A 56,790-nucleotide genomic window follows, 5' to 3' on the forward strand; every position below is an offset into this window, starting at 1 on the left:
GCAGAGAAGCGAGATTATGAACCGCTTTTTCCAGATCGTCAACAACTTTTTTAACTGCTTCGTCGCGACGGCTGGGGGTTCAACTCCGTGTGCGCCAAGGCTTTGCAACAACCTCGACCGCACCGCTTCCCTTCTTCCCCCACGCCGTGTTTCCGTTAGCGCGAAAGAGGCGTGATTCTATGCACCCGCCGCCGATCGCGCAAGATGTTTCAATGCATTTTTTTGCATGCCCCTCGCTTCGGCCTTCCGGCCCTGCCCGAGCACGAGAGCGCTTATGGTGCAAAGAACGGACTAGAATGTGAGGTTCTTCGCCTCCTTCTATACGTATTTAATATGCGCCAGCGAATCGCCAAACGCCTCCCCCCCGACGCCGACAAACTGGTCGGCCTGTCGCTTGCGCTCTTCGCCTCGGGCAGCCGCATCGAGGATCGCTTCTGGGAAGCGAAGCTCGATGTGCTGCTCGCCAAGATCGTTCGCAACGGCAACCAGACCACGCTCGACGCCGCACTCGACCATCTGCAGCAGAATCATCCCGATGCATATGGCGCGCTCGCCGACATGGCCGAGACGCACAGCGAGTCGATGGTGATCGAGCACGATGGCCAGCCGCATGACGCGCTGCTGGTCGCCGTCCCCGTTCTCGCCTGGACGCGCTACATGATTCCGTCGGGTCCGCTCAAGGGTGACGTCGCCGACGCGCTGCGTACGCACCTGCAAGCACACGTGCTCGCGAGCGGCACGCTCGTCGGGCTCGCACCGTTCCTGTACAGCATCGACCAGTTGCCGCGGCACCATGTCGAAACTTACCGGCTCGCGCAACAACTCGCCCATGCGGCAATCGGTCAGCATGCCGCGAAGCTGAGTTTCGGCGACCTGCCCGAAACTTCGCCGATTCTGGCCGACCCGCGCTTTCTGCTCGCCGTCGTCGCTGCACCGGCCGGCGCGCCACTGTTCCGCTGGCAGGAAGAAGAACACGGCGACCGGATCGAACGCGGCCAGTGCCTCGAGCAATGGACGGCCCAGGGCGGCCCGAACCTGTCGGTTGCCCTCCCCGGCTGCGAGTTCGAATGCCTGCTTCCGGACGCGTACTATTCGGCCTGCCGTGATGCAGACGAACGCATTCGTCCGCACACCGTCAGAACGGCCATCCGTTATCTTTTCGACACACTTGGTGCGGCGCCGCAGGAACTGCGTGCGGTGGTCGCCGGCTTCGGCGAACGCAGGATCGACGAGTATCGCGTCGCTTTCACGCGCCGCGCCAGCAACGACGTGATCTACGGCGTCGTGTGGCCGCTCTACGGCCGCGAGAACGGCGACGTGTCGATCGACAGCGCAACGCTCGAAGGCGAAGCGCCAATCGACGGGCCACTCGAAGAAATCGTGAGTCTGCTGAAGGAGTGCGGTGTAACCGACGTCCGCCGGCACGCGGGCCGCTTCGAACCCGAGTACTGCGACGACTGCGGCGTGCCCCTGTACGCCGATCCGCTCGGCGAAATCGTCCACGCGGAAATGCCGGAAGACGCGTCCCCCGCACAGCCGCACTTTCACTGATCCGCACTGCAGGCCCACAGCGCCTGCCCGCACGAAGCCGCTCCCGGTTCCAGCCGGAGCGGCTTTTTTCTCGTCCGCATTTCCGGCACCGGAAATTTCAGACTTTTCCTAAGCCTTTCAGCCAAGCAGACATCGTGTAAGGTATTTGTCATTATCGAGGCCCACGGCATGCAGACGGCAGCCCAATGAATTACCTTACGGAGGTTGAATATGCGGTTCCTGGTGCTGAACTCAGACGCCGAGCGGCGTGATGGACTGAAGGCCCTGCTACGGCAGATCGACCGTCATGCCAGCATCAACGATGCGCCCGACGGTTTCCAGGCGCGCCGACTGCTGCGCACCCAGCGTTTCGACCTCGTTGCGATCGACTGGCTGGACGTCGGCCGGCTCAGCGAACTTCAGGCGCTCTGCAGCGCCTGCTCGCCGACGCCTGCCGCGGTGCTGATCGACGAATCCACGCCGGAAGCCATCCAGCGCTTCTTCAACTACGGCGTCGCGGGCGTAATCCCGCACTCGACCCGGCCGCACCTGATCGTGCGCGCACTCGAAATGGTGATGCTGGGCGGTCATTACATTCCGCCCATCGCGCTCAGCCTGTTGCCGTCCGCAGCAGCAGCACGCCACGCCCCCCATTTCCAGACGCTCGCCGGATCGCTGCCGCGCCGCCCGCCAACCGGCCTGCTGTCACCGAGACAGGCGCAGATCATGCGATTCGTTCATATGGGCAGTACCAACAAGATGATCGCCCGTACGCTCGGCATCAGCGAAGGCACGGTGAAGATCCACCTCGCCAGCATCTTCCAGCAGCTCGGCGCGGCAAATCGCGCCGCCGCGGTTGCGATCTACAACGGCTGGCTGTCGCCGCACCTCGAGGTATTGCTGGCGAACCGCGATCGCGTGCGCAAGCCCGTCATCGGCGAACGCGGGCCGGTTCCGCTGCGTGCGCAACGGAACAACCGTGCATACCCGTTGCCTGCCGCGAACGCAGGCGCCCCGGATCTGCCGCTCGCGGCCGAGCCGACGCCGCGGTTTCGGCGCGAACGCTAGCCGTATCGATATTGCGACGGTCGGCATGTGCGGATTCCCACCTTTGATGCTCAACGAGTAATATGAACACATGGGTTTTCTTTTCACACCGCTTCCGTTCTGGGTTGGCGTCGGTGGCTGGATCGCCGCCGTGGCGCTGCTCGCGCTCGCGATCTGGAAGCGTCCCTTCGTCCGACTACAGGACGCAACGCTCCAGCACGTGTGGCTCGCGCTTGTCACCGCGATCACGGTTCTCTGGGCCTCGAATGCATGGCTCGAGGACGGCATCGTCATGCATCTGCTCGGCGCGACGCTGCTCGTCACACTGTTCGACTGGACGCTCGCGCTGATCGGGATGGCTGCCGTCACGGCCGTTGCCGCGATCGTCTTCGACGCGCCGTGGCAAGGCATCGGCCTCACCTATCTGGTCTACGGCGCGCTACCGGTCGCCGTGTCCGCGTTGCTGCAGCGCGCCGCGATCGCGTGGCTGCCGCATAACCTCGCGTCGTTCATTACCGGCCAGGGATTTCTGTCGCCGGCCATCGCGATCATCACGGTCGCCGCGGCCGCAGCCGGCGTGCAGCTCGCGCTCGCGGACGGCGTGCCCGTCGTGATTCCCGCCGGCTATCTGCTGAACACCGCGCTGCTCGCGCTGGGCGAAGCATGGTTCACCGGCATGGCGACTGCGCTTATCGCCGTATATCGCCCGGCATGGGTCACGACGTTCGACGTTCGACGCTATCGTCTCGGCGGTCCGCGCGCGTGAATGCGCTTCGTGTTGCCGTGCGGGCAACGCATGCCGCCCCCATCACCCGCGGCCCGGCAGAGTGCGGCACCTACTGCCGCACATCTTTTTTACGCTAAGATTGAACTCCTGTTCTCCATCGGGCATCTATACGTGCCCGATGCCTCATTCGCTCCTCACCAATAACCAGATGGACAGCTCTCCTGCCTCGCTCAGGTTTTTCCGGGCGCTCGGCAAGCTGGCGGCCTGTGTCGCGGGCCTGTCGCTTGCGCTTCCGGCACCGGTATTCGCCGACCTCCTCGACCAGCGCTCCGAACTGATCAACAAATTCGTCAACGACATGCACGCCGATCCGATCGTCGCCGATTGTGCGGCGCACGGCAGCTTCATCGCCAGCACGTCGTCGGCCTTCGATCGTGTCGACTTCGCACCGAACGCATTCGACAGCGGCAATGCCACGATCACGCCGTGGAACGACTCGTTCGATCAGGGCAAGCAGCGCGTGAAGGTCGACAACATCGTTACCGTGAATGGCCTCGGCATCCATAGCGACGGCAGCGACCCGACACCGTTGAAATTTCGCTGCGGCTATGTGGGTCAGCAAATGCTTGCATTCAGCTGGAACGATCCCGTTCCGCCGCTGAAGCCGCACGTTGAACGCCCGTCGTCGACGAAGAAATTCAAGGGTAAATCGCACCGCGGTAAGGTCAAGGCAACGGGCCGCACCGGCAAGAAGGCGGTTGCAACAAAGAAATCAGGCGGCCAGAAGAAAGCCGTGAAAAAGAGAACCGCGAAGAAGTCCTGATACGACGGAGCGGCAACGACAGAAGCAAAAAGGCCGGGGCATCATGCGATGCCCCGGCCTTTTTCATTTCAACGAAAGCGCGCTTACGCGAACTTTTCGACGTGCACGAGGATCGCCGCCAGCATTGCCGCACCCAGCGCCGCGCTACGCTCGCCGTTCCAGCCAACCCGCTCGTCGGGCAGGTTCGCGTTGTCCTTGAACGGCATCTCTAGCGTCAGCGACAGGCAGCCGAACTGATGACCGATGTACTTCGATGCAAGCTTGAGCGCATCTTCCTTGTACTTGCTCGCCGCATAACCATGCTCGGTCTGGAAATCCGGGCTCGCGACCTTGAACGCTTCGATGAACGCGGTCTGCTCGTTGCCCTGCTGCTCGGTGAAACTCGGCAGCATCTCCGAACCGGCGACGAACACGTACGGCAGATCCTCGTCGCCATGGATGTCGAAGAACATGTCGCAGCCGATCGCATGGAGCGCATCGCGCACGGCCAGCACTTCGGGGCTGCGCTCGGCGTCGGGCTCCATCCACTCGCGGTTCAGGTTCGCGCCCGCCGCATTGGTGCGCAGGTTGCCGTGCACGCTACCGTCCGGATTCATGTTCGGGACGATGTAGAACGTCGCGCGGTCGTAGAGCTTGCGCGCCACCGGATCGCCCGCCCAGTCGCCCCATCCGGCCAGGCGCTTGACGAGCCCTTCGACGAACCACTCGGCCATCGTCTCTCCGGGATGCTGGCGCGCGATGATCCACACCTTCTTCTTCGGCGCGTCGTCGACTTCGGGCGTGCCGAGCGTCAGCAGCGACATCGGACGGCCTTCGACCGTGCGCCCGAGCTCGACGACGCTCGCCTGCGGCAACTGCTGGACCGCACCGAGAAACGCCGCATGACGCTCTTCCGAATACGGCTCGAAATATGCGTAGTAGATGCTGTCGAATTCGGGCGTGTGGTCGATGGTCATCGTCTTGCCGTCGAACGTCGTCGGCACGCGGAACCAGTCGACCCGGTCGTAGCTCGCGACCGCGCTGTAGTTGCGCCATCCGGACGGATACGCGCACTCGGCCGCATTCTCGAACGACATCACGCACCGCTCGCCGCGCGCGCCCGTCAGGCGATAGTAGAACCACTGCGCAAATTCCGAGCGGCTGTCGCCGCGCACGCGCAGCCGGATCGCGTCCGGGCTGTCGCACGACACGACGTCGATTGCGCCCGCGTCGAAATTGCTGGTGATCGAAAGGGTCATCTGTCTCTCCAGTTGCGACCGGAACGGACTGTTTGCCGCCTGCCCGGCCACATGCATGCACCGGCCGTCTCGTGAACGGCCGGCAGGGTCACTCGCCGACTCGCCGGCGATATACGTAAGTCGAATCGTTCGATGCGGCGGCATCGAACGCGTAGTCTTCCACCGCGAAATCCTTCAGCGCCGCCGGATCGGCGATGCGATTCTCGACGATATAGCGCGCCATCAGGCCGCGTGCGCGTTTCGCGTGGAAGCTGATGATCTTGTAGCGGCCGCCCTTCCAGTCCTCGAATACCGGCGTCACGACGGGTGCGGCCAGCAGTTTCGGCTTGACCGACTTGAAGTACTCGGTCGACGCACAGTTGATCAGCACGCGCGCCGCGCCGGTGCGCGTCTCGAGTTGTTCGTTAAGCGCGTGCGTGATCCGGTCGCCCCAGAACGCATATAGATCCTTGCCGCGCGCGTTCGCGAAACGGGTACCCATTTCGAGCCGGTAAGGCTGCAGCAGGTCGAGCGGACGCAGCAGCCCGTACAGGCCCGACAGCACGCGCACGTGCTGCTGCGCGTAATCTAGATCGGTGGCCGACAGCGATTTCGCGTCGAACCCTTCGTACACGTCGCCATTGAATGCGAGCACCGCCTGCTTCGCATTGGCCGGCGTGAAGACCGGCGACCAGTCCGCGTAGCGCTGAAAGTTCAGGCGTGCGAGCGGATCGGAAATATCCATCAGCGTCGCGATGTCCTGCGGCGACAGCTTGCGCAGGCCGTCGATCAATTCCGACGCGTCGTCGACGAATGCAGGCTTCGTGTAAGACGGCACGTGCGCGGGCGTATCGTAGTCGAGGGATTTGGCTGGAGAGAGAACGATTATCATAGAGGCTCGCTGGCACGCCGTGCCTTGCGGTCAGACGAAAACCACCGATTGTAACGAATGACCCGCTCCCTCGCCCCACACGCCGCACATCGCGTCGTACTCGACTCGAACGTCTGGATCGACATACTCGTATTCGACGACCGTGCCACACGCCCGATCCGGGCGGCACTCGAATGCGGCACGCTGGCCGCCGTGATCGACAGCCGCTGCCTGAACGAACTCGAACTCGTGCTCGACTATCCGCAGTTCCAATCGCGCGCAATCGACAAGGCCGCGGCGCTCGCGACCGTCGCCCGCCTGACGAGCCTCGTGGAGCCGCCGCCCGTCGACGCCGACGCGCCGCCGCTGCCGAAGTGCAAGGATCGCGACGATCAGAAGTTCCTTGAGCTTGCGCGCGCCGCACAGGCCGAATGGCTCGTGTCGAAGGACCGCGCGCTGCTCAAGCTCGCGAAGCGCACCGCACGCGACTTCGGCTTCCGGATCGCGCAACCCGCCCCGTTTTCCGAAGCCTGCGCGCTCGACGCCGCGCCGGCCAACGCCACCACGCCGGCCTGACGCGCCTGGCGCCACCGATTGCGACCGTATCGATGAACGCTCCTTCCGACATGCCTACGACTCCCGTTTTCCCCTCTCGCCTGCCAAACGTCGGCACAACGATCTTCACGGTCATGAGCGCGCTCGCCGCCGAAAAAGGCGCAGTGAACCTCGGCCAGGGCTTCCCCGATTTCGACTGCGATCCGCGCATAGTCGACGCAGTCGCGACCGCGATGCGCAACGGCCACAACCAGTATCCGCCGATGGCCGGGGTCGCACCGTTGCGCGACGCGATCGCGGACAAGATCGCGCAGGTCTACGGCCGGCGCTACGATCCGGCCACCGAGATCACGGTGACGGCCGGCGCGACGCAGGCGCTGCTGACGGCAATCCTGTGCGCAGTGCATCCGGGCGACGAAGTGATCGTCGTCGAACCGACCTACGACAGCTACCTGCCGTCGATCGAACTCGCGGGCGGCAAACCGGTATTCGTCACGCTCGAAGCGCCCGACTATGCGATCCCGTTCGATCGGCTCGCCGCCGCGATCACGCCGAGGACGCGAATGATCATGATCAACACGCCGCACAACCCCACCGGCACCGTGTGGCGCGAGGCCGACATGCGCAAGCTCGAGGAGATCGTACGCGGCACCAACGTACTGATCCTGTCGGACGAGGTCTACGAGCACATGGTCTATGACGGCGCGCGGCACGAGAGCGTCGCGCGCTACCCGGAACTGGCCGCGCGCAGTTTCATCGTGTCGAGTTTCGGGAAGACCTATCACGTGACGGGCTGGAAGGTCGGCTATGTCGCGGCACCAGCCGCACTGACCGCGGAGTTTCGCAAGGTCCATCAGTTCAACGTGTTCACGGTGAACACGCCGATGCAGATCGGGCTCGCCGACTATCTGCGCGACCCGGCGCCGTACCTGACGCTGCCCGACTTCTACCAGAAGAAGCGCGACTTCTTCCGTGCCGGTCTCGAGCGCACGCGCTTCAAGCTGCTGCCGTGCCCGGGCACGTATTTCCAGTGTGTCGACTATTCGGCAATCAGCGACCTGCCGGAAGCCGAGTTCTCGAAGTGGCTCACATCGGAGGTCGGCGTGGCCGCGATTCCGGTGTCGGCGTTCTATCACGAGCCGCACGAATCGGGCGTCGTACGCTTCTGCTTCGCCAAGCAGGAAAGCACGCTCGCGTCCGCACTCGAACGACTCGCGCGCCTGTAAGTCCAGCAGCGGCGCCGCCCCGGGCCGCGCTTACGAACGCGCGGCGTTCATCGCATCCATATACACCTTGCGATCGGCCGCCACGCGCTGCGCGGCCGGCCGCTCGCCGACCATCTTCGCGTGCGCCTTCCAGTCGATACTCGCGTCAACCAGGAAATCGCGGCCATATATCGCCTTCGTCGCCATCCCGATCACCGGCAGATGAATCGACGCGGCGATGTCGGCAAGGCTGAACGAATCGCCAAGCACATAAGGCGAGAACTGCGCCATCCGCTTGAACGCATCGATCGCGCGCGGCAGGCGCTTCTCGACATGCGCCTTCATGCCGTCGCTCACCTTGCCGCCGAAAAACGCTTCCGTATAGACCTCGCGCGCGATCCATTCGAGATACAGTTCGAGCGTCTCGACGAGTTCACGCACCTTTGCGGCAGCAAACGGGCTCGACGGGAAAATGGCTTTCTCGGGATACCGCGCAGCCAGATACTCGACGATCACCTGCGATTCGAACAGCGCGCCCTCTTCGGTCTTCACGAACGGAATCTTGCCGAGCGGCGAATCGACGAGCAGTGCCGGATCGCTGATCGGCAGACCGCATGTCACTTCCTCGAACGGGATGTCGTGCTCGAGCAAAACGAACTTCACCTTGTTGTAGTAGTTGGACAACGGAATACCGCACAGCTGTAGCATCGGAGTCTCCTTCGTTGCGAAGCGCGGCCGCTGCGATACCGGCCGCATCGGGATGCGTCGCGCTGAAAAGCACGTCCGTGCTAGTCTAAAGCAGTTTCGCGTCCGTCATGACAACATTGCATCCGCTGCGACAACACCCTCATGTGCATGCGCCAGCACGCGCGCAATGCACGGCGCCGCAGCCGCACCATCCGATGGAGACACACTCGCATGAGCGCTGAACTGCTGGCCTCACGTCCGCCCGAGAGCGAATCGACGCTCGTCCTCACGCTGTCCAATCCCGGTGCGCGCAACGCGCTGCATCCCGACATGTACGCGGCCGGCGTCGAAGCGCTCGCTACCGCCGAGCGCGATCCCGCGATTCACGCCGTCGTGCTCACGGGGGCCGATCGTTTCTTTTGCGCAGGCGGCAACCTGAACCGGCTGCTCGACAACCGTTCGAAGGATCCGTCCTATCAGGCCGACAGCATCGATCAGCTCGCCACGTGGATCAGCGCGATCCGCGCATCGACGAAACCCGTGATCGCAGCGGTCGAAGGCGCGGCCGCCGGCGCGGGCTTCTCGCTCGCACTCGCTTGCGACTTGATCGTTGCCGCGCATGACGCGAAGTTCGTGATGTCGTATGCGCGCGTCGGCCTCACGCCCGATGGCGGCGGTTCGTGGTTCCTCGCCCGCGCGTTGCCGCGCGCGCTTGCGGCCGAAATCCTGTTCGAGGGGAAGCCGGTCGCCGCCGAACGCCTGCATGCGCTCGGCGTCGTCAATCGCCTCGCCCTACCCGGCGCGGCGCTGTCCGACGCGCTCGCGTGGGCCGACTCGCTCGCCGGCATCTCGCCTAACGCACTCACACGCATCAAGTTACTGCTCGACGATGCAACCGCGCAACCGCTCGAAGCGCATCTCGGCACCGAGCGCGATCACTTCGTCGCATCGCTGCATCATGCGGACGCGTTCGAAGGCATCACCGCATTTCTCGAGAAGCGTCAGCCTCGCTACAAACGCTGATCCGGCAGCGTCGACGCCGTTCAAGCGGCGTCGACGCTGCCGCAACGGCACGCAGGCCCAGCGTTCCCGCCGTCTGCGGCCCGCGTCGATCCATGCTCTAATGTCCGCTTGTCACGGCGCCCTGTCGGCGCCGTTTTCGCGCATGCCATGAAGGAGTTGACGATGATCGACGTCTATAGCTGGGCGACCCCGAACGGCCACAAGGTACACATCATGCTCGAGGAAACCGGCCTCGCGTATCGTGCACATCCGGTCGATATCGGCGCCGGCGACCAGTTCAAGCCCGAATTCCTGAAAATCAGCCCGAACAACAAGATCCCCGCGATCGTCGATCCGGACGGCCCCGGCGGCAAGCCGATCTCGCTGTTCGAATCAGGTGCGATCCTCGTCTACCTCGCGGAAAAAACCGGCAAGTTCCTCCCGACCGATCCGGCCGCGCGCTACGCGACACTCGAATGGCTGATGTTCCAGATGGGCGGCGTCGGCCCGATGCTCGGACAAGCGCACCACTTCCGCATGTACGCGCCGGAGAAGATCGAATATGCGGTCAATCGCTACACGAACGAGGCGAAGCGCCTGTACAACGTCATGGAAAAACGCCTCGGCGAATCCGAATATCTCGCCGGCGACGCGTACACGATTGCGGACATCGCGACGTTCCCGTGGACGCGTTCATGGCAGAACCAGGGCATCGTGCTCGACGAACTGCCGAACGTGAAGCGCTGGCACGAGGCGATCGCCGCGCGACCGGCCGTGCAGCGCGGCGTCGAAGTGCTCGCCTCGTTGCGCAAGGCATTGCAGGACGACAAGGCGCGCGAGATGCTGTTCGGCGCAACGCAATACGCGAAGCACTGAACGAACCCGCGCAGAACGACGCGGCGGCATCCGTGGATGCCGCCGCGTGCGTCAGAAGTAATGCAGCGTGATGAACTCCGCCGCACAAACGAGCAGCGGTGCGTCGGGACGCTCGGCCTGCACCGACACCGACCACGTCACCTGTACGCCGCCCTGCGCGGCCTCCGAGGTTTCCTTCGCCGCGAACAACGCACGCACGCGTGTGCCGACCGGCACCGGCTTCAGGAACCGCACGCGATTCAGTCCATAGTTCACGCCCATCGTCTGCTCGAAGCGCATCGCGTCGACCATCAGCGCCGGAATCAGCGACAGCGTCAGAAACCCGTGCGCGATCGGACCGCCAAACGGCGACTCTTTGCGTGCGCGCTCGGGATCGACGTGAATCCACTGGTGATCGCCCGTCGCGTCGGCGAAGCGGTCCACGCGCGGCTGGTCGATCTCGACCCAGCCGCTCGCGAGCGGCTCCGCACCGACCCGCGCATGCAGCGCCTCGGGTGACGCGATCAACGGCAATGTCACGTCCGTCATGCGTTCGCCCCTTCCGGATGACGCAACCCGAAGATCACCTTGGTATGCACGGTGATCACGGTCTCGCCGTCGCCGTTGATGCCGACCCACTCCGTCGACACGATGCCGCGATCGGGCTTGCTCGCCGACACGCGTTTGTCGTGGACCTTCTGGTACATCGTGATCGTATCGCCCGCGCGCACGGGTTTGAGCCAGCGAATCGAGTCGATGCCGGGCGACCCCATGCTGGTCGAATCCGGCCCCAGCTTCTTGATGAGCAGGCTCATGAACACCGAACACGTATGCCAGCCGCTCGCGACCAGTCCGCCGAACGGCGATGCCTTGCCGGCTTCCTCGTCGAGGTGGAACGGCTGTGGATCGTAGCGTTGCGCGAACGCCTTGATGTCGTCGGCCTCGAACGTGTAGCGGCCGATCTCCGTGTTGCTGCCTACCGCCAGATCTTCGTAACTGATACCCACTGTATGTCTCCTGTGGCGCGCTCGCGCGTCGCCGTCATGCCGCGTCGGCTTGCGCGAAATCCGGCAGTGCCGCGATGCGCGCAAGGTGATGATCGGTGTCGCCGAGCGTCGTCTCGATGATCGACAGCCGCTTGAACAGATGCGCGGCGGCAACTTCGTTGGTCACGCCCATGCCGCCGTGCAATTGCACGGCCTGCTGGCCGACGAAGCGCGCGGCTGCGCCGACGCGCGCCTTCGCGGCCGAAACCGCCTTGCGGCGTGCATCGGCGTCGCTGGCCGCGTAGCGCACCGCGGCCAGGTAAGTCAGCGAACGCGCCTGCTCCGCATGGATCAGCATGTCGACCATCCGGTGCTGCAGTGCCTGGAAACGCGCGATCGGTACGCCGAACTGCTCGCGCGTCTTCGTGTATTCGACTGTCGCCCGGTTCAGTTCGTCGAGCGCGCCGACCGCTTCCGCGCACAGCAGGAAGGTCGCATAGTCGGCGATCTGCTCGAGTGCGGCCGCATCGCGCGCACTGCCCGCGAGCAGCCGCGCAGGCGTTTCGTTCAGTTCGATGGTCGCGGCGCGCTGCCCGTCGATCGTCCGGTAGTCGATCGCCTTCGCGCCCGCTGCATCGCGCTCGACGACGAACAGACCGATGCCGCCGCCATCGGCGCGCGCGGGTACGATCCACGCATGCGCCTGTGCGCCATGCTGAACGACCGACTTGGTGCCGGTCAGCCGGTACGTGCCGCCCTGTTCATGTGCGTGCGTATCGAGTTCGTACAGATCGTAGCGCGCCCGCGGTTCGTGGAACGCGACCGCCAGCCGCTTCTGCCCTTGCGCGACAGCCTCCAGCAACGCTGCGTCGTCGCCCGTGCCGGAACCCGCGACTCGCAGCGCCTCGATGCCGACCGCCGTCGCCCAGTACGGCTCGACGACGAGTGCGCGGCCGAGCTCCTGCATCGCGACCAGCATGTCGACCGGGCCGCCGCCGAATCCGCCTTGCGCGTCCGGTACCGGCAACGCGGTCAACCCGAGTTCCGCAAACGCGTGCCATTGCGCGTCCGACACACCCGCATCGCTGCGCACGATGGCCTGACGTGCGTCGAACCCGTATTGCTCGCCGAGATAACGACGCAGCGCGTCGGCGAATTGCTGCTGCTCATCGGTAAAGCTGAAATCCATCGTTGTCTCCTGTTGGCCAGAGCGGCACTTTGACGCCCGACTCTCGCCCCATGCGTCGCGGCCGGCTCACAGCCCCAGAATCATCTGCGCGATGATGTTCTTCTGAATCTCGTTCGAACCGCCGTAGATCGAGGTCTTCCGATAGTTGAAGTAGTACGCGGCGAGCGGCGCCGCATCGTCGTCGCCCGCGATGCCGTGCTCACGCTCGCCTTCGAGGAACGGCACGTCGAACGGTGCGGCAAGCGGACCGATCGCCTCGAACATCAATTCGGTGAGCGCCTGCTGCACTTCGGTGCCCTTGATCTTCAGCATCGACGCCTCGGGGCCCGGCCCCTTGCCGCTCGTCTCGCGGCTCACCACGCGCAGCACCGTCACCTCGAGCGCCATCAACTCGACTTCGAGCGCCGCGACCTTCGCGGCAAACACGGGGTCGGCGAGCAACGGCTTGCCGTTCTTGCGCTGGTTCGACGCCACCCGCTTCAGGAACACGAGCTCGCGCTTGGACGCGCCGACGCGCGCGATGCCGGTACGCTCGTGGCCCAGCAGGTATTTCGCGTAGGTCCAGCCGCGGTTTTCGTCGCCGACGAGGTTTTCGACGGGCACCTTCACGTCCTCGAAGAACACCTCGTTGACCTCGTGGTCCTCGTCGAGTGTGATGATCGGGCGCACCGTGATGCCGGGCGCCTTCATGTCGATCAGCAGGAACGAGATGCCCTCCTGTTTCTTCGCCGCCGGGTCGGTACGCACGAGGCAGAACATCATGTCGGCATACTGGCCGAGCGTCGTCCAGGTCTTCTGACCGTTGACGACGTAGTAGTCGCCGTGGCGCTCGGCACGCGTGCGCAGCGACGCAAGGTCCGACCCGGAACCCGGCTCCGAGTAGCCCTGGCACCACCAGTCGGTACCGTCGAGAATGCGCGGCAGATAATGGCGCTTCTGCGCTTCGCTGCCGTATTTCATGAGCACCGGTGCGACCATCGACACGCCGAACGGCAGCACGGTCGGCGCGCCGATGCGCGCGCACTCCTCGTCCCAGATGTGCCGCTGCGTCGCGTTCCAGCCCGGGCCGCCATATTCGGTCGGCCAGGCAGGCGCGGACCAGCCGCGCTGGCCGAGAATTCGGTGCCAGCTCGCGAAGTCCTCGCGGCCGAGTCGTTTGTGATCGAGTACTTTGGCGCGCAGTGCGTGAGGCAGATTCGCCTCGAGCCAGGCGCGGACGTCAACGCGGAATGCGTCGTCGGCGGGGGAATAATCCAGATCCATGCGCAGTGTCTCCTCGCCGCGGCCGTCCGGCCCGGCGAGGACACGCTGCGTATGTCATTGCAGCGGTTCTTTCAGCGCGGCAGGAATCGGCAACGGCATCACTTCGATGCCTTCTTCGGCGAGGGATTGCGCATCCTCCGGCGTCGTGACGCCACGAATGCTGCGCGCGGGCGCCTCGTTGTAATGGATGCGCCGCGCTTCCTCGGCGAAGCGCTCGCCCACGTTCTCGGTCTTCTCCAGCACCTCGCGCAGCGCGCGCATCGCCTGCGCCTGGAGCGCACGCGGATCGGCCGGCTTGGTCTGCGTCGCGCCCGACAGGTTCAGGCGCGGCGCCGACGGCATCCGGTTGATCTCGGTCGTCCCGCACACCGGGCATTCGACCAGCTTGCGAGACAACTGCGCTTCGAATTCATCGGCGGAAGCGAACCAGCCTTCGAACCGATGACCGTGCGGGCACTGTAAATCGAGGACCTTCATGCTGAATCGGGGCGTGTGACGAGTGTAGCGCAAAAAGCGCTTTTGTGAACGATCGTGCTAAACTAGAGTCGCGCGACCGGAAGCGGCCGCGTCACACGATTGTAACGCGGCGCCCTGCCCGCCGCTGACGTGCCGTCAGGGCGTCTGGACCGGGCCTAGCGGCCACGTGCCGGACAGCACCTTGTCGAGCCACATCGTGCCGATGATCGTCTTCACGTCGGTGATCTGGCCGGTGCGCACCCATTCTTGCAGGTCGGCCTGCGTCGCCGTGAAGGTTTCGAGAAATTCGCCTTCGTCGAGCTTGCGCTCGCCGGCGGTCAGCCCACGTGCGAGGTACAGGTCGATGAATTCGGTCGAGTAGGAAATGATCGGGTGAATCCGGGCCAGGAACACGTATTCGCGTGCCGTGTAGCCTGTTTCTTCACGCAGCTCGCGCACCGCACAGGCGAGCGCACCTTCGTTCGGATCGAGCTTGCCGGCCGGAAATTCGGCCATGACCTTGCCGATCGGATAGCGATACTGGCTTTCCATCAGCACGCGGCCGTCGTCGAACAGCGGGATCACCATCACCGCGCCAGGGTGCTGGACGTATTCGCGCGTGGCTTGCTTGCCGTCCGGCAGGCGGACGGTATCGCGCTTGAGCTTGAGGAACGAGCCTTCGAAAATCGCCTCGCTCTCGAGGCAGGTTTCGGTCAGTACGGCATCGTGATTGGGAAGTTCGGCCATCGGGTTGCTCCGGGGAAATGGGCACGCGACGGCCGAAGGCCCGTCAGCGTCGTTTGACTAGATACTGGAACGTGAAGCCGGGGAACGCGAACACGACGAACAGACTGAACGTGATCGCGTAAAACTGCCAGCCTTGTTCGAAGCGGTTGCCGGCGCGCGACTCGAGCCAGAAGCCGAGTGCGCCGACGACGAAATACAGCACGATCAGCTCGCCGATCCGAACCCACGCGCTCTTCTTCGTCGCGCCGGTCGGCACGACGGCGAAGATGCGTTGGTTCAGGAACGGCACGTTGGCGCATACGAACGCCAACAGCACAATGAACCAGCCGGCTGCCGACATTACAGCGGCAGCGTGTGACGGATCGCCTGCAGGCAGGCCGTCAGCAGCGGGCTCGGGATCAGACCGAGCACGACGACCGCAAGGCCGTTCACCACGAGCAGCGTGCGCTTGCAGAAGTCGCCGGTGATCGGAGCCGTGTCCTGCGGTGCATCGAAGTACATCAGCTTGACGATACGCAGGTAGTAGAACGCGCCGAACAGCGACGTGATCACGGCCAGCACGGCCAGCCACGTCAGACCTGCGTTGACGGTCGCCTCGAGCACCGCGAGCTTCGCGTAGAAGCCGACGGTCGGCGGAATGCCGGCCAGCGAGAACATCATGACCATCATCACGAACGCGAACACCGGGCTGCGCTTGTTGAGGCCCTTGAAGTCGTCGATCGTGTCCGCTTCGAAATCGCGGCGTGCGAGCAGCATCACCACGCCGAACGAGCCGAGCGTCGTGATCAGGTAGACGATCGCGTAGAACATCGCCGAGCTGTACGCGCTCGCCGGTGCGGCCGCGTCGCCCTTCACGATGCCTGCGAGCAGGCCGAGCAGCACGAAGCCCATGTTCGAGATCGCCGAGTACGCGAGCATCCGCTTGACGTTGCGCTGGACGATACCGGTGATGTTACCGACGATCAGCGACAGCGCGGCGAGGATCACGAGCGCGGTCTGCCAGTTCTGTGCGAGCGGCAGCAGGCCCATCACCAGGAAACGCAGGCCCCACGCAAACGCGGCAACCTTCGGGCCGCCGCCGACGAACAGCGTCATCGCGGTCGGTGCGCCCTGGTAGACGTCCGGTACCCACATGTGGAACGGCACGGCGCCGAGCTTGAACGCGATACCGGCGACGATGAAGATCACGCCGAACATCAGCACGGCAGCGTCGGTGTTGCCGCCAACCGCCTTGTACACCTCGCCCAGCTCGAGCGAGCCGGTCGCGCCGTAGAGCATCGAGATGCCGTACAGCACGAAGCCCGACGCGAGCGCGCCCAGCACGTAGTACTTCATCGCGGCTTCGCTCGACTGAGCTGCATCGGGACGCAGCGCGATGATCGCGTACAGCGACAGCGACATCAGTTCGAGGCCGAGGTACAGCGTCAGGAAGTTGTTGCCCGACACCATCACCAACTGACCGAGCAGCGAGAACATGCCGAGCAGGAACACGTCGCCGCGGAACATGTCACGGTCTTCGAGGTACTTGCGCGAATAGACGAGCGTGACCGCGAAGCCGATCGACACGACGGCCTTCATCATGCTCGCGAACGAGTCGACGACGACCATCCGCGAGAAGAAGTAGTACTGCTGCGGATCCAGCGCCTGCACGGCGAACCATACGCCGGCGACGACCGACGAAACCACCGCGATCAGATAGGTGAGGCGGCGGCCAGCGGCACCCGTAAAGGTGTCGTTCAGCCATGCGACGACGATGGCGACCATCACCAGCGCGTCAGGCAACAGGACATTCATAGGAGCATTCATGATTTTGATTTCCTCCGCTCGCGATTACTGCGCCAGCGGCAGCTTAGACTGCGCGACGTGGGAGAGGAGGTTTTCCACGGAAACGTGCATCACGTCGGTGAAAGGCTTCGGATACAGGCCCATCAACAGCGTGAACGCGGCAAGCACGGCCAGCATCAGGAACTCGCGACTGCCGATGTCCTTCAGTTTGGCAACGTGATCGTTCGCAACCGCGCCGAAGTACACGCGCTTGTACATCCACAGCGTGTAGGCGGCGCCGAGGATCAGCGTGAACGCTGCGCCGAACGCGATCCAGAAGTTGTACTGGACGGCTGCGAGAATCACCATGAACTCGCCGACGAAACCCGAGGTGCCCGGCAGGCCGCAGTTGGCCATCGAGAACAACATCGCGAACGCCGCGAACTTCGGCATCACGTTCACGACGCCGCCATAGTCGGCGATCTGGCGCGAATGCAGGCGGTCGTACAGCACGCCGATACACAGGAACATCGCACCCGACACGAAGCCATGCGAGATCATCTGGATGATCGCGCCTTCGACGCCGAGCTGATTGAAGATGAAGAAACCGAGCGTGACGAAGCCCATGTGCGCGATCGACGAATACGCGACCAGCTTCTTCATGTCGGCCTGCACCATCGCGACGAGGCCGATGTAGATCACCGCGATCAGCGACAGCGTGATCACGACCGGCGCCAGGAAGTGGCTTGCGTCAGGCGTGATCGGCAGCGAGAAGCGCAGGAAACCGTACGCGCCGAGCTTCAGCATGATCGCTGCCAGCACGACCGAGCCGCCCGTCGGCGCTTCCACGTGCGCGTCCGGCAGCCACGTGTGCACCGGCCACATCGGCACCTTCACCGCGAACGCGAGGAAGAATGCAATGAACAGCAGGATCTGCGGCGTCATTGCGATCTTCGCGTCCTGCCACGTCGCGAGGTCGAACGAATGCGTATGCGTGTACAGGTAAATCAGCGCGACCAGCATCAGCAGCGAACCGGCCAGCGTGTACAGGAAGAACTTGAATGCCGCGTACACGCGATTCGGACCGCCCCACACACCGATGATGATGTACATCGGAATCAGGGTCGCTTCGAAGAAAACGTAGAACAGCAGGCCGTCGGCCGACGAGAACACGCCGATCATGATCCCCGAGAGGATCAGGAACGCCGCGAGGTACTGCGCGACGTTCTCGGTGATTACTTCCCACGCGGCGATCACGACGATTACCGTGATCAGCGCGGTCAGCACCACGAACCACATCGACAGGCCGTCGACCCCCAGGTGATACGAGATGTCGAAGCGTTCGATCCAGGTCGAATGCTCGACGAACTGCAGCGCTGCCGTGCTCGAGTCGAAGCCCGTGATCAGCGGAATCGTGACCGCGAGCCCGAGCAGCGAACCGATCAGAGCGACCCAGCGGGCCGCCCCCGGCTTTCTGTCGTTACCCACCACGAGCACGAGGAGGCCGAAAACGATCGGCAGCCAGATCGCGGTACTGAGAATCGGAAAAGCGTGCATTAGTTGTCCCCCGTCTTATTTGCCGCCCAGCGTCACAAACAGGGTCAGGAGCCCCAGCATGCCGATGATCATGGCGAACGCGTAGTGGTAGATGTAACCGGATTGCAGGAAGCGGATCACGCTGGCGAACCAGCCGATGAACCGGGCGCTGCCGTTCACGAGGCCGTCGATCACCACGACGTCACCCTCCTTCCACAGGCCCCGGCCGATCGCCACCGAACCACGGGCGAACACCACCTCGTTGATCTTGTCCATGTAGTACTTGTTGTCGAGCAGCGTGTAGATCGGGCCGAACGCGCGGCGGATCGACGCCGGCAGCTCCGGACGCTTCAGATACAGGAACCACGCGACAACCACACCGGCGAGCGCCAGCCACACCGGCAGGCCCGACACCGAGTGCAGGCCCATGCCCACCCAGCCGTGGAACTCCTCGGCCATTTCGGCCAGTGCCGGATGGTTCGCGCCGATGAAGATCACCTTGTCGAACGCGACGCCGTGCTGGAAGAAATCGCCGAACAGCATCGGGCCGACCGCGATCGCACCAATGATCACCGACGGGATCGCCAGCAGGACCAGCGGCACCCACACGACCCACGGGGTCTCGTGCGGCTCGTGCGCGTGGTCGTCATGACCGTGGCCATGGCCGTGATCGTCGTGACCGTGTGCGGCCGCCATGCCCATCGGCGATTCCGGATGCTTCGGCTTGCGGAAACGCTCTTCTCCGTGGAACACCAGGAAGTACATGCGGAACGAGTACAGCGCCGTGACGAACACGCTCGCGACCACTGCGAAGTACGCGAAGCCCGAACCCGGCAGGTGCGACAGCTTCACCGCGTCGATGATCGAGTCCTTCGAGTAAAAGCCCGAGAAGAACGGCGTACCGATCAGCGCCAGCGAACCGACGAGCGACGTGATCCACGTGATCGGCATGTACTTGCGCAGACCGCCCATATTGCGCATGTCCTGGTCGTGGTGCATGCCGATGATCACCGAACCGGCTCCAAGGAACAGCAGCGCCTTGAAGAACGCGTGCGTCATCAGGTGGAACACGGCGACCGGGTAAGCCGACACGCCGAGCGCAACCGTCATGTAACCGAGCTGCGACAGCGTCGAGTACGCGACGACACGCTTGATGTCGTTCTGCACGATGCCGAGGAAGCCCATGAACAGCGCCGTGATCGCACCGATCACCGTGATGAACGACAGCGCGGCGTCCGACAGTTCGAACAGCGGCGACATGCGCGACACCATGAAGATGCCGGCCGTCACCATCGTCGCCGCGTGAATCAGCGCGGAGATCGGGGTCGGGCCTTCCATCGAGTCGGGCAGCCACACGTGCAGCGGGAACTGTGCCGACTTGCCCATCGCGCCGATGAACAGGCAGATACAGGCGACGGTCAGCAGGCCCCAGTCGGTGCCCGGGAAGTGCAGGCTCGCGAGCTCCGCGCGCTTCGCGAACACTTCGCCGTAGTTCATCGAACCCGCGAACGCGAGCAGCAGGCCGATGCCCAGCAGGAAGCCGAAGTCGCCCACGCGGTTCACGAGGAACGCCTTCATGTTCGCGTAGATCGCGCTTTCACGCGTGAAGTAGAAGCCGATCAGCAGGTACGACACCAGACCCACCGCTTCCCAGCCGAAGAACAGCTGCAGGAAGTTGTTGCTCATCACGAGCATCAGCATCGAGAACGTGAACAGCGAGATGTACGAGAAGAAGCGCTGGTAGCCGTCTTCTTCCGACATGTAGCCGATCGTGTAGATGTGCACCATCAGCGAGACGAAGGTCACGACGACCATCATCATCGCGGTCAGCGAATCGACGAGGAAACCGATTTCAAGTTTCAGCGAACCAACGTTCATCCACTGATAGACGGTCGCGTTGAAGCTCGCGCCCCCCATCACGTCGAGGAAGACTTTCGCCGACAGCAGAAATGCGATCAATACGCCGAGGATCGTGATCCGGTGTGCGCCCTTACGCCCTACAGCGTTCCCGAACAGCCCCGCAATCAGCGAGCCGGCCAGCGGAGCGAGCGGAATCGCCAGCAGCAGGTTTTCATTGAGTGTCGTTGACATAACAGCGTTACCTGAAATTAGCCCTTGAGCTGATCGAGATCCTCGACATTGATCGTGTCGAGCTTACGGAACAGGGTCACCAGAATCGCGAGACCGATCGCCGCTTCCGCTGCTGCGACGGTCAGCACGAAGAACACGAAGATCTGGCCGTGTACATCGCCGAGGTAGTGAGAAAACGCGACGAAGTTGGTGTTCACCGCCAGCAGCATCAGTTCGATCGCCATCAGGATGATGATGATGTTGCGGCGGTTGAGAAAGATCCCGACGATCGCGATCGCAAAGAGGATCGCGCCGAGCACGAGGTAGTGAGCAAGAGTCAACATGATTTTCTTTTTCCTCCGCTTAGCCGTTGGTGCTCGTACCGGCTTCGCTCTGCGCCGTTTCCGGCTGCGGCTTTTCCGCTTCCATCTTCACGAGGCGCACGCGGTCGGCGCGACGCACCTTGACCTGATCCGACACGCGCTGGCGCTTGCTGTCCTTGCCCTTGCGCTCGGTCAGCCCGATCGCGGCGATGATCGCGACCAGCAGCACGAGGCCGGCGATTTCAAACGCGAAGATGTAGTCGGTATAGATCACCTTGCCGATCAGTCGCGTGTTCGACCAGTCGGCCATCGCGCCCGTCGCCATCGCATGCGCCGAGTGCGTGTCGCCGTAGCCGCGCCACAGGATCAGCGCGGTCTCGACCACGATGATCGCGCCAACCACCGTTGCCATCGGCACGAAGCGCTTGAAGTCGCGACGCAGGTAATCGACGTTGATGTCCAGCATCATCACGACGAACAGGAACAGCACCATCACCGCGCCCACGTACACCAGCACCAGCAGGATCGCAAGGAACTCCGCTTCCAGCAACATCCAGATCGCGGCGGCGTTGAAGAACGCCAGCACAAGGAAAAGCGCAGACGCCACCGGGTTGCGCGAAGTGATCACCTTCAGCCCTGATACCACCAGGAGCAGCGCGAAGATGTAGAACAGTACGGTCGTGAATTCCATGATTACCGGTTCATCGTTAGGCCATAGTCAGGCGCGGCTTGCGGAACGCTCTCGCGTGCCGCCCCCGTCGCGGCGGCTGGCCCGTTGATGCCGGGCCGGCACTGCAAACACAATCAACGATACGGCGCGTCGGCAGCCTTCGCCGCTGCGATGTCCTTCTCGTAACGATCGCCCACTGCGAGCAGCATTTCCTTCGTGAAATACAGGTCGCCGCGCTTTTCGCCGTGGTACTCGAGAATCTGCGTCTCGACGATCGAATCGACCGGGCAGCTCTCTTCGCAGAAACCGCAGAAGATGCACTTCGTCAGGTCGATGTCGTAGCGCGTCGTGCGACGCGTATTGTCCGCGCGCGTTTCCGACTCGATCGTGATCGCCAGGGCGGGGCACACGGCCTCGCAGAGCTTGCACGCGATGCAGCGCTCTTCGCCGTTCTCGTAGCGGCGCAGTGCATGCAGCCCGCGGAAACGCGGCGAAATCGGGGTCTTCTCTTCCGGGAACTGCACGGTGAACTTGCGCCGGAACGTGTAACGGCCGGTCAGCGCGAGCCCCTTCAGCAGCTCCGTCAGGAAGAAGGTCTTAAAGAAGTGTTGGATTGCCGTCATGATTTCGTCCGATCTTTACTTCACCCAGATGTTGAGCGGCGACATCATCCAGAAGCCGACCACGACCACCCAGATCACCGTGACGGGCAGGAACACCTTCCAGCCCAGGCGCATGATCTGGTCGTAACGGTAGCGCGGGAACGTCGCGCGAACCCAGATGAACACCGACAGCAGCGCGAATACCTTCAGCACCAGCCAGAAGATGCCCGGAATGAACGACAGGAACTCGAACGGTGCATCCCAGCCGCCGAGGAACAGCGTCGCGGCCAGCGCCGAGATCACGATCATGTTGATGTACTCGGCGAGGAAGAACAGCGCGAACGCCATACCCGAGTAATCGATCATGTGACCCGCGACGATTTCCGACTCGCCTTCCACCACGTCGAACGGGTGACGGTTCGTTTCGGCGATGCCCGACACGAAGTAGACGACGAACGCCGGCAGCAGCGGCAGCCAGTTCCACGACAGGAAGTTCACACCGTGACCGGCGAAGAAGCCGTGCTGTTGCGAGCCGACGATTTCCGACAGGTTCAGGCTGCCGGCCGTCATCAGCACGAGCACCAGTGCGAAGCCCATCGAGATTTCGTACGAAACCATCTGGGCTGCCGCACGCATCGCACCGAGGAACGCGTACTTCGAGTTCGACGCCCAGCCGGCGAGAATCACCGCGTACACGCCGATCGACGAGATCGCCATCGCATACAGCAGGCCGGCGTTCACGTTCGCGAGCACGGCTTCGGCCTGGAACGGGATCACTGCCCACACGGCAAACGCCGGCACGACGGTCATGATCGGCGCGACCAGATAGAGCCAGCGGCTGGCGGCGCTCGGCTGAATGACTTCCTTCAGCAGCAGCTTCAGCACGTCAGCGATCGGCTGCAACAAGCCGCCGGGGCCGACGCGGTTCGGGCCGAGACGCACGTGCATCCAGCCGATCAGCTTGCGTTCCCACAGAATCAGGTACGCGACGCACAGCAGGATGACGACGGCGACGACGAGGATGCGCACGAGTGCCCACACCGTCGGCCACGCGAAGCCGAGAAGCTGGGCCCCGCCCGCGTTGATCGTATCGAACAAGCTCATTTACGCCTTCTCCACCACCAGTTCACCGAACAGGCTGCCGAGCGCTGCGCCGGCAGGCGTTGCCGCCGACACGCGAACGACCGTCTCCGCAAGATTCGCGTCGCGCACGGCCGGCAACTGCACCGCACGCTCGCCTTGGCGCACGCGCACCGCGTCGCCTTCCTTCAAGCCCAGCTTGTCGAACAGCGCGGCCGGCAGGGCTGCGACGTTCGCCGCCTTCGCGGCAGCCGTCAGGTGCAGTGCACCTGCGCGGCGCACGAGTGCGTCGGCATGATAGATCGGCACGTCGGCGAGGCGCTCGAAGCTGCCGTTCGCGGCATTCGCCGCAACGCGCACTGGCGCAATTGACGTCTTGTTCGACAGACGGCTCGCGACACCTGCGTCGCCGAGCGCCGCGACACGCACGTCTTCCGCGGTCTCGTATTCGAAGTTCGGCAGGTCGAGGAGACTGCCGAGCACGCGCAGCACCTTCCACGCCGGACGCGTGTCGCCGAGCGGGCGCACGACGCCGTTGAAGCTCTGCACCGAGCCTTCGGCATTCACGTACGTACCGGCCGTTTCCGTGAACGGAGCGATCGGCAGCAAGACGTCCGCGTAATCGAGGCCGTGCTTGAACGGCGACATCACGACAACCATCTCAGCCTGGTTCAGCGCGGCAAGCGCCTGCGCCGGATCGGCCGTGTCGAATTCCGGTTCGACGTTCAGCAGCACGTAGCCCTTGCGCGGCTGCGCGAACGCTTCGCGTGCGTTCAGGCCGCCTTCGCCCGGCAGTGCGTTGACGACGTGCGCGCCGACCGTGTTCGCCGCTTCCGTCAGGAAGCCGAACGTGGCGCCGGTGTTCTCGGCGATCCACTGTGCCACGGCGTGCAGCTTCGAGAATTCCGGATGACGGACGGCCACGTTGCCGAGCAGCACTGCGCGGCGTTCGCCGTTCGCGAGCGACTGAGCGACAGCCTGGGCGGCCGGCGATGCCGTGACGCCCGCGAGCGTGTCGGGCAGCGCGACGCCGCGCAGTTGCGCAACGGCTGCAGCGATGCCTGCCAGTTCGTCGAGCCATGCCGACGGTGCGGCGACGATGCGCTTCGCGGTACGGATCAACGAGTCGTCGGCGGTCGCATGCAGGAAATGCAGCTTCGCGCCGTTCTTCGCGGCCTGACGCAGGCGTGCGGCGAACAGCGGATGATCGCGGCGCAGGAACGAACCGACGATGAACGCGGCATCCACGTTCGACAGGTCGGCGATCGGCATGCCGAGCCACGGTGCGCCCTGGACCGGCGCCGAGAAGTCCTGCTGACGCAGACGGAAGTCGACGTTCGGCGTCTTCAGTTCGTTGGCGAGCTGCTTCACGAGGAACAGCTCTTCGGCGGTGCTGTGCGCGCTTGCGAGCATCGCCAGCGCATTCGCGCCGTGATCCGCGGCGATACCCTGCAGCCCCTTCGCGACATATTCGAGCGCAGTCTGCCAGTCGGTTTCGATCCACTGGCCGCCCTGCTTCAGCATCGGCCTGGTCAGGCGCTCCTCACTGTTCAGGCCTTCGTACGAGAAACGATCCTTGTCCGAGATCCAGCATTCGTTGATTGCTTCGTTCTCGAACGGCAGCACGCGCATCACGCGGTTGTTCTTCACCTGCACGACGAGGTTCGCGCCGACGGAGTCGTGCGAGCTCACCGACTTGCGACGCGACAGTTCCCACGTACGAGCACTGTAGCGGAACGGCTTGCTGGTCAGCGCGCCGACCGGGCACAGGTCGATCATGTTGCCCGACAACTCGGAGTCGACCGTCTTGCCGACGAACGTCGTGATTTCCGAGTGTTCGCCGCGGCCCAGCATGCCGAGCTCCATCACGCCGGCGATTTCCTGGCCGAAGCGGACGCAGCGCGTGCAGTGGATGCAACGCGACATTTCTTCCATCGAGATCAGCGGGCCGACGTTCTTGTGGAACACCACGCGCTTTTCTTCCGAGTAGCGCGACGACGACTTGCCGTAGCCGACCGCCAGATCCTGCAGTTGGCATTCACCGCCCTGATCGCAAATCGGGCAGTCGAGCGGGTGGTTGATGAGGAGGAATTCCATCACCGCCTGCTGACCCTTCACGGCCTTCTCGGACTGCGTGCGAACGATCATGCCGGCCGACACGGGCGTCGCGCAGGCAGGCACGGCCTTCGGCATCTTCTCGACTTCGACAAGACACATCCGGCAGTTGGCCGCAACCGACAGTTTCTTGTGATAGCAGAAGTGAGGAATGTACGTATCAGCCTTGTGTGCAGCCTGGATCACCATGCTGCCTTCGGGCACCTCGACCTTCTTGCCGTCTATTTCAAGTTCAACCATGATGGTGAATGGTCCTTAACCTATTTTCGCCCGCTCGCGCCTTGGCCCGACCGTGCGCTCAAATTCCGCAACCCGGTGCTTCGCTTCAGGCCGCTGCCGCGTGTGCGTGACCGCCGACCATGCAATGCTTGTGCTCGACGTGGTATGCGAATTCGTCCCAGTAGTGCTTGAGCATCCCGCGCACCGGCATCGCCGCTGCGTCGCCGAGCGCGCAGATCGTGCGGCCCATGATGTTCTCCGCAACCGAATTCAGCAGGTCCAGATCTTCCTGGCGACCTTCGCCGTGCTCGATACGATTCACGACGCGATACAACCAGCCGGTGCCTTCACGGCACGGCGTGCACTGGCCGCACGATTCCTCGTAGTAGAAGTACGACAGACGCAGCAGCGAACGCACCATGCAGCGCGTCTCGTCCATCACGATCACCGCGCCGGAACCGAGCATCGAGCCCGCCTTCGCGATCGAGTCGTAATCGAGATCGGTCTGCATCATCATCTCGCCCGGAATCACCGGCGCCGACGAGCCGCCCGGAATCACGGCCTTGATCTTGCGGCCGCCGCGCATCCCGCCGGCGAGCTCCATCAGCGTCGCGAACGGCGTGCCGAGCGGCACTTCGTAGTTGCCCGGACGCTCGACATCGCCCGAGACCGAGAAGATCTTCGTGCCGCCGTTGTTCGGCTTGCCGATCTCGAGGTAATTCTGCGGCCCGATGGACAGCAGGAACGGCACCGCGGCGAACGTCTCGGTGTTGTTGATCGTGGTCGGCTTGCCGTACACGCCGAAGCTCGCCGGGAACGGCGGCTTGAAGCGCGGCTGGCCCTTCTTGCCTTCGAGCGACTCGAGCAGCGCCGTTTCCTCGCCGCAGATGTACGCGCCGTAACCGTGGTGCGCGTGCAGCTGGAACGAGAATTCCGAGCCCATGATGTTGTCGCCGAGGAAGCCCGCTGCGCGCGCTTCCTCGAGCGCCGCCTCGAAGCGTCGATACACTTCGAAGATTTCGCCGTGGATATAGTTGTAGCCGACGGTGATGCCCATCGCGTACGCGCCGATGGCCATGCCTTCGATCAGCGCATGCGGGTTCCAGCGCAGGATGTCGCGATCCTTGAACGTGCCCGGCTCGCCTTCGTCCGAGTTGCAGACGAGATACTTCTGCCCCGGGAACTGACGCGGCATGAAGCTCCACTTCAGGCCGGTCGGGAAGCCTGCACCGCCACGGCCGCGCAGGCCCGACGCCTTCACGTCGGCAATGACCTGCTCGGGAGTGATCTTTTCTTCGAGAATGCGGCGCAGCTGCTTGTAGCCGCCGCGCGCAACGTAGTCTTCGAGGTGCCAGTTCTCGCCGTTCAGACCAGCGAGGATCAGCGGTTTGATGTGACGGTCGTGGAGGGACGTCATTTCGAAAGCTCCTCAAGCAGCTGGTCGATCTTCTCGCGGCTCATGAAGCTGCACATTCTGTGATTGTTCACCAGCAGCACCGGTGCATCGCCGCACGAGCCCATGCATTCACCTTCCTTCAGCGTGAACTTGCCATCGGGCGTGGTCTCGCCAAAGTCGATGCCCAGCTTCTGTTTCAGGTAGTCGGCCGTCGCTTCGGCGCCACCGTGCGGGCCCAGCTGGCACGGGAGGTTCGTGCAGAGCGTGATCTTGTGCTTGCCGACCGGTTTGAGCTCGTACATCGTGTAGAACGTCGCGACCTCCTGCACCGCGACGGCCGGCATGCCGAGATAGTTCGCGACGAACTGCATCAGTTCGGGCGACAGCCAGCCGTGCTCTTCCTGAGCAACGGCCAACGCCGACATCACGGCGGACTGTTTCTGATCGGCGGGATACTTCGTCAACGCTCGATCGATTTCTTTCAGGCCTTCAGCTGAGATCATTTTCAGACACGACTCTTTCAATTCCTACCGAACGAACAACCTGCCGCACTGCGGTGCATGCACGGCAGACCTGGCGCTCACTGTTGACAGCTTGCGAAGCCGCGCCGGTTCAGCGCGCATCGCGTGTGACTTACTGCTCGCCGCCCGCTCGCGCAGGCGGCGCAACCATTAGCGATCGATTTCGCCGAACACGATGTCCTGCGTACCGATGATCGTGACGGCGTCGGCAATCATGTGACCGCGCGCCATTTCGTCGAGCGACGCGAGATGCGCGAAGCCCGGTGCGCGAATCTTGAGGCGATACGGCTTGTTGGCACCATCCGACACGAGGTAGATGCCGAATTCGCCCTTCGGATGCTCGACTGCCGCGTACGCTTCGCCTTCCGGCACGTGAAAACCTTCGGTGAAGAGCTTGAAGTGGTGAATCAAGTCTTCCATGTTGGTCTTCATGCCGACGCGCGACGGCGGCGCAATCTTGTGATTGTCGGTCATCACCGGGCCCGGATTCTTGCGGAGCCACTCAATACACTGTTTCGCGATACGGACAGACTGGCGCATTTCTTCGACGCGCACCAGATAGCGGTCGTAACAATCGCCGTTCACGCCGACCGGCACGTCGAAGTCCATGCGATCGTACACTTCGTACGGCTGCTTCTTGCGCAGGTCCCACGCGATACCCGAGCCGCGCAGCATCGGTCCGGTCATGCCCATCTGCAGCGCACGTTCCGGGCTGACGACACCGATCCCGACCAGACGCTGTTTCCAGATCCGGTTGTCGGTCAGCAGTGTTTCGTATTCGTCGATGCACTTCGGGAAGCGCGTGAAGAAGTCGTCGATGAAGTCGAGCACCGAGCCACTGCGCGCTTCGTTCATCTTCGCGAGCGCCTTCTCGTTGCGGATCTTCGACGCCTTGTATTGCGGCATTGCGTCAGGCAGATCGCGGTAGACGCCGCCCGGACGATAGTACGCCGCGTGCATCCGTGCGCCGGACACCGCTTCGTACACGTCCATCAGGTCTTCGCGCTCGCGGAATGCGTACAGGAACACCGCCATCGCGCCGACGTCGAGTCCGTGAGCACCGATCCACATCAGATGGTTCAGCACGCGCGTGATCTCGTCGAACAGCACACGGATGTACTGCGCACGCTCCGGCACGTCGATACCGAGCAGACGTTCGATCGCGAGCACGTAACCGTGCTCGTTGATCATCATCGACACGTAGTCGAGACGGTCCATGTACGGCACGGACTGGATGAAAGTCTTGTTTTCCGCGAGCTTTTCAGTCGCGCGATGCAGCAGGCCGATGTGCGGATCGGCGCGCTGGATGACTTCGCCGTCGAGCTCGAGCACCAAGCGCAGCACACCGTGCGCTGCCGGGTGTTGCGGGCCGAAGTTGAGGGTGTAGTTCTTGATTTCTGCCATGACGCCCCCTTAATGTTTCAGACCGCCATAGCGATCCTCGCGGATCACGCGCGGCGTGATTTCACGCGGCTCGATCGTCACCGGCTGGTAGACCACCCGCTTCTCTTCCGGGTCGTAGCGCATTTCGACGTAGCCCGATACCGGAAAGTCCTTGCGGAACGGGTGACCGATGAAACCGTAGTCGGTAAGGATGCGGCGCAGATCGGGGTGCCCTTCGAACACCAGGCCGTACAGGTCGAACGCTTCGCGCTCGTACCAGTTTGCGGAGGTCCAGATGTCGACGACCGATGCCAGGATCGGCAGATCGTCGTCCGGCGCGAATACGCGAAGGCGCAGGCGCCAATTGTTCGTGACCGACAGCAGCTGCGACACGGCAGCAAAACGCGGGCCGTCGTAGGCGCCGTCGCCGTAGGTCTGGTAGTCCACGCCGCAGAGGTCGATCAGCTGCTCGAAACGGAGCTTCGGATCGTCGCGCAGCGTCTTTGCGACTTCGAGGTAATCGCTCGCCTTCACGACGAGCGTCAGTTCACCGATCGCTTCGGTGAGGCTCACCACGCGCGCGCCGAGCGCGGCTTCGAGGTTTGCCTTGAGGGTCTCGATTTTGCTTGCCATATTGAGGGGACGCTCGGGGGCTTTATTGACGGGCGATGGTGCTGGTGCGGCGGATCTTCGCCTGAAGCTGGATCACGCCGTAGACGAGCGCCTCGGCGGTGGGCGGACAGCCCGGCACGTAGACGTCGACCGGCACGATCCTGTCACAGCCGCGGACCACCGAGTACGAGTAGTGGTAGTAGCCGCCGCCATTCGCACACGACCCCATCGAGATCACCCAGCGCGGCTCGGCCATCTGGTCATACACGCGACGCAGCGCCGGCGCCATCTTGTTGCAGAGCGTGCCGGCAACGATCATCACGTCGGACTGACGCGGGCTCGGACGGAACACGACACCGAACCGGTCCAGGTCATAACGGGCCGCGCCCGCATGCATCATCTCGACGGCGCAACACGCGAGCCCGAACGTCATCGGCCACAGCGAGCCGGTACGCGTCCAGTTGATCAGCTTGTCAGCCGTCGTGGTGACAAACCCTTCCTTCAAGACCCCTTCGATACTCATTTGCTTTCCACTCCAGACGGGCGACCCAGCGTGGCCGCCCATGCAAACCGGCGATTAGCCCATCACTCCCAGTCGAGGCCGCCCTTCTTCCAGATGTAGGCAAAGCCCAACAGGAATTCGAGCAGGAAAATCATCATTGCGATGAAACCAGGCCAGCCGATGTCCCGCAGCGCGACGCCCCACGGAAACAGAAATGCGGTTTCGAGATCGAAGATGATGAACAGGATGGCGACGAGGTAGTACCGGACGTCGAATTTCATCCGGGCGTCTTCAAAGGCTTCGAAGCCGCACTCGTACGGTGCGTTCTTCTCGACGTCCGGCTTGTTGGGACCAAGAAGCTTGCCGATGCTGATCAGCGCTATACCTAAACCAGTGCCCACGAGGAGGAACAACAAGACGGGGTAATAGGCTGCGAGGTTCAAGGCAATCCTCTATCGGTTAGTTCTGAGCGTCCGGAGAATACCACTTCCGGCGAAAGGAATCATTTCGGAGTGCATGCAATCACAAGACAATCGCAAGACACGCCCCAGAAATGAAAAATGCCAGCCACTCGGAAGCGGCTGGCATTGAGTAACTTTGGTGCCGACGGCGAGACTCGAACTCGCACAGCTTTCGCCACTACCCCCTCAAGATAGCGTGTCTACCAATTTCACCACGTCGGCACTGCATGCAACTCGGGTCGTACTGCCTGTTTCCCGCGAATCGCTTCAAGAATTAAATTCTAACCTGACTTTCAAAATTGTTCAACGCACAACGGCAAATATTTCAGTTTTTTATTTCGGGACGTCCTGGCCCGGCGCGCTCGCGGCCGAAGCCGTAGCAGCGGACGCGGCAACAGCCGGCGCCGACGCAACAGGCGCCGAGGCGGGTGCGGCCGCGACCCCGCCCAGCACGCCAGCCGACGGCGTCGACTTGTACGAGCCGAGATACGTCAGCGTGAGCGTCGCAACGAAGAAGACCGTCGCCAGCACGGCCGTCGTGCGCGACAGGAAGTTCGCCGAGCCCGTCGCACCGAACAGGCTGCCCGACGCACCGCTGCCGAATGCGGCACCCATGTCGGCGCCCTTGCCGTGCTGGAGCAGCACGAGACCAATCACACCGAGTGCAGACAGTACCTGCACGACAATAATCAGCGTCTTGAATAACAGCATCACACCCACCCGATTGGATCAGGCGACCGGACCGACCGGCCACCATCATGGTTCAATTCGACCCCGAGCCGCTCAACGTGCAGCCCGGCAGATCGCCAGGAAATCTTCAGCCTTCAGCGACGCACCGCCGATCAGGCCGCCGTCGATGTCCGGCTGTGCGAACAGCTCTTCCGCGTTGTCCGGCTTCACGCTGCCGCCGTACAGCACGGACACGTCCGCCGCACCCTTCGTCGCGAGACGTGCACGCAGGAATGCGTGTACGTCCTGCGCCTGCGCCGACGTCGCGCTCTTGCCCGTGCCGATCGCCCAGACCGGCTCGTACGCGACGACGATGCGTGCCGCTTCGTCAGCCGTCAGCACGGCCAGCACGGCGTCGAGCTGCGCACCGACCACCTGCTCGGTCGCACCCGCCTCGCGCTCGTCGAGCGTTTCGCCGACGCACACGACGGGCGTGAGGCCTGCCGCAAGCGCGCGCTGCGTCTTTGCTGCAACCGTCTCGTTGCGTTCGCCGTGATACGCACGACGCTCCGAGTGACCGACGATCGCATAATGCGCGCCGAACTCCGCAACCATGGCGGCCGCCACTTCACCCGTGAACGCGCCCTGCTCGTGCGCGGACACGTCCTGCGCGCCGAACGCGACACGGCCATCGCCGAGTTGCGCCTGAACCTGCGCGAGGTAAGGGAACGGCACGCACACGCCGATCGACGTTTCAGCCGCCACCGCGCCCGCACCCTGCACCACTTCCTTCAGCAATGCCTGGTTGCCGGCCAGTCGGCCGTGCATCTTCCAGTTACCGATCACTCGCTTCGTTCTTTGTTTCGACATCGTGTCTGTCTCGTCACTATCTTGTCATTAACGCGCCGGTAACCGGCCGTCAGGTTTGATCTGGCGAAGCAAACCCGCGATTTTACTGCGCGCGGCTTGAACCGGTCAAACCGCGCATGTCAAGCCCGCTGCGCGGACCCTCACGCGTTCGCGCCCCAATCGAGCACGATCTTGCCGATGTGCTCGCCGCTTTCCATCAGCGCATGCGCATGCGCGGCCTCGCCGGCCGGCAGCACGCGGTAGATGACCGGCTTGATGCGCCCCTCGGCGATCAGCGGCCACACGCGCGCCTTCAACTGCGCAGCGATGCGCGCCTTGAACTCGACCGGACGCGGGCGCAACGTCGAGCCCGTCACCGTCAGCCGGCGGCGCAGGATCTCGTTGAGGTTCACCTCGGCCTTCGCGCCGCCGAGCAGCGCGATCAGCACGAGCCGGCCGCCGTCCGCAAGCGCGGACAATTCGCGCGGCACATACGAGCCCGCCACCATGTCGAGGATCACGTCGACGCCGCGATCATGCGTCAGCGACTTCACGACCCCGACGAAATCCTCGGTCTTGTAGTTGATCGCACGTTCGGCGCCGAGCGCCTCGCATGCGCGGCATTTGTCGGCGTTGCCGGCCGTCGCGAACACGCGAAAACCGAGCGCGTGCGCGATCTGGATCGCCGTCACGCCGATACCGCTCGAGCCGCCCTGCACGAGCAGCGTTTCCTGCTCGCCGCCCTCGCCCGCGCCGAGCTGCGCACGATCGAACACGTTGCTCCACACGGTGAAGAACGTTTCGGGCAGCGATGCGGCTTCGATGTCGGTGAGCCCGTCGGGCACCGGCAGGCATTGCGGCAGCGGCGCCACCGCATACTCGGCATAGCCGCCGCCCGCGAGCAGCGCACAGACGCGATCGCCGAGCTTCAGGCCGAACGGATTCAACGCGGCATCCGACAGATCACCGCCGACGATCTCGCCCGCCACCTCGAGCCCCGGCAGGTCGGACGCACCCGGCGGCGGCGCATACGCACCCTTGCGCTGGAATACGTCCGGCCGATTCACGCCGGAAGCCGTCACCTTGATCAGCACCTCGCCGCGCTTCGGTTCGGGGCGCGGACGCTCCGCAAGCTTCAGCACGTCGGGGGCGCCGAATTCGGTGATTTCGATGGCTTTCATGATGGTCGCTCCAGGATCGGAATCGGGGGACGGGCCCGTGCGCGGCACGGACAGCTCGCCGGCGCTGCTGCGCCGCACAACGATGCTACAGAAAAAACGGCCGGCACGCTTTCGCACTGCCGGCCGCTTTCACGCCTGTCCGCTTACTGCTGCGGCGGCGTATCCGACTGCGACCCGGCAACTGCTTCGTTCAGCAGCGCCTTGGCCGACAGACGCACACGACCCTTCTCGTCCGTCTGGATCACCTTGACCTTGACCTGCTGACCTTCCTTCAGGTAGTCGTTGATGTCCTTCACGCGCTCGTTGACGATTTCCGAGATGTGCAGCAGGCCGTCCTTGCCCGGCAGCAGGTTCACGATCGCACCGAAATCGAGCAGCTTGAGCACCGTACCTTCGTACACCTGGCCGACTTCGATCTCGGCCGTGATTTGCTCGATGCGCTTCTTCGCTTCGGCCATGCCTTCGCTGTTCGTGCTCGCGATCGTCACGACGCCGTCGTCCGAGATGTCGATGGTCGTGCCCGTTTCTTCGGTCAGCGCGCGGATCACCGAACCGCCCTTGCCGATCACGTCGCGGATCTTTTCCGGGTTGATCTTGATCGTGATCATGCGCGGCGCGAATTCCGACAGTTGCGTGTTCGCACCCGAGACCGCCGACGTCATCTTGCCGAGGATGTGCATGCGGCCTTCCTTCGCCTGCGCGAGCGCGACCTGCATGATTTCCTTCGTGATGCCCTGGATCTTGATGTCCATCTGCAGTGCCGTCACACCTTGTTCCGTGCCGGCCACCTTGAAGTCCATGTCGCCGAGGTGATCTTCGTCGCCGAGGATGTCGGTCAGCACCGCGAACTTGTTGCCTTCCAGGATCAGGCCCATCGCGATACCCGCGACGTGCGCCTTCATCGGCACGCCGGCGTCCATCAGCGCGAGGCAGCCGCCGCATACCGATGCCATCGACGACGAACCGTTCGATTCGGTGATTTCCGACACGACGCGGATCGAGTAGCCGAATTCGTCGGCGCTCGGCAGGCACTTGACCAGCGCACGCTTCGCGAGGCGGCCGTGGCCGATTTCGCGGCGCTTCGGCGAGCCGACGCGGCCCGTTTCGCCGGTTGCGAACGGGGGCATGTTGTAGTGAAGCATGAAGCGCTCGCGGTATTCGCCTTCGAGCGCGTCGATGATCTGCTCGTCCCCCTTCGTGCCGAGCGTCGCGACGACGAGCGCCTGCGTTTCGCCACGCGTGAACAGCGCCGAACCGTGGGTACGCGGCAGCACGCCGGTGCGGATCTCGATCGGACGCACGGTGCGGGTGTCGCGACCGTCGATACGCGGCTCGCCGTTCAGGATCTGCGAACGGACGATCTTCGCTTCGATGTCGAACAGGACGTTGCCGACGGTGGCCTTGTCGGCCGCGACCGTGCCGGCCGCCTGCGCGTCTTCCTCGAGCTTCGCCGAGGTCGCTGCGTAGACTTCCTTCAGCTTCGTCGAACGCGCTTGCTTGTCACGCAGCTGGTAAGCGGCGAGCAGGTCGCCGTGCGCCAGTTCCGTCACGCGCGCGATCAGCGCCTCGTTCTTCGGTGCCGGCTGCCAGTCCCACTCGGGCTTGCCGCCTTCGCGCACGAGTTCGTGGATCGCGTCGATCGCCGTCTGCATCTGCTCGTGACCAAACACGACCGCGCCGAGCATCACGTCTTCCGGCAACTGGTCGGCTTCCGATTCGACCATCAGCACTGCGCGTTCCGTACCGGCAACGACGAGGTCTAGGCTCGATGCCTTGATCTGGTCACGCGTCGGGTTCAGCACGTAGGCATTGTTGATGTACGCGACGCGCGCGGCACCGACCGGACCGTTGAATGGCAGGCCCGACACGGCGAGCGCGGCCGATGCACCGATCAGCGCGGGGATGTCCGCCGGGATTTCCGGGTTCACGGACAGCACGTGGATCACGACCTGCACTTCGTTGTAGAAGCCTTCCGGGAACAGCGGGCGCAGCGGACGGTCGATCAGGCGCGACGTCAGCGTCTCGTGCTCCGACGGACGACCTTCGCGACGGAAGAAGCCGCCCGGGATCTTGCCGGCCGAGTAGGTCTTTTCGAGGTAGTCGACGGTCAGCGGGAAAAAATCCTGACCCGGCTTCGCCGACTTCGCGCCGACGACGGTTGCCAGCACGACGGTATCTTCCACGTCGACGATCACGGCACCGCTCGCCTGACGGGCGACTTCACCGGTTTCGAGGCGCACCTTGTGCTGGCCCCACTGGAATTCCTTCACGACCTTGTTGAACATGGACATGGTTGCTCCTTTGAATTCATTCATTTCATTCGCCGCCCGGGCCATCCCGCGCGGCGGCGTCCCGACCGAATCACCCGGAGCAAGGTGTGTTTTTTATGCCATTCCAGTGCGCCGCTCGCCGAGCAGCGCGCTGGAATGACACAAATCCCGACCCCGGCATCAGCCGTTCCGGCAGTCCGGCATCCACGTGCCGAACGACCTGCGGTGCGCGTGACGCTACGCACCGCGCAAAAACAAAATGCCTGCATCAGCGGACTGACACAGGCATCTTGCTGGCGGCAATCGCCTCGATTACTTACGCAGACCCAGCTTCTCGATCAGTGCGCGGTAACGGTCGGCATCCTTGCCCTTGAGGTAGTCGAGCAGCTTGCGGCGGCGGCTCACCATGCGCAGCAGGCCGCGGCGGCTGTGGTGGTCCTTCGCGTGGGTCTTGAAGTGACCCGTCAGTTCGACGATACGTGCGGTCAGCAGTGCGACCTGGACTTCGGGCGAACCCGTGTCGTTGGTACCGCGGGCGAACTGAGCAACGACTTCCGACTTCTTGATATCTGCAACAGACATGTGATTTCCTTTGTTTCCTACTTGCTAGCTAACAGGCGGACACGGAAGAATGGCCGTGCCGTGACTTACAACCGGCGGGCATTGTAGCACAACTGCACGCTGTTCCTACCGCCCCTGTCACGGGCGCGTCATCGAACAGGTCGACGGCATCTGCGTGCGCTGCGCGGGAACCGCGAGGACCGTCCGAAAACCGTAGCCGGAGCCCTCGTTGTCGAAGCGCACGCCGGGCGTGCCGACCTTGTCCATTTCTATGACGTAAAGGGGCTGGATCAGCTGGTGATCCTGCGCGCGCATGGTAGACGCATGGAAACCGTCGTCGAACGACAGCCCCTCCAGCGCGCGCGCCACCGCGACGGGGTCGGCCGATCCGGCCCGATTCATCGCGGCCGCGAGCATCTCGACCATCAGGCTCATGCGTCGCACCGGGTAGTCGTCTTGCGGCGCCGGGAAACGGGTTCGGAACGCGCGATAGAACGCGTCCGATTTCGCGCCGCCCGCGTTCGGATGCCAGTCCGCGACGGCCACCACCCGCCCGACGCCCGCGTCGCCGAGCGCGGCCGGTGCACCGAGGCTGTTGCCGTAGAACGTGTAGAACTTTGCGTCGAGCCCCTGCTCGCGCGCCGCTTTCACGAGCAGCGTGAGATCGTTGCCCCAGTTGCCGGTCACGACCGCGTCCGCGCCGCTCGCGCGGATCTTCGCGATATACGGCGAGAAATCCTTGATCCGGCCGATCGGATGGAATTCGTCGCCGGCGATCGTCACGTCGGGGCGCCGCTCGGCCAGCCCCTGCCGCGCCAGCGCGCTGACGTCATGACCGAAGCTGTAGTCCTGGTTCAGCAGATAAACCTTGTGCAGCGCACGATCGCGCGCCATCACGTCAGCCAGCGCGACCATCCGCATCCCCGCGTGCGCGTCGAAACGGAAATGCCAGAAGCTGCAATGGGCGCCGGTCAGCGCCGGATCGTCGGCCGAATAGTTGAGGAACAGCATCCGGCTGTCGGGATTACGCGCGTTCAGCTTGTCGAGCGCCGCGACGAGCGCCGCCGCGACCGCCGAACTGTTGCCCTGCGCGACGAATCCGATGTGCCGGTCCGCGGCCACGCGCAATTGGACGAGCGCCTCTTCGGGGCTGCCCTTGCTGTCGAGCACGACCAGTTCCAACGGATGCGCGCCGTCGCGCAGCTTCACGCCGCCGGCCGCGTTGACCTGTTCGACGCCGAAGCGCAAGTTGCGCTCGACAGCCGCGCCCGCGTTCGCGAACGGGCCCGACATGCCTTCGATCAGCGCGATCCGCACCGGCTCGCCCGCTGCGTACGCGGACGACGCCAGCATCCATCCCGCGCCCAACGCGAGCGCGCATCGCTTCCATAGCTGCATCGGCTACCTGCCCTTCAATCCGGTCGAGAAGCGCGGATCATAGGCCGCCGGCCCCGTCGCCCGCAAGCATGGCGAGACACGACACGCTGGCGGGCCACCGGCTGCGATCCGCACCGATTTTTTCGGCGCGATGCGCCGGCGCGCGCCGTCCGTGATACAACTGAACAGTCAGAGAGTTCTGGAGGATCCCATGCGCATTCGCATTCCCGTGCGCCTGCCGGTGCTGGTCGCCAGTGCGGCGGCGCTGCTCGCCGGTTGCGCGCAACCGTGGCAGCAATACCAGGCCGGTCAGGACGAGTCGGCGATCGTCGCGCGCATGGGCCCGCCGCGCGAGATCTACGATCTGCCCGGCGGCGGCAAGCGCCTGATGTGGCCCACCCAGCCGATGGGCGAAACCACCGTCGCGGCCGACGTCGACGCAGCCCACAAGATCGTCAACGTGCGCCAGGTGCTGCAGCCGAGCGAGTTCTATCGCGCGGAGATCGGCAAGTGGACGAAGACCGACGTGCTCGTCAATTTCGGCCGACCGGTCGAGACGTCCTACTTCCCGCTGATGAAGCGCGAGGTGTGGACTTACCGGTATCTGGAAGACAACGTCTGGTACATGATGTACAGCTTCTACTTCGATCCGCAAGGCATCCTGCGCACCACGCAGAAGACGCCGGACCCGCTGCACGACCCCGACCGCCGCAACCTGTTCTGATCGATTGCGCAATTTCCGCGCAATTTCCCGATGGCCATTCACGAATAAGCGCGTGAATGGCCATTTCATTTTTCCGCCCTATTCGGTTGATCTGGAAAGAAGGCCGGCAATCCTTTCCGATCGACGCGCCATCGCGATGACGTCGGGCGGAATCCCTTACCGGACGGGAAACCGGCACGCGCGATGCATGTCATGCGTCGCCCTGGTGCATGCGACGCACCTCGACATTCCTATTTGAAACAATTTGTATCAGTGGCACCGGGTGCTAGGGCATACCCCTAATATCGGTCGGAATAAACCTTTCAGCCCCGAAAGAATTCAGCAACGCCATTTCGAGTGTCCGTTATCCGTCCTTATTTAACAGGAATCCTTATGAATCGTCCCAAGAGCATGCTGGTCGCCAACATCGCCTGGGCCCGCGAGACGCGTGAACACACGCCCGGCTTTTTCGACGCACTCGCGCGCGGCCAGAATCCGCGCGTGCTGTGGATCGGCTGCGCCGACAGCCGCGTGCCGGCAGAAACCATCACGCACTGCGCGCCGGGCGAACTGTTCGTCCATCGCAACATCGCGAACCTGTTCCATCCCGACGACGACAACGCCGCGAGCGTGCTCGAATACGCGGTGCGCGTGCTCGAGGTCGATCACGTAATCGTGTGCGGCCACTACGGCTGCGGCGGCGTACGCGCATCGCTGCTGCCGCCGCCGCCCGACCTGCCGCACGTCGCCCGCCGCATCGCGCCGCTCTGCGCGCTTGCACGACGCCATCGCGACATGCTCGACAGGCTCGACGACGCGGCGGCCGCCGACCGCCTCGCGGAGCTGAACGTGCTCGAACAAGTGAAGCTGCTGCGTGCGTCGCCGATCGTGCATGGCCGCCCCCGACCGCCTCTCGTGCACGGCTGGATCTTTTCCGTCGCCGACGGCCGCCTGACGGAGCTCGATTCCGGCTACACGGCGCCGCCGGCCGCAGCCGAACCCGGGCACACCGCCGCGGCCGTCGCATTCGGTTGACTCACGCCCTACCCCAACGCCCATGAAATCGCCCCAGCCATGAAACTGAACGAGCGCCTGTCCACCCTGCCGCGCGACATCGTCGCCGGCATCGTCGTTTTCCTCGTTGCGCTGCCGCTGTGTCTCGGCATCGCCAATGCATCCGGCGTCGAGCCGTTTGCCGGGCTGGTGTCCGGCATCGTCGGCGGGATCGTCGTCGCGCTGCTGAGCGGCTCGTCGCTGTCCGTGAGCGGGCCGGCAGCCGGCCTCGTCGTGATCGTCGTCGAAGGAATCGCACAACTCGGCAGCTTCTCCGCATTCCTGCTCGCGGTACTGCTGTCCGGCGTCATCCAGTTCGGCTTCGGCATGCTGCGCGCCGGCCGCTTCGCCGCCTACGTACCGTCACCCGTCATCAAGGGCATGCTCGCCGCGATCGGCCTGTTGCTGGTCGTGAAGCAGATTCCGTTCGCATTCGGCATCGGCGGCGCGGCCGCGCAATCGTTTGCGTCATGGCTGGATCTGCCGGCCGCATGGGCGGCCACGGCCATCGCGCTCGTGTCCGTCGCGCTGCTCGTCGCATGGGACACCCCGGCGCTCAAGCGCTTCGCATGGGCGCGTGCGGTCCCCGCGCCGCTTGCGGTCGTGTTGTTCGGCATCGGCGCGACGCTGTTGCTCGGCGCGATCGCGCCGTCGGTCGCGCCAGGCGCCGCGCATCGCGTGACGCTGCCCGAACTCGAATCGTTCGCGGCGCTCGCGGCATCGCTCAAGCACGCGGAGCTCGGCCCGAACTTCGCGCAACTCGTGAACCCGGACGTGTGGCGCGTCGCGATCACGCTTGCGGTGGTCGCGAGCCTCGAGACGCTGCTGAGCCTGGAAGCGGTCGAACAGATCGACCCGAAGCGCCGGCCGACCCAGCCGGATCGCGAGCTGAAGGCACAGGGCGTCGGCAACCTCGTCGCGGGCGCGGTCGGCGGGCTGCCGATCACGTCGGTGATCGTGCGCAGCTCGGTCAACGTGAATGCGGGTGCGCAAAGCCGGATGTCGGCGATCGTGCACGGGGTGCTGCTGCTTGCCAGCGTGTTCGCGCTCACCGGCCTGATCAACCTGATCCCGCTCGCGAGCCTCGCGGCGATCCTGATCCACACCGGCTTCAAGCTCGCGAAACCGGCGCTGTTCCGCTCGGTGCTGAAGCAGGGTCCGGCCGCGTTCGTGCCGTTCGCCGCGACGATTGCGGGCGTGCTGGCTGTCGACCTACTGTTCGGCATCGCGCTCGGCCTCGGATGCAGCGTGCTGGCGGTCGCGGTCGCGAACCTGAAAAGCCCCGTCACGCTCGCGCAGCACGACGATCACTTTCTGCTGTCGTTCCGCAAGGACGTCTCGTTCGTCGGCAAGGTGCAGGTCAAGCATCACCTGCGGCACATTCCGGACCGTGCGGCCGTGATCATCGACGCGACGCGCGCCGACTACATCGATCACGACGTGCTGGAGCTGATCGACGCATTCGTCGCGGATGCGCCGCGGCGCGCCATCGCGGTCGAATTCCGCCGCCGCAGCCCGGCACCGCGCCCGGCCGCGCGCCGCTGGCTGTTCCGCGCGCCGGCCGCAGAATGAGCGGCGCATGAAAAACGCCCCGGGAGGCGCAAGGCCGCACGGGGCGTTTCAGGCATTCAGCGCCCGACGCGCGGGTTATGAACGCTGCGGGTTGAGCTTGTCGTCCTTTGAGTGCAGCTTGTTCAGCGCGGCGATGTACGCCTTTGCGGAAGCCGCGACGATATCCGGATCGGTACCGACGCCATTCACGATGCGCCCGCTCTTCGACAACCGGACGGTCACTTCGCCCTGTGCCTGCGTGCCGGTCGTGATCGCATTCACCGAATACAGCAGCAGTTCGGACCCGCTTCCGACTTCGCTCTCGATCGCATTCAGCGTCGCATCGACCGGACCGTTGCCGCGTGCCTCGCCTGTCACTTCCTTGCCCTCGACCGCGAACACGACCTTCGCCTGCGGCTGCTCGCCGGTTTCCGAATGCTGCGACAGCGACACGAACTTGAAGTGCTCCTGCTCCTGCGCCAGCGCCGACTCTTCGGAGACGATCGCGATGATGTCCTCGTCGAAGATCTCGGCCTTGCGGTCGGCGAGATCCTTGAAGCGCATGAATGCGGCGTTCAGTTCGGTTTCGCTGTCGAGCGACACGCCGAGCTCCTGCAGACGCTGCTTGAACGCGTTGCGGCCCGACAGCTTGCCGAGCACGATCTTGTTAGCGGTCCAGCCCACGTCTTCAGCACGCATGATCTCGTAGGTGTCGCGCGCCTTCAGCACGCCGTCCTGGTGAATGCCTGACGCGTGTGCGAATGCGTTCGCCCCGACCACTGCCTTGTTCGGCTGCACGACGAAACCGGTGATCTGCGATACGAGCTTCGACGTCGGCACGATCTGCGTCGTGTCGATGCCGACCTCGAGACCGAAGTAGTCCTTGCGCGTCTTCACGGCCATCACGATTTCTTCGAGCGACGTGTTGCCCGCGCGCTCGCCGAGACCGTTGATGGTGCACTCGATCTGCCGCGCACCGCCGATCTTCACGCCGGCGAGCGAGTTCGCCACCGCCATCCCGAGGTCATTGTGGCAATGCACGGAGAAGATCGCCTTGTCCGAGTTCGGAATGCGCTCGCGCAGCGTCTTCACGAGGTTGCCGTAGAGTTCCGGCACGCCGTAGCCGACCGTGTCGGCGATGTTGATCGTCGTCGCGCCTTCGGCGATCACCGCTTCCAGCACGCGGCACAGGAAGTCGAGATCCGAGCGGCTGCCGTCTTCCGGCGAGAATTCGACGTTGTCGGTGAACTTGCGCGCGAAGCGCACCGCGAGGCGCGCCTGCTCGAACACCTGGTCGGGCGTCATCCGCAGCTTCTTCTCCATGTGCAGCGGCGACGTCGCGATGAACGTGTGGATCCGGGAGCTGTTGGCCGGCTTCAGCGCGTCGGCCGCGCGCTGGATGTCCTTGTCGTTGGCGCGCGCCAGCGAACAGATCGTGCTGTCCTTCACGAGACCGGCGATCGTGTGGATCGCGTCGAAGTCGCCGTTCGAGCTGGCCGCGAAGCCTGCCTCGATCACGTCGACCTTCATCCGCTCGAGATGCTTCGCGATGCGGATTTTCTCTTCCTTCGTCATCGACGCGCCGGGCGATTGTTCACCGTCACGCAACGTGGTATCGAAAATGATCAGCTTGTCTGTCATGGGGGACTCCAGGGCTCTTTATACGGAAATCAAACGTAATGAGATCGCGCCACCGCTGGCGACGCTCAACAACAGACGAGGCTTGACGGAGGGCGAGAACGGTCAGCGCGGCAGGCGCGCCAAAGCTAGCGCGCGTAGCGGCGCACCGGCTAGAAGGAGGGAGAGGCGGGAAAATGCAGTCATGCCGACGACTATAGCGGCATTCCGCCGGGTGCGCAATCGGACGGCACCCGGGATGCCGCGCCGCGTCATTCGAAAAAGGGGCAAATGAAAACGGCGGCCTCGAAACCGGGGCCGCCGTTGCGGGGCAGATTGCGCGTCAGTGATCGCGCTGCGACGATCGCGCGGGATTCGCGCGCCCTCGCACGGCCATGTAGGCCCAAAACACGTAGCCGGACAGCCCGTACAGCACAAACAGGCAGAACAGCATCAACGGCGGATCGGACGACACGAGCACGAACGCGACGACGACCAGCAGGATCGCCGCGAACGGTACGCGGTGCCGGACGTCGAGCGCCTTGCCGCTGTAGAACGGCGCGTTCGACACCATCGTCACGCCCGCATAGATCGTCAGCACGAACGCAACCCACGGCAGCCAGCCGAGCTTCATCGGCACGCGGTTGTCGGTCGCGAGCCACACGAAGCCGGCGATCAGCGCGGCGGCGGCCGGGCTCGGCAGCCCCTGGAAGAAGCGCTTGTCGACGACGCCGATGTTCGTATTGAAGCGCGCGAGGCGCAGCGCGGCGCCCGAGCAGTAGACGAACGCGGCAAGCCAGCCCCAGCGGCCGAGATCCTTCAGCACCCACTCGTACATCACGAGCGCGGGCGCGACGCCGAACGACACCATGTCCGACAGGCTGTCGAACTGCTCGCCGAACGCGCTTTGCGTATGCGTCATCCGCGCGACGCGCCCGTCCATCCCGTCGAGCACCATTGCGACGAAGATCGCGATCGCGGCGATCTCGAAACGCACGTTCATCGCCTGCACGACCGCGAAGAAGCCGCAGAACAGCGCAGCGGTCGTGAACGCGTTCGGCAGCAGGTAGATACCGCGCGTCTTCAGGAACCGCTGGCGCGCGGCACGGCGGCTTTCGCTGGGCACCGGATCGGGCGCCATCACCTTGTTGCGGCGGAACGGGCGCGGGGTCTGGTTGGCGCCGTTGCGCGGCCGGCGCGGTTTGAATGCGGCCATCGTGCGTCCGCCGCTTACTGTTCGAGCTCGGCGAGGATCGTCGACGACGCGTAGACCTTCTCGCCGATCGACACCTTCGCGCGGCTGCCGAGCGGCAGATACACGTCGACGCGCGAACCGAAGCGGATGAAACCGTAGCGCTGGCCGCGCGACAGCGGCTCGCCCGCGCGCACGTAGCAGAGGATCCGGCGAGCAACGAGGCCGGCGATCTGCACGGCGGTGACGGTCTTGCCGCTCGCCGTCTGGATCACGACCGCATTGCGTTCGTTCTCGGTCGACGCCTTGTCGATCGCCGCGTTCAGGAACGCGCCCGGGAAGTACTCGACCTTCGAGATCGCGCCATCGACCGGCGAACGCTGCGAATGGACGTTGAAGACATTCATGAACACGCTGATCTTCAGCGCTTCGCGGTTCGCGTACGGGTCCTGCGTGGTCTCGACCGCGACGATGCGGCCGTCCGCCGGGCACAGCACCGCATTCGGCTGCGCCGGAATCGGGCGCTGCGGATCACGGAAGAACTGGACGACGAAGACGAGCAGCAGCCAGAACGGCCACGCGAAGCCGAAGCCCCCGACGGCGTGGATCAACAACGCGAGGACGGCTGCGATCGCGATGAACGGCCAGCCTTCGCGCGCGATGATCGGATGAGGATAGTTCATGGGTTCGTTCGGTGTTCGGTGAATTGCAAAGCCCGTAGGATAGCAAAAGCCGCCCGGGGCACTGCTGCCTTCGGGCGGCTTTTTGATACCGACCCTCCACTCGAAGGGCCGGAACAGCTCGCGATGCTTAGTTCTTCGTCTGGTCGACGAGCTTGTTCTTCGCGATCCACGGCATCATCGCGCGCAGCTTCGCACCGACCTGCTCGATCTGGTGCTCGGCCGTCAGGCGGCGGCGCGACTGCAGCGTCGGGGCACCGGCCTTGTTCTCAAGGATGAAGCTCTTTGCGTACTCGCCCGTCTGGATGTCGGTCAGGCACTGCTTCATCGCCTTCTTCGTCTCTTCCGTGACGATGCGCGGGCCCGTCACATACTCGCCGTACTCGGCGTTGTTCGAGATCGAGTAGTTCATGTTCGCGATGCCGCCTTCGTAGATCAGGTCGACGATCAGCTTCAGCTCGTGCAGGCACTCGAAGTACGCCATTTCCGGCGCGTAACCCGCTTCGACCAGCGTTTCGAAACCAGCCTTGATCAGCTCGACGGTACCGCCGCACAGCACGGCCTGCTCGCCGAACAGGTCGGTTTCGGTCTCTTCACGGAAGTTCGTCTCGATGATGCCGGCACGGCCGCCGCCGTTCGCTGCCGCGTACGACAGCGCGATGTCGCGTGCCGCGCCCGACTTGTTCTGTGCAACCGCGATCAGGTGCGGCACGCCGCCACCTTGCGAGTACGTGCCGCGCACGGTGTGGCCCGGCGCCTTCGGCGCGATCATGATCACGTCGAGGTCGGCGCGCGGGATCACTGCGCCGTAGTGGACGTTGAAGCCGTGTGCGAATGCCAGTGCGGCGCCCTGCTTGATGTTCGCGTGCACTTCCTTCGCGTACACGTCGGCGATCTGCTCGTCCGGCAGCAGCATCATGACGACGTCCGCGCCCTTCACCGCTTCCGCGACTTCCTTGACCGACAGGCCTGCGTTCTCGGCCTTGCTCCACGACGCGCCGCCCTTGCGAAGGCCGACCGTCACGTTCACGCCGCTGTCCTTCAGGTTCAGTGCGTGTGCATGGCCTTGCGAGCCGTAGCCGATGATCGTGACTTGCTTGCCCTTGATGAGGGAGAGGTCAGCGTCTTTGTCGTAGAAAACGTTCATGATGGTTCCTTCGCTAATTCAAAAAATTCAACAATTCGTTCGGATTGGTACTGCGGGCCGGGACATGACGGCGCACCCGGCGTGCCTTTTCGGCATCACACCTTCAGGATGCGCTCGCCGCGTCCGATGCCTGAGCTGCCGGTACGCACGGTCTCCAGGATCGCGCTCGCGTCCAGCCCCTGGATGAATGCGTCGAGCTTGTCGCTCGCGCCCGTCAATTCGATCGTGTAGGTCTTTTCGGTCACGTCGATGATGCGGCCGCGGAAAATATCCGACATCCGCTTCATTTCTTCGCGCTCCTTGCCCACTGCACGTACCTTGATCAGCATCAGCTCGCGTTCGATGTGTGCACCGTCGGTCAGGTCCACCACTTTCACCACCTCGATCAGGCGGTTCAGATGCTTCGTGATCTGTTCGATCACGTCGTCCGAGCCAATGGAAACGATGGTGAGCCGCGACAGCGATTGGTCTTCGGTCGGCGCCACCGTCAAGGTTTCGATGTTGTAGCCGCGTGCGGAAAACAGACCGACCACGCGCGACAGCGCGCCCGGTTCGTTTTCCAGCAGGACGGAAATGATGTGTCTCATGTTCGCTTCTTCCAGAATGTGCCGTGTCGATTCACACGCGCCGCGCGCCGCCCGATGCCGCACCGCCCTTCGTGAAGGCGGCCGCGCGGGCCCGGGCGCGCGTCGCGCCGTTACAGATCTTCCGATCCGAGCAGCATCTCGGTGATGCCCTTGCCGGCCTGTACCATCGGCCAGACGTTTTCGGTCGGATCGGTCTGGAAGTCGAGAAACACGGTGCGGTCCTTCAGGCGCAGCGCCTCCTTCAGCGCCGGCTCCACATCCGAAGTCTTTTCGATCCGCATGCCGACGTGGCCGTACGCTTCGGCGAGCTTCACGAAATCAGGCAGCGCATCCATGTACGAATGCGAATAGCGCTTGCTGTATTCGATCTGCTGCCACTGGCGAACCATGCCGAGATAGCGGTTGTTCAGCGAAATGATCTTCACGGGCGTGTCGTACTGCAGGCAGGTCGACAGTTCCTGGATGCACATCTGGATCGAGCCTTCGCCCGTGATGCACAGCACGTCGTCGTCCGGGTGCGCCATCTTGACGCCCATCGCTGCCGGCAGGCCGAAGCCCATCGTGCCGAGGCCGCCGGAGTTGATCCAGCGACGCGGCTTGTTGAAACGGTAGAACTGCGCGGCCCACATCTGGTGCTGGCCGACGTCCGAGCACACGAACGCATTGCCGTCCGTCAGCTCCCACGCCTTCTCGACCACGTACTGCGGCTTGATGATCTCGCTGTCGCGGTCGAACTTCAGGCAGTCCTTCGCACGCCAGCCTTCGATGTCCTTCCACCATTGCGCGAGCGCCTCGGTGTCGGGGCCATGCTCGGCCGTCTGCAGTTGCTCGATCAGTTCCTTCAGCACTTCCTTCACGTCGCCGACGATCGGGATGTCGACCTTCACACGCTTCGAGATCGACGACGGGTCGATGTCGATGTGGATGATCTTGCGCGGACGCGACGCGAAGTGCGCCGGATCGCCGATCACGCGGTCGTCGAAGCGTGCGCCGATCGCGATCAGCACGTCACAGTGCTGCATCGCCATGTTCGCTTCGTAGGTGCCGTGCATGCCGAGCATGCCGAGGAATTTCTTGTCCGACGCGCGATAGCCGCCGAGGCCCATCAGCGTGTTCGTGACCGGGTAGCCGAGCAGGTCGGCGAACTGGTTCAGTTCGCGTGCCGCGTCGGCGAGGATGATGCCGCCACCCGTGTAGATGTACGGACGCTGCGCCGACAGCAGCAGCGACACGGCCTTGCGGATCTGGCCCGAATGACCTTTCGTGACCGGGTTGTACGAACGCAGCGACACGCTCTTGACCGGTTCGTACTGGCACGGCGTCTTGGAGATGTCTTTCGGGATGTCGATCAGCACCGGGCCGGGACGGCCGGTACGGGCGATGTAGAACGCTTTCTTGACGGTTTCCGCGAGGTCGCGCACGTCCTTCACGAGGAAGTTGTGCTTCACGCACGGACGCGTGATGCCGACCGTATCGCATTCCTGGAATGCGTCCTGGCCGATCGCGGCAGTCGGCACCTGGCCGCTGATCACGACCATCGGGATCGAATCCATGTAGGCCGTCGCGATGCCGGTCACCGCATTGGTGACACCCGGGCCGGACGTCACGAGACAGACGCCGACGTTGCCGGTGGAGCGCGCATACGCATCGGCTGCGTGCACGGCCGCCTGTTCGTGGCGCACCAGCACGTGCTGAATCTTGTCCTGCTTGTAAAGCTCGTCGTAGATGTAAAGTACCGAGCCGCCGGGGTAGCCCCAGATGAATTCGACGTTCTCGTCGGCCAGTGCCTTCATGAGCACGGTGCCGCCAATGGAGTCGCTATCGGGAGGGGAAAGGGGTTCCGACGTGGAGAATTCCGCGCTGGGCATGTTCATTTTGACCTTTCGAATTTTCGGCAAAAAATTGATCGGGTGCTCTCTGCCGGGCTTGTGGCTCGGGTTCAAGCGGCGCGTCCAGTTGAAGGGCGGGCTTCTTGGGCCAGCCTCAAATGAGACCATCACTTCATGTTGCGAATCGTTGACGATAGCGGGTCATGATGGGGCCGTCAAGCAAAATATCCCGCAGCGCATCATGCGCCCCATCGCACGGCCGGCCGACGCGGCTCGCGCGCAACGCAGCGCGCCGTCACCGGTGCCAAGTCACGCGAAAATTTGTTAGCATCCGCGGGTTTTACGAAATTTTTCGACCTTTCACACGCCGCAGTCCGCAGCGCATACCTTTACGGAATGGCATCAGACAAGGAACTCGCCGACTTTCTGGCGGGCGTCGAAAGGCGCGCGTTCAAGCAGGCTGCGTACGCCGTGCGTGACGACGATGCGTCGCTCGACATCGTCCAGGACGCGATGATCAAGCTGGCGGAGAAGTACGGCGACCGGCCGGCGGCCGAACTGCCGCTGCTGTTCCAGCGGATCCTGCAGAACGCGATCCACGACTGGTTCCGCCGGCAGAAGGTCCGCAATACCTGGGTCACGCTCTTCTCGTCGCTGAACAACACCGACGACGACGACTTCGATCCACTGGAAACGCTCGAATCCGCGGACGACAATGCAGGTGTCGAGAGTAGCGAGCACCGCCTCGAACGCGAGCAGGTTCTGGCCCTGATCGACGAAGAAATCCAGAAACTTCCGACGCGTCAACGGGAAGCGTTCCTGATGCGTTATTGGGAAGATATGGATGTCGCCGAGACTGCCGCCGCAATGGGGTGCTCCGAAGGCAGCGTCAAGACGCACTGCTCGCGAGCTACCCACACCCTGGCGCAAGCGCTCAAGGCCAAAGGAATCACGCTATGAGCTCCGCTCCCGTAAATCGAGAACATGAATTCGCGCTGAAGGTTCGCCGCGCGCTGGACGAACGTGCCGCGGCGCTGCCTGCCGCGACCTCCGACCGTCTGGCCGCCGCGCGCCGGGCCGCGCTCGCGCGCAAGAAGCCCGAAGCCGCGACCGCGCCGGTGTTCGTGCCCGCCTTCGCCGGCGCGGCCGGCGCATACGGCACGCCGCCCGCGAGCCGCCCGCCGGCGTCGTTTGCGCGCCGCCTGCTGCGCGCATGGCCGCTCGCGCTGCTGCTCGCGGGACTCGTCGGTATCGCGTACTGGGAAGACATGCAGCGGACCGCGGAACTCGCCGACATCGACGCGGCGATGCTCAGCGACGACCTGCCGCTGAACGCGTACCTCGATCACGGGTTCAACGCGTATCTTTCGCACGCACGCTAACAGACAATAAACGAGGGGATCGCACGGGTGAGTCAGAAGCGCGGCCTGGCCGTATTTTTCGGATGCGTGATCGCGATCGCCGTTTCCTACGTCGCCACCTATTCGCGATTCAACCCGCCCCCCGCGACGGTCTCCGCCGCGGCCAGCAGCGCACCCGCGCCGACCTCGGCAGCCACCGGGCTGACCACCGAACTCCCGCAACTGCCCCTGCCGCTGCCGGCCGCCAACGGTCCGCTGTCGTGGGCGCGCCTGACGCCCGCGCAGCATGCTGCGCTCGCGCCGTTCGCCGATCAATGGGACGGCTTCAGCGATGCCCGCAAGCGGAAATGGCTGAAGATCGCATCGCGTTTCGCGAAATTGACACCTGATGCGCAAAAGCGCCTGCAGGACCGGATGTCCGAGTGGGCGCGGATGACGCCCGAGCAGCGACGCGTCGCGCGCGAGAACTACCAGAGCGCGAAGGAACTGTCCGCGCAGGCGCGCGAGCGCGCGTGGAAGGCCTATCAGCAACTGCCCGAAGAACAGAAGGAACGCCTCGCGGCGGCCGAGCGCCGCCGCCGGCCGAGCGTCGTCAGTGCGCCGCCGACCGTCGCCGACCGCGACGTGCGCCGCCTCGTCAATTCGCACGAGCATCCGGCCAGCAATCCGGCACCGGCGCCCGCACCCGCGTCGGCCGGTGCAGGCGCGTCGCCTGCCGCCGCATCGTCCACGTCGGGGGCCGCCCCGGCGCCGGCCGCCGTCACGCCCGTGTCGCCCGCCGACGCGCCGTCGTTCTTCAAGGGTTCCTGAGCGGCCGTGGCGAACGCCCCCGCGCCCCAGGCCCCGGCCGTCGCCACGCCGTCCGTGCGGCGGCGCCTCGCGGCGCTGCTGTACGAAGCCGTGCTGCTGTTCGGCGTCGTGTTCTTCGCGGGGCTCGCGTTCGGTCTCGCGACTCAGCAGCGCAACGGCCTCGTTCATCACAACCTTCTCGCCGCATGGATCGCGCTCGTCGTCGGCGCGTATTTCGTCTGGTTCTGGACCCACGGCGGTCAGACGCTGCCGATGAAGACGTGGCGACTGCGGCTCGAGTCGTCGAGCGGCCGGCCGCTGAATGCCGTTCACGCGCTCGTCCGCTATGCGCTCGGCTGGCTGTGGTTCCTGCCGCCGCTCGCGCTGCACCCGCTGCTCGGCCTGTCGGTGCCCGTCACGCTCGCGCTCACCGCCGCATGGATTGCTGCGTGGGCCGGCGCGGCCCGCCTGCACGGCGATCGCCAGTTCCCGCACGACCGTATCGCCCGTACGCGCATCGTCGCCATTCCGCGCTGACCTGCTCACGCGCCGACGCATCGCGCACCCCGCACCGCTGCGGCCGCCGACGCGCATCCATCTGCAGACAACCCGCGAAAATGCCTGCGCGGCCGCCCCGCGCGCCTTGCCCGTCAATGAAAAATCCGTCGGTTCGGCAGGTTACGCAACGTTTCAGCATTCACTGCTAAACATGCCGCAACGGCGGTAATAAGAACGTCTCGTGACTGTCACGGCACAGTCACACCCGCATGGCGCAATGCCTGTACTGTCAACCGGCGCGAGTCATGCATGGGCCAGAAAACGTCCGCGACCTCCCTGTTCCGTCAACCGCTCGGCGCCCGCGCCGCCACCGCCTTCCTGTCCGGATCGGCCACAACCGACGCGCTGCCGTCGGATGAGTCCCCTGCCGTGCATGCCACGCGGCACGACGACCCCGACTCGTCCACCCATCGCTACCGCACCATCTGGCTGTCCGACATCCATCTCGGTTCGAGCGGCTGCCAGGCGCCGTACCTGCTCGACTTCCTGCGCCACAACGATTCGGAATACCTGTACCTGGTCGGCGACATCATCGACGGCTGGCAACTGAAGAAGGGCTGGTACTGGCCGCAGGCGCACAACGACGTCGTGCAGAAGATCCTGCGCAAGGCGCGCAAGGGTACCCAGGTCGTCTACATCCCCGGCAATCACGACGAAGGCGCACGCCAGTTCTGCGACCTCGCGTTCGGCGACATCCACGTGCGCGGCGAGGCATTTCACACGACGCTCGCCGGCAAGCGTTTGTGGATCGTGCACGGCGACCTGTTCGACGGCGTGATCCAGCACGCCAAATGGCTCGCGTACCTCGGCGACACGCTCTATACGCTGATCCTCGTGCTGAACCGCTGGTTCAACCGGATCCGCAGCCGCCTCGGCTTCCAGTACTGGTCGCTGTCGCAGTACCTGAAGCACCAGGTAAAGAACGCGGTCAACTTCATCTCGCAGTTCGAGACCGTGATGACCGACGAAGCGCGCCGCCGCGGCTGCGACGGCGTCGTGTGCGGACACATCCACAAGGCGGAGATCCGCGATATCGACGGCGTGCTGTACTGCAACGACGGCGACTGGGTCGAAAGCCTTTCCGCGCTCGTCGAAACGATGGAAGGCGAACTGAAGATCGTCTACTGGACAGCGTTGCACACCGCGCCGACCGCAGCCCCGTCGCGCAAAGCCAAGGCCACCGCCTGACACAACCCCACTTACAGGACACATGCCACGATGAAGATCATGATCGTCACCGACGCGTGGGAACCGCAGGTCAACGGCGTCGTGCGCACGCTGAAGAGCACGACGCACGAACTCACAGCGCTCGGCCACCGGGTCGAAATGCTGACGCCGCTGGAATTTCGCACGCTGCCCTGCCCGACCTATCCCGAGATCCGCCTGTCGATCCTGCCGTATCGCAAGCTGCGTGCGCGGATCGACGCGTTCGCGCCGGACGCGCTGCACATCGCGACCGAAGGCCCGCTCGGCCTCGCCGCGCGACGCTATGCGCGCGCCCGCAAGCTGCCGTACACGACCGCGTATCACACGCGCTTCCCGGAATACGTGCAGGCGCGCTTCGGCATCCCGCTGTCGGCGACCTACCGCTTCCTGCACTGGTTCCACGGGCCATCGCTCGCGGTGATGGCACCGACCCCGGTCGTGAAGCAGGACCTCGAGAAATTCGGCTTCACGAACGTCGTGCTGTGGACGCGCGGCGTCGATCTCGACATCTTCCGGCCAATGGAGTCGAAGGTGCTCAATACCGCGCGGCCGATCTTCCTGTACGTCGGCCGCGTCGCGATCGAGAAGAACGTCGAGGCGTTCCTGCGGCTGGATCTGCCCGGCTCGAAATGGGTCGCGGGCGAAGGCCCCGCGCTCGCGGAACTGAAGTCGCGCTACCCGGAAGCAAACTATCTCGGCGTCCTGTCGCAAGCCGAGCTCGCCAAGGTGTATGCTGCGGCCGACGTGTTCGTGTTTCCGAGTCGCACCGACACGTTCGGCCTCGTGCTGCTGGAGGCCCTCGCATGCGGCACGCCGGTTGCCGCGTACCCCGTGACGGGCCCGATCGACGTGCTCGGCGGGGGCGATGCCGGCGCGATGCACGAGGACCTGCAGGAAGCCTGCCTCGAGGCGCTGAAGATCGAACGCGAAACCGCGCGTGCATGGGCGGAACGCTTCTCGTGGCGCGCGGCGTCCGAGCAGTTCGCGTCGCATCTGAAGCCGCTGCCGAAGACTGCGTACTCGCCCGCCGAAGGTGCCGCCGTTTGAAACGAGACCTGAACGACAAGACTCCGCCCCCTGCCACCGCGGCGCAACCGCATCGGCCGTTCGACGAAGAAGAGCCGCACGCCGACGCGGACGTGCATCCGCACGAGCCGCTCGGCCCCGACGATCGTCTGGCGCCGCTCGCACCGAACCCGTACAAGCGCCACCGCGGCATCACCCGCGCGTGGTACGCGCTCAAGCATTCGCTGAACGGCTTTCGCGTCGCGATCCGCGAGGAGAGCGCGTTTCGCCAGGAGCTGACGCTCGCCGCGGTGATGCTGCCGATCGGCGCGTTCTCGCCGGTTCCGGCCGCATCGCGCGCGCTGCTGATCGGCGCGGTGCTGCTCGTGCTGATCGTCGAGCTGCTGAACTCGAGCGTCGAGGCCGCGATCGACCGCATTTCGCTCGAGCGCCACGAGTTGTCGAAGCGCGCGAAGGACCTCGGCAGCGCGGCGGTCACGGTCGCGCTGTTCGCGTGCGTGACGACGTGGGGATTCGTGCTCGGCCCGGTGGTCGCGCACTGGCTCGGCTTCTAGCGGGCGCCCGCATGCGGCGGCGCACCATGCGCCGTCCGCCTTGCAATGACGAAATGCGCCCGATGTAAGGAAACCGCGGTTTATAATCGTCCGCTAGACTTAGAACAGCAACCCGCGCCGGACGAATCTCGCAGCATCGATTGCAGCGCCCGCCAGTCCGGCACACACAGGGCCGGACGACATGGAAGCGAAACCTCCCCGCCGCACGCGCGAACGGATTCTCGAGTTGTCGTTGAAACTCTTCAACGAGATCGGCGAGCCGAACGTCACGACCACGACGATCGCCGAGGAAATGGAAATCAGTCCAGGCAACCTGTACTACCATTTCCGCAACAAGGACGACATCATCAACAGCATCTTCGCGCAGTTCGAGCAGCAGATCGAACGGCGGCTGCGCTTTCCCGAAGATCACCGTCCGACGATCGACGAAACCTGGTCGTACCTGCAGTACATGGCCGATTTCATGTGGACCTACCGGTTCCTGTATCGAGACCTCAACGACCTGCTCGCACGCAACCGCACGCTCGAGACGCACTTCAAGCAGATCATCAGCCACAAGGTGCGCTTCGCGCACGACATGTGCGAGCTGCTCGTCTCCGACGCCGAAATGGTCGCGACGCCCGCCGAGATCGAAGTCATCGCCACCAACATGGCCGTGATCTCCACGTACTGGCTGTCGTATCAGTACGTGATGCATCCGCGCAAATACAACGATCAGGATGCGATCCGCGAAGAACTGCACCAGGTGAGCATGCACGTGATCTCCGTCATGGCGCCGTACCTGCGCGGCCGCTCCCGCCAGTTGTTCGACGATCTCGTCTCCGGCAAGCTGCCCAAGCGCGAATTCACCGACTACCTGCCGCCGCGCGATGGTTCCCCGCGCGCCGCGGGCAGCCCGGTCGCCGCCAGGCCCGCCGCGAAGGACACCAAACAATGAAGGCAGTCTGCGTTTATTGCGGCTCGTCGTCCGGCGTGCGGCCGGTCTATGCGGACGCCGCGCGCGCGTTCGGCCGAGCACTCGTCGAGGCGGACCTCGCGCTCGTCTACGGCGGCGGCCGCGTCGGCCTGATGGGCGTGATCGCCGATGAGGTGATGGCGGTCGGCGGCCGGGCCGTGGGCGTGATCCCCGAGTTGCTCGTCGACAAGGAAGTCGGCCATACGGGGCTGTCCGAGCTGCATGTCGTGCCCGACATGCACCACCGCAAGAAGATGATGGCCGACCTCTCGGATGCGTTCGTCGCGATGCCCGGCGGTGCCGGCACGCTCGAGGAACTGTTCGAAGTCTATACATGGGCGCAGCTCGGCTATCACCGCAAGCCGGTCGCGCTGTACAACATCGATGCCTTCTACGATCCGCTGATCGCGCTGCTGCGTCATACGGTCGACGAAGGCTTCATGCGCCCGGCCTATTTCGACGCGCTGTGCGTCGAGTCGGAACCCGTCGCGCTGATCGACCGGCTGCGCCGCTATCAGCCGCCCGCCCGCGACAAGTGGGCGCCCGACGCAGCCAAGTAACGCTCATCGGAAGCCCATGACCGCACCGTCCGATCGCAAGGCCGTCCTCATCACCGGCGCAAGCCGCGGCATCGGCCGCGCGACCGCCGTGCTCGCCGCCGCGCGCGGCTGGGACGTCGGCATCAACTACGCGCGCGACGCGGCCGCGGCCGAACTGACCGCGCAGGCCGTTCGCGACGCGGGTGCACGCGCCTGCATCGTGGCCGGCGACGTCGCGAACGAAGCGGACGTCATCGCGATGTTCGACACCGTTGCGTCGGCATTCGGGCGCCTCGATGCGCTCGTCAACAACGCGGGTATCGTCGCACCGTCGATGCCGCTCGCCGACATGCCGGTCGACCGGCTGCGGCGGATGTTCGACACCAACGTGCTCGGTGCGTATCTGTGTGCGCGCGAAGCCGCCCGCCGGCTGTCCACCGACCGCGGCGGCCGCGGCGGCGTGATCGTCAACGTGTCGTCGATCGCGTCCCGGCTCGGCTCGCCGAATGAATACGTCGACTACGCCGGCTCGAAAGGCGCGGTCGACTCGCTGACGATCGGCCTCGCGAAGGAACTCGGCCCCCACGGCGTGCGCGTCAACGCGGTGCGCCCCGGCCTGATCGAGACCGAGATCCATGCGAGCGGCGGCCAACCGGGCCGGGCGGCCCGCCTCGGCGCCCAGACGCCACTCGGCCGCGCGGGCGACGCGCAGGAAATCGCCGAAGCAGTCGTCTGGCTGCTCAGCGACGCGGCGTCCTACACGACGGGCGCCCTGCTCGACGTCGGCGGCGGCCGCTAACCGCCCCCCGCCGGGCGGTAAAAATCGCCCACTGAAACAATCCGTCGTCACGGCACCACAAATCTCCACAATATCGTGACAGTTTCAGTAAACATCAGTAACAATTCCGTGCTCTACTAGCGCCAAGTCAAACAGCCAGGTCATCCGGCTGTCATTTCGCCTCGACGCGACCCTTATCGGTCCCGGCCCATGTCGCCGGACCGGCTTGACCCGACCGAGATCTTTTCCATGCCAGGTTCCGCAGCGCCCGGCCGGCGACGCACGTCCGTGCCCGCTTCGGCTCATCATGCCCGATCGGCCGCCGATCCCGACTTCGGCGCGACGCTCGATGCCGCCGGTACGCCGGCCGTGGCCGGCCCCGCTGCTGCCGCAACGCATGCGGCGCGCGAGCGCGTCGCCCGGCTCGGCTGGCAGGCGTGGCTGCTGGTCGCCGCGCTGGTCTGCGCGTACACGCTGCCGGGCGTGCTCGGCCACGATCCGTGGAAGCAGGACGAGACCTATACGTTCGGCATCATCCAGCACATGCTCGAGACCGGCGACTTCGTCGTGCCGACCAATGCCGGCCTGCCGTTCATGGAAAAACCGCCGCTCTACGCGTGGGTCGCGACGAGTCTCGCGTGGCTGCTGCAGCGCGTAATGCCGCTGCACGACGCGGCACGGCTCGCGAGCGCGCTGTTCGCGGCGCTCGGGTTCGGTTTCATCGCGCGCGCGGCGCGCAGCGCAAACCGCGCGGACAACTGGCTCGACCTGCGCGTGATCGGCCCCGTCGTGCTGAGCGCGGGCACGCTCGTCGTGATCAAGCACGTGCACGACATGATGACGGACGTCGCGCTGTTCGCCGGCACCGCAATGGGTTTCTGCGGCATGCTCGAACTCGTGATGCAGCACGTCGCGCGCGCGCAGCAAATGCGGCACGGGCTGCCGGTGCGGCCGTCGGGCCGCTGGGCCGCGCCGATCTTCGGCGCAGGCGTCGGCATCGCGCTGATGGCGAAAGGATTGTTCGTGCCGCTCGTGTTCGCGGCCACCCTCACGGGCGTGCTCGTGCTCTACCCGGCCTGCCGCACCCGCGCGTTCGCACGCTCGCTCGGCGTCGCCGCGCTCGTGTGCGCGCCGTTCGCGCTCATCTGGCCGACCGCGCTGTTCCTGCGCTCCGAGACGCTGTTCATGACGTGGTTCTGGGACAACAACGTGGGTCGTTTCTTCGGCTTCTCCGTGCCGCAACTCGGCGCGGAAAACGACAAGCCGTTCTTCATCCTGCGTGCGTTCCTGCTGGTCGGCTTCCCGGTCGCACCGCTCGCGATCGTCGCGCTGGCGCGCGGCGCC

The 56,790-nt window shown here is 64.4% G+C and carries 58 protein-coding genes and 1 tRNA gene (1 of these 59 only partly in view); 22 read left to right on the forward strand and 37 right to left on the reverse strand.

Annotation, left to right across the window (positions count from 1 at the left end):
* Positions 1-333: 333 nt before the first annotated feature.
* The 4 genes from DIE13_RS12690 to DIE13_RS12705 all read left to right on the forward strand — a co-directional run bounded on the left by DIE13_RS12690 (position 334) and on the right by DIE13_RS12705 (position 4,127).
* A complete protein-coding gene (locus DIE13_RS12690) occupies positions 334-1,551 on the forward strand; it encodes a DUF2863 family protein (protein WP_124827547.1) in 1,218 nt (405 codons plus the stop codon).
* Between the two features lie 210 nt (positions 1,552-1,761).
* Positions 1,762-2,598: a response regulator transcription factor gene (locus DIE13_RS12695; RefSeq protein WP_124827548.1), complete on the forward strand. Its 837-nt coding sequence runs from the start codon at positions 1,762-1,764 to the stop codon at positions 2,596-2,598.
* A gap of 70 nt (positions 2,599-2,668) precedes the next feature.
* Complete coding sequence (locus tag DIE13_RS12700; protein WP_124827549.1) at positions 2,669-3,343, forward strand: energy-coupling factor ABC transporter permease; 675 nt, start codon at positions 2,669-2,671, stop codon at positions 3,341-3,343.
* A 139-nt stretch (positions 3,344-3,482) separates the two neighbouring features.
* Positions 3,483-4,127, forward strand: coding sequence for a BspC domain-containing protein (locus DIE13_RS12705; protein ID WP_124827550.1), 645 nt, complete (start codon positions 3,483-3,485; stop codon positions 4,125-4,127).
* An 83-nt stretch (positions 4,128-4,210) separates the two neighbouring features.
* Here the strand turns inward: DIE13_RS12705 and DIE13_RS12710 are convergent, their stop codons facing one another.
* Positions 4,211-5,365, reverse strand: a complete 1,155-nt coding sequence (locus tag DIE13_RS12710; protein WP_124827551.1) for a M14-type cytosolic carboxypeptidase — start codon at positions 5,363-5,365, stop codon at positions 4,211-4,213.
* A gap of 88 nt (positions 5,366-5,453) precedes the next feature.
* Positions 5,454-6,236, reverse strand: a complete 783-nt coding sequence (yaaA, locus tag DIE13_RS12715) for a peroxide stress protein YaaA (protein ID WP_124827552.1) — start codon at positions 6,234-6,236, stop codon at positions 5,454-5,456.
* A gap of 57 nt (positions 6,237-6,293) precedes the next feature.
* Between yaaA and DIE13_RS12720 the strand changes: the two genes are divergently transcribed.
* Positions 6,294-6,791: a putative toxin-antitoxin system toxin component, PIN family gene (locus DIE13_RS12720; protein ID WP_124827553.1), complete on the forward strand. Its 498-nt coding sequence runs from the start codon at positions 6,294-6,296 to the stop codon at positions 6,789-6,791.
* Positions 6,792-6,823: 32 nt separating this feature from the next.
* Complete coding sequence (locus DIE13_RS12725) at positions 6,824-7,996, forward strand: pyridoxal phosphate-dependent aminotransferase (protein ID WP_124827554.1); 1,173 nt, start codon at positions 6,824-6,826, stop codon at positions 7,994-7,996.
* A gap of 30 nt (positions 7,997-8,026) precedes the next feature.
* Here DIE13_RS12725 and DIE13_RS12730 read toward each other — a convergent pair whose 3' ends face one another.
* On the reverse strand, positions 8,027-8,683 hold the full coding sequence (locus DIE13_RS12730) for a glutathione S-transferase (protein WP_124827555.1): 657 nt from the start codon (positions 8,681-8,683) through the stop codon (positions 8,027-8,029).
* Positions 8,684-8,893: 210 nt separating this feature from the next.
* Here DIE13_RS12730 and DIE13_RS12735 point away from each other — a divergent pair, with 210 nt between their 5' ends.
* Together DIE13_RS12735 and DIE13_RS12740 are read left to right on the forward strand one after the other, a co-directional pair.
* Entirely contained in the window at positions 8,894-9,685 is a 792-nt protein-coding gene (locus DIE13_RS12735) for an oxepin-CoA hydrolase, alternative type (protein WP_124827556.1), read from the forward strand.
* Positions 9,686-9,847: 162 nt separating this feature from the next.
* On the forward strand, positions 9,848-10,540 hold the full coding sequence (locus tag DIE13_RS12740) for a glutathione binding-like protein (RefSeq protein WP_124827557.1): 693 nt from the start codon (positions 9,848-9,850) through the stop codon (positions 10,538-10,540).
* Positions 10,541-10,591: 51 nt separating this feature from the next.
* Here DIE13_RS12740 and DIE13_RS12745 read toward each other — a convergent pair whose 3' ends face one another.
* The 28 genes from DIE13_RS12745 to DIE13_RS12885 all read right to left on the reverse strand — a co-directional run bounded on the left by DIE13_RS12745 (position 10,592) and on the right by DIE13_RS12885 (position 37,342).
* A complete protein-coding gene (locus DIE13_RS12745; RefSeq protein ID WP_124827558.1) occupies positions 10,592-11,068 on the reverse strand; it encodes a MaoC family dehydratase in 477 nt (158 codons plus the stop codon).
* On the reverse strand, positions 11,065-11,526 hold the full coding sequence (locus DIE13_RS12750; protein WP_124827559.1) for a MaoC family dehydratase: 462 nt from the start codon (positions 11,524-11,526) through the stop codon (positions 11,065-11,067). The genes DIE13_RS12745 and DIE13_RS12750 overlap by 4 nt, the downstream gene beginning before the upstream one ends.
* A 34-nt stretch (positions 11,527-11,560) precedes the next feature.
* Entirely contained in the window at positions 11,561-12,694 is a 1,134-nt protein-coding gene (locus tag DIE13_RS12755; RefSeq protein ID WP_124827560.1) for an acyl-CoA dehydrogenase family protein, read from the reverse strand.
* A 66-nt stretch (positions 12,695-12,760) separates the two neighbouring features.
* Positions 12,761-13,957, reverse strand: a complete 1,197-nt coding sequence (locus DIE13_RS12760) for an acyl-CoA dehydrogenase family protein (protein WP_124827561.1) — start codon at positions 13,955-13,957, stop codon at positions 12,761-12,763.
* A 54-nt stretch (positions 13,958-14,011) separates the two neighbouring features.
* On the reverse strand, positions 14,012-14,434 hold the full coding sequence (locus tag DIE13_RS12765; RefSeq protein WP_124827562.1) for a DUF1178 family protein: 423 nt from the start codon (positions 14,432-14,434) through the stop codon (positions 14,012-14,014).
* Positions 14,435-14,569: 135 nt separating this feature from the next.
* Positions 14,570-15,160: an NUDIX domain-containing protein gene (locus DIE13_RS12770; RefSeq protein WP_124827563.1), complete on the reverse strand. Its 591-nt coding sequence runs from the start codon at positions 15,158-15,160 to the stop codon at positions 14,570-14,572.
* Between the two features lie 43 nt (positions 15,161-15,203).
* Positions 15,204-15,500, reverse strand: coding sequence for a DUF2818 family protein (locus DIE13_RS12775; RefSeq protein ID WP_124827564.1), 297 nt, complete (start codon positions 15,498-15,500; stop codon positions 15,204-15,206).
* Positions 15,500-16,954, reverse strand: coding sequence for an NADH-quinone oxidoreductase subunit NuoN (gene nuoN / locus DIE13_RS12780; RefSeq protein WP_175751225.1), 1,455 nt, complete (start codon positions 16,952-16,954; stop codon positions 15,500-15,502). The genes DIE13_RS12775 and nuoN overlap by 1 nt, the downstream gene beginning before the upstream one ends.
* Before the next feature lie 36 nt (positions 16,955-16,990).
* The gene (locus tag DIE13_RS12785) at positions 16,991-18,481 is read right to left on the reverse strand and encodes an NADH-quinone oxidoreductase subunit M (protein ID WP_124827565.1); all 1,491 of its coding nucleotides are present in this window, start codon (positions 18,479-18,481) and stop codon (positions 16,991-16,993) included.
* 15 nt (positions 18,482-18,496) lie between these two features.
* Positions 18,497-20,551 carry an NADH-quinone oxidoreductase subunit L gene (gene nuoL, locus DIE13_RS12790; protein ID WP_124827566.1) on the reverse strand — a complete coding sequence of 685 codons (2,055 nt, stop codon included), beginning with the start codon at positions 20,549-20,551 and terminating at the stop codon, positions 18,497-18,499.
* Between the two features lie 17 nt (positions 20,552-20,568).
* Positions 20,569-20,874: an NADH-quinone oxidoreductase subunit NuoK gene (nuoK, locus tag DIE13_RS12795; protein ID WP_004185739.1), complete on the reverse strand. Its 306-nt coding sequence runs from the start codon at positions 20,872-20,874 to the stop codon at positions 20,569-20,571.
* Positions 20,875-20,893: 19 nt separating this feature from the next.
* Positions 20,894-21,544: an NADH-quinone oxidoreductase subunit J gene (locus DIE13_RS12800; protein WP_096507613.1), complete on the reverse strand. Its 651-nt coding sequence runs from the start codon at positions 21,542-21,544 to the stop codon at positions 20,894-20,896.
* Between the two features lie 113 nt (positions 21,545-21,657).
* Positions 21,658-22,146 (reverse strand): NADH-quinone oxidoreductase subunit NuoI, encoded by a 489-nt coding sequence (gene nuoI / locus DIE13_RS12805; RefSeq protein WP_006398806.1) that lies wholly within the window; start codon positions 22,144-22,146, stop codon positions 21,658-21,660.
* A gap of 15 nt (positions 22,147-22,161) precedes the next feature.
* A complete protein-coding gene (gene nuoH / locus DIE13_RS12810; protein ID WP_096507614.1) occupies positions 22,162-23,229 on the reverse strand; it encodes an NADH-quinone oxidoreductase subunit NuoH in 1,068 nt (355 codons plus the stop codon).
* Positions 23,230-25,560: an NADH-quinone oxidoreductase subunit NuoG gene (gene nuoG / locus DIE13_RS12815; RefSeq protein WP_124827567.1), complete on the reverse strand. Its 2,331-nt coding sequence runs from the start codon at positions 25,558-25,560 to the stop codon at positions 23,230-23,232.
* A gap of 85 nt (positions 25,561-25,645) precedes the next feature.
* Positions 25,646-26,956 (reverse strand): NADH-quinone oxidoreductase subunit NuoF, encoded by a 1,311-nt coding sequence (nuoF, locus tag DIE13_RS12820; RefSeq protein ID WP_096507616.1) that lies wholly within the window; start codon positions 26,954-26,956, stop codon positions 25,646-25,648.
* Complete coding sequence (gene nuoE, locus DIE13_RS12825) at positions 26,953-27,438, reverse strand: NADH-quinone oxidoreductase subunit NuoE (protein WP_096507617.1); 486 nt, start codon at positions 27,436-27,438, stop codon at positions 26,953-26,955. Before nuoE ends, nuoF begins: the two co-directional genes overlap by 4 nt.
* Before the next feature lie 168 nt (positions 27,439-27,606).
* On the reverse strand, positions 27,607-28,860 hold the full coding sequence (locus DIE13_RS12830) for an NADH-quinone oxidoreductase subunit D (RefSeq protein ID WP_124827568.1): 1,254 nt from the start codon (positions 28,858-28,860) through the stop codon (positions 27,607-27,609).
* 9 nt (positions 28,861-28,869) lie between these two features.
* Entirely contained in the window at positions 28,870-29,472 is a 603-nt protein-coding gene (locus tag DIE13_RS12835; protein WP_124827569.1) for an NADH-quinone oxidoreductase subunit C, read from the reverse strand.
* Between the two features lie 22 nt (positions 29,473-29,494).
* A complete protein-coding gene (locus tag DIE13_RS12840; protein ID WP_004186402.1) occupies positions 29,495-29,974 on the reverse strand; it encodes a NuoB/complex I 20 kDa subunit family protein in 480 nt (159 codons plus the stop codon).
* Positions 29,975-30,036: 62 nt separating this feature from the next.
* A complete protein-coding gene (locus DIE13_RS12845; RefSeq protein WP_096507621.1) occupies positions 30,037-30,396 on the reverse strand; it encodes an NADH-quinone oxidoreductase subunit A in 360 nt (119 codons plus the stop codon).
* A gap of 155 nt (positions 30,397-30,551) precedes the next feature.
* Positions 30,552-30,636 (reverse strand) — tRNA-Leu (locus tag DIE13_RS12850).
* 111 nt (positions 30,637-30,747) lie between these two features.
* Complete coding sequence (secG, locus tag DIE13_RS12855; protein ID WP_124827570.1) at positions 30,748-31,125, reverse strand: preprotein translocase subunit SecG; 378 nt, start codon at positions 31,123-31,125, stop codon at positions 30,748-30,750.
* A gap of 72 nt (positions 31,126-31,197) precedes the next feature.
* Complete coding sequence (gene tpiA, locus DIE13_RS12860) at positions 31,198-31,953, reverse strand: triose-phosphate isomerase (protein WP_124827571.1); 756 nt, start codon at positions 31,951-31,953, stop codon at positions 31,198-31,200.
* Between the two features lie 140 nt (positions 31,954-32,093).
* A complete protein-coding gene (locus tag DIE13_RS12865; protein WP_124827572.1) occupies positions 32,094-33,113 on the reverse strand; it encodes an NAD(P)H-quinone oxidoreductase in 1,020 nt (339 codons plus the stop codon).
* Between the two features lie 143 nt (positions 33,114-33,256).
* Positions 33,257-35,404 carry a polyribonucleotide nucleotidyltransferase gene (pnp, locus tag DIE13_RS12870; RefSeq protein ID WP_124827573.1) on the reverse strand — a complete coding sequence of 716 codons (2,148 nt, stop codon included), beginning with the start codon at positions 35,402-35,404 and terminating at the stop codon, positions 33,257-33,259.
* A 291-nt stretch (positions 35,405-35,695) separates the two neighbouring features.
* The gene (gene rpsO / locus DIE13_RS12880; RefSeq protein WP_006398792.1) at positions 35,696-35,965 is read right to left on the reverse strand and encodes a 30S ribosomal protein S15; all 270 of its coding nucleotides are present in this window, start codon (positions 35,963-35,965) and stop codon (positions 35,696-35,698) included.
* Positions 35,966-36,082: 117 nt separating this feature from the next.
* Positions 36,083-37,342: a branched-chain amino acid ABC transporter substrate-binding protein gene (locus DIE13_RS12885; protein WP_124827574.1), complete on the reverse strand. Its 1,260-nt coding sequence runs from the start codon at positions 37,340-37,342 to the stop codon at positions 36,083-36,085.
* A gap of 190 nt (positions 37,343-37,532) precedes the next feature.
* Here DIE13_RS12885 and DIE13_RS12890 point away from each other — a divergent pair, with 190 nt between their 5' ends.
* From DIE13_RS12890 to DIE13_RS12900, 3 genes are all read left to right on the forward strand, one after another.
* The gene (locus DIE13_RS12890) at positions 37,533-38,045 is read left to right on the forward strand and encodes a hypothetical protein (RefSeq protein WP_098551051.1); all 513 of its coding nucleotides are present in this window, start codon (positions 37,533-37,535) and stop codon (positions 38,043-38,045) included.
* A gap of 372 nt (positions 38,046-38,417) precedes the next feature.
* Positions 38,418-39,059 (forward strand): carbonic anhydrase, encoded by a 642-nt coding sequence (locus tag DIE13_RS12895; RefSeq protein ID WP_124827575.1) that lies wholly within the window; start codon positions 38,418-38,420, stop codon positions 39,057-39,059.
* Between the two features lie 39 nt (positions 39,060-39,098).
* A complete protein-coding gene (locus tag DIE13_RS12900) occupies positions 39,099-40,649 on the forward strand; it encodes a SulP family inorganic anion transporter (RefSeq protein WP_124827576.1) in 1,551 nt (516 codons plus the stop codon).
* Between the two features lie 75 nt (positions 40,650-40,724).
* Here the strand turns inward: DIE13_RS12900 and DIE13_RS12905 are convergent, their stop codons facing one another.
* The 6 genes from DIE13_RS12905 to DIE13_RS12935 form a co-directional block, all read right to left on the reverse strand.
* Entirely contained in the window at positions 40,725-42,269 is a 1,545-nt protein-coding gene (locus tag DIE13_RS12905) for a 2-isopropylmalate synthase (RefSeq protein WP_124827577.1), read from the reverse strand.
* 319 nt (positions 42,270-42,588) lie between these two features.
* Entirely contained in the window at positions 42,589-43,461 is an 873-nt protein-coding gene (gene pssA / locus DIE13_RS12915; protein WP_124827578.1) for a CDP-diacylglycerol--serine O-phosphatidyltransferase, read from the reverse strand.
* A 14-nt stretch (positions 43,462-43,475) separates the two neighbouring features.
* Complete coding sequence (locus DIE13_RS12920) at positions 43,476-44,120, reverse strand: phosphatidylserine decarboxylase (protein ID WP_096507632.1); 645 nt, start codon at positions 44,118-44,120, stop codon at positions 43,476-43,478.
* 127 nt (positions 44,121-44,247) lie between these two features.
* Complete coding sequence (gene ilvC, locus DIE13_RS12925) at positions 44,248-45,264, reverse strand: ketol-acid reductoisomerase (RefSeq protein ID WP_006491032.1); 1,017 nt, start codon at positions 45,262-45,264, stop codon at positions 44,248-44,250.
* A gap of 95 nt (positions 45,265-45,359) precedes the next feature.
* On the reverse strand, positions 45,360-45,851 hold the full coding sequence (gene ilvN / locus DIE13_RS12930) for an acetolactate synthase small subunit (protein WP_006750445.1): 492 nt from the start codon (positions 45,849-45,851) through the stop codon (positions 45,360-45,362).
* Positions 45,852-45,961: 110 nt separating this feature from the next.
* Complete coding sequence (locus tag DIE13_RS12935; RefSeq protein ID WP_124827579.1) at positions 45,962-47,725, reverse strand: acetolactate synthase 3 catalytic subunit; 1,764 nt, start codon at positions 47,723-47,725, stop codon at positions 45,962-45,964.
* Positions 47,726-48,076: 351 nt separating this feature from the next.
* Here DIE13_RS12935 and DIE13_RS12940 point away from each other — a divergent pair, with 351 nt between their 5' ends.
* The 11 genes from DIE13_RS12940 to DIE13_RS12990 form a co-directional block, all read left to right on the forward strand.
* Positions 48,077-48,640, forward strand: a complete 564-nt coding sequence (locus DIE13_RS12940) for an RNA polymerase sigma factor (RefSeq protein ID WP_027784998.1) — start codon at positions 48,077-48,079, stop codon at positions 48,638-48,640.
* Complete coding sequence (locus tag DIE13_RS12945; RefSeq protein ID WP_124827580.1) at positions 48,637-49,062, forward strand: DUF3619 family protein; 426 nt, start codon at positions 48,637-48,639, stop codon at positions 49,060-49,062. The genes DIE13_RS12940 and DIE13_RS12945 overlap by 4 nt, the downstream gene beginning before the upstream one ends.
* A gap of 27 nt (positions 49,063-49,089) precedes the next feature.
* Entirely contained in the window at positions 49,090-49,851 is a 762-nt protein-coding gene (locus tag DIE13_RS12950) for a DUF3106 domain-containing protein (protein WP_124827581.1), read from the forward strand.
* 6 nt (positions 49,852-49,857) lie between these two features.
* Positions 49,858-50,367, forward strand: coding sequence for an RDD family protein (locus tag DIE13_RS12955; protein WP_124827582.1), 510 nt, complete (start codon positions 49,858-49,860; stop codon positions 50,365-50,367).
* Between the two features lie 270 nt (positions 50,368-50,637).
* Positions 50,638-51,576 (forward strand): UDP-2,3-diacylglucosamine diphosphatase, encoded by a 939-nt coding sequence (locus tag DIE13_RS12960; protein ID WP_124827583.1) that lies wholly within the window; start codon positions 50,638-50,640, stop codon positions 51,574-51,576.
* 30 nt (positions 51,577-51,606) lie between these two features.
* On the forward strand, positions 51,607-52,641 hold the full coding sequence (locus DIE13_RS12965; RefSeq protein ID WP_124827584.1) for a glycosyltransferase family 1 protein: 1,035 nt from the start codon (positions 51,607-51,609) through the stop codon (positions 52,639-52,641).
* Entirely contained in the window at positions 52,638-53,174 is a 537-nt protein-coding gene (locus DIE13_RS12970; RefSeq protein ID WP_124827585.1) for a diacylglycerol kinase, read from the forward strand. The genes DIE13_RS12965 and DIE13_RS12970 overlap by 4 nt, the downstream gene beginning before the upstream one ends.
* Positions 53,175-53,355: 181 nt before the next feature.
* Positions 53,356-54,111: a TetR/AcrR family transcriptional regulator gene (locus tag DIE13_RS12975; RefSeq protein WP_124827586.1), complete on the forward strand. Its 756-nt coding sequence runs from the start codon at positions 53,356-53,358 to the stop codon at positions 54,109-54,111.
* A complete protein-coding gene (locus DIE13_RS12980; RefSeq protein WP_124827587.1) occupies positions 54,108-54,689 on the forward strand; it encodes a TIGR00730 family Rossman fold protein in 582 nt (193 codons plus the stop codon). Before DIE13_RS12975 ends, DIE13_RS12980 begins: the two co-directional genes overlap by 4 nt.
* A 16-nt stretch (positions 54,690-54,705) precedes the next feature.
* The gene (locus DIE13_RS12985; RefSeq protein ID WP_124827588.1) at positions 54,706-55,467 is read left to right on the forward strand and encodes an SDR family oxidoreductase; all 762 of its coding nucleotides are present in this window, start codon (positions 54,706-54,708) and stop codon (positions 55,465-55,467) included.
* Between the two features lie 228 nt (positions 55,468-55,695).
* Positions 55,696-56,790, forward strand: the 5' portion of a protein-coding gene (locus tag DIE13_RS12990) for an ArnT family glycosyltransferase (RefSeq protein ID WP_124827589.1). The gene runs 807 nt beyond the window's last position; the window shows 1,095 of its 1,902 coding nt (coding positions 1-1,095); its start codon is at positions 55,696-55,698; its stop codon lies beyond the right edge, outside the window.

Origin of the sequence: Burkholderia sp. Bp9016 (assembly GCF_003857765.1) — a bacterium.
Classification (GTDB): domain Bacteria; phylum Pseudomonadota; class Gammaproteobacteria; order Burkholderiales; family Burkholderiaceae; genus Burkholderia.

Bases quoted from the DNA above. Each gene is read 5' to 3' on its own strand.
- DIE13_RS12690 (WP_124827547.1), top strand. From the start codon at position 334: ATGCGCCAGCGAATCGCCAAACGCCTCCCCCCCGACGCCGACAAACTG.
- DIE13_RS12695 (WP_124827548.1), top strand. From the start codon at position 1,762: ATGCGGTTCCTGGTGCTGAACTCAGACGCCGAGCGGCGTGATGGACTG.
- DIE13_RS12700 (WP_124827549.1), top strand. From the start codon at position 2,669: ATGGGTTTTCTTTTCACACCGCTTCCGTTCTGGGTTGGCGTCGGTGGC.
- DIE13_RS12705 (WP_124827550.1), top strand. From the start codon at position 3,483: ATGCCTCATTCGCTCCTCACCAATAACCAGATGGACAGCTCTCCTGCC.
- DIE13_RS12710 (WP_124827551.1), bottom strand. From the start codon at position 5,365: ATGACCCTTTCGATCACCAGCAATTTCGACGCGGGCGCAATCGACGTC.
- yaaA (WP_124827552.1), bottom strand. From the start codon at position 6,236: ATGATAATCGTTCTCTCTCCAGCCAAATCCCTCGACTACGATACGCCC.
- DIE13_RS12720 (WP_124827553.1), top strand. From the start codon at position 6,294: ATGACCCGCTCCCTCGCCCCACACGCCGCACATCGCGTCGTACTCGAC.
- DIE13_RS12725 (WP_124827554.1), top strand. From the start codon at position 6,824: ATGAACGCTCCTTCCGACATGCCTACGACTCCCGTTTTCCCCTCTCGC.
- DIE13_RS12730 (WP_124827555.1), bottom strand. From the start codon at position 8,683: ATGCTACAGCTGTGCGGTATTCCGTTGTCCAACTACTACAACAAGGTG.
- DIE13_RS12735 (WP_124827556.1), top strand. From the start codon at position 8,894: ATGAGCGCTGAACTGCTGGCCTCACGTCCGCCCGAGAGCGAATCGACG.
- DIE13_RS12740 (WP_124827557.1), top strand. From the start codon at position 9,848: ATGATCGACGTCTATAGCTGGGCGACCCCGAACGGCCACAAGGTACAC.
- DIE13_RS12745 (WP_124827558.1), bottom strand. From the start codon at position 11,068: ATGACGGACGTGACATTGCCGTTGATCGCGTCACCCGAGGCGCTGCAT.
- DIE13_RS12755 (WP_124827560.1), bottom strand. From the start codon at position 12,694: ATGGATTTCAGCTTTACCGATGAGCAGCAGCAATTCGCCGACGCGCTG.
- DIE13_RS12760 (WP_124827561.1), bottom strand. From the start codon at position 13,957: ATGGATCTGGATTATTCCCCCGCCGACGACGCATTCCGCGTTGACGTC.
- DIE13_RS12765 (WP_124827562.1), bottom strand. From the start codon at position 14,434: ATGAAGGTCCTCGATTTACAGTGCCCGCACGGTCATCGGTTCGAAGGC.
- DIE13_RS12770 (WP_124827563.1), bottom strand. From the start codon at position 15,160: ATGGCCGAACTTCCCAATCACGATGCCGTACTGACCGAAACCTGCCTC.
- DIE13_RS12775 (WP_124827564.1), bottom strand. From the start codon at position 15,500: ATGTCGGCAGCCGGCTGGTTCATTGTGCTGTTGGCGTTCGTATGCGCC.
- nuoN (WP_175751225.1), bottom strand. From the start codon at position 16,954: ATGAATGTCCTGTTGCCTGACGCGCTGGTGATGGTCGCCATCGTCGTC.
- DIE13_RS12785 (WP_124827565.1), bottom strand. From the start codon at position 18,481: ATGCACGCTTTTCCGATTCTCAGTACCGCGATCTGGCTGCCGATCGTT.
- nuoL (WP_124827566.1), bottom strand. From the start codon at position 20,551: ATGTCAACGACACTCAATGAAAACCTGCTGCTGGCGATTCCGCTCGCT.
- nuoK (WP_004185739.1), bottom strand. From the start codon at position 20,874: ATGTTGACTCTTGCTCACTACCTCGTGCTCGGCGCGATCCTCTTTGCG.
- DIE13_RS12800 (WP_096507613.1), bottom strand. From the start codon at position 21,544: ATGGAATTCACGACCGTACTGTTCTACATCTTCGCGCTGCTCCTGGTG.
- nuoI (WP_006398806.1), bottom strand. From the start codon at position 22,146: ATGACGGCAATCCAACACTTCTTTAAGACCTTCTTCCTGACGGAGCTG.
- nuoH (WP_096507614.1), bottom strand. From the start codon at position 23,229: ATGAGCTTGTTCGATACGATCAACGCGGGCGGGGCCCAGCTTCTCGGC.
- nuoG (WP_124827567.1), bottom strand. From the start codon at position 25,560: ATGGTTGAACTTGAAATAGACGGCAAGAAGGTCGAGGTGCCCGAAGGC.
- nuoF (WP_096507616.1), bottom strand. From the start codon at position 26,956: ATGACGTCCCTCCACGACCGTCACATCAAACCGCTGATCCTCGCTGGT.
- nuoE (WP_096507617.1), bottom strand. From the start codon at position 27,438: ATGATCTCAGCTGAAGGCCTGAAAGAAATCGATCGAGCGTTGACGAAG.
- DIE13_RS12830 (WP_124827568.1), bottom strand. From the start codon at position 28,860: ATGGCAGAAATCAAGAACTACACCCTCAACTTCGGCCCGCAACACCCG.
- DIE13_RS12835 (WP_124827569.1), bottom strand. From the start codon at position 29,472: ATGGCAAGCAAAATCGAGACCCTCAAGGCAAACCTCGAAGCCGCGCTC.
- DIE13_RS12840 (WP_004186402.1), bottom strand. From the start codon at position 29,974: ATGAGTATCGAAGGGGTCTTGAAGGAAGGGTTTGTCACCACGACGGCT.
- secG (WP_124827570.1), bottom strand. From the start codon at position 31,125: ATGCTGTTATTCAAGACGCTGATTATTGTCGTGCAGGTACTGTCTGCA.
- tpiA (WP_124827571.1), bottom strand. From the start codon at position 31,953: ATGTCGAAACAAAGAACGAAGCGAGTGATCGGTAACTGGAAGATGCAC.
- DIE13_RS12865 (WP_124827572.1), bottom strand. From the start codon at position 33,113: ATGAAAGCCATCGAAATCACCGAATTCGGCGCCCCCGACGTGCTGAAG.
- pnp (WP_124827573.1), bottom strand. From the start codon at position 35,404: ATGTCCATGTTCAACAAGGTCGTGAAGGAATTCCAGTGGGGCCAGCAC.
- rpsO (WP_006398792.1), bottom strand. From the start codon at position 35,965: ATGTCTGTTGCAGATATCAAGAAGTCGGAAGTCGTTGCTCAGTTCGCC.
- DIE13_RS12885 (WP_124827574.1), bottom strand. From the start codon at position 37,342: ATGCAGCTATGGAAGCGATGCGCGCTCGCGTTGGGCGCGGGATGGATG.
- DIE13_RS12890 (WP_098551051.1), top strand. From the start codon at position 37,533: ATGCGCATTCGCATTCCCGTGCGCCTGCCGGTGCTGGTCGCCAGTGCG.
- DIE13_RS12895 (WP_124827575.1), top strand. From the start codon at position 38,418: ATGAATCGTCCCAAGAGCATGCTGGTCGCCAACATCGCCTGGGCCCGC.
- DIE13_RS12900 (WP_124827576.1), top strand. From the start codon at position 39,099: ATGAAACTGAACGAGCGCCTGTCCACCCTGCCGCGCGACATCGTCGCC.
- DIE13_RS12905 (WP_124827577.1), bottom strand. From the start codon at position 42,269: ATGACAGACAAGCTGATCATTTTCGATACCACGTTGCGTGACGGTGAA.
- pssA (WP_124827578.1), bottom strand. From the start codon at position 43,461: ATGGCCGCATTCAAACCGCGCCGGCCGCGCAACGGCGCCAACCAGACC.
- DIE13_RS12920 (WP_096507632.1), bottom strand. From the start codon at position 44,120: ATGAACTATCCTCATCCGATCATCGCGCGCGAAGGCTGGCCGTTCATC.
- ilvC (WP_006491032.1), bottom strand. From the start codon at position 45,264: ATGAACGTTTTCTACGACAAAGACGCTGACCTCTCCCTCATCAAGGGC.
- ilvN (WP_006750445.1), bottom strand. From the start codon at position 45,851: ATGAGACACATCATTTCCGTCCTGCTGGAAAACGAACCGGGCGCGCTG.
- DIE13_RS12935 (WP_124827579.1), bottom strand. From the start codon at position 47,725: ATGAACATGCCCAGCGCGGAATTCTCCACGTCGGAACCCCTTTCCCCT.
- DIE13_RS12940 (WP_027784998.1), top strand. From the start codon at position 48,077: ATGGCATCAGACAAGGAACTCGCCGACTTTCTGGCGGGCGTCGAAAGG.
- DIE13_RS12945 (WP_124827580.1), top strand. From the start codon at position 48,637: ATGAGCTCCGCTCCCGTAAATCGAGAACATGAATTCGCGCTGAAGGTT.
- DIE13_RS12960 (WP_124827583.1), top strand. From the start codon at position 50,638: ATGGGCCAGAAAACGTCCGCGACCTCCCTGTTCCGTCAACCGCTCGGC.
- DIE13_RS12965 (WP_124827584.1), top strand. From the start codon at position 51,607: ATGAAGATCATGATCGTCACCGACGCGTGGGAACCGCAGGTCAACGGC.
- DIE13_RS12975 (WP_124827586.1), top strand. From the start codon at position 53,356: ATGGAAGCGAAACCTCCCCGCCGCACGCGCGAACGGATTCTCGAGTTG.
- DIE13_RS12980 (WP_124827587.1), top strand. From the start codon at position 54,108: ATGAAGGCAGTCTGCGTTTATTGCGGCTCGTCGTCCGGCGTGCGGCCG.
- DIE13_RS12985 (WP_124827588.1), top strand. From the start codon at position 54,706: ATGACCGCACCGTCCGATCGCAAGGCCGTCCTCATCACCGGCGCAAGC.